At 45.4% G+C, this 57671-nt stretch carries 55 protein-coding genes, 1 tRNA gene and 1 rRNA gene (1 of these 57 running past the window's edge); 28 read left to right on the forward strand and 29 right to left on the reverse strand.

Features of this window, described 5'->3' with window-relative positions; genetic code table 11:
* The 8 genes from D8S93_RS19575 to D8S93_RS19610 form a co-directional block, all read right to left on the reverse strand.
* Positions 1-86 (reverse strand): 16S ribosomal RNA (locus D8S93_RS19575); the annotation flags it as partial.
* Between the two features lie 489 nt (positions 87-575).
* Positions 576-1829, reverse strand: coding sequence for an HD-GYP domain-containing protein (locus tag D8S93_RS19580; RefSeq protein ID WP_134648082.1), 1254 nt, complete (start codon positions 1827-1829; stop codon positions 576-578).
* Between the two features lie 128 nt (positions 1830-1957).
* Positions 1958-2956 (reverse strand): LacI family DNA-binding transcriptional regulator, encoded by a 999-nt coding sequence (locus tag D8S93_RS19585; RefSeq protein ID WP_006742369.1) that lies wholly within the window; start codon positions 2954-2956, stop codon positions 1958-1960.
* 105 nt (positions 2957-3061) lie between these two features.
* Positions 3062-3817 carry a chitin disaccharide deacetylase gene (gene chbG, locus D8S93_RS19590; protein WP_152814996.1) on the reverse strand — a complete coding sequence of 252 codons (756 nt, stop codon included), beginning with the start codon at positions 3815-3817 and terminating at the stop codon, positions 3062-3064.
* An 18-nt stretch (positions 3818-3835) separates the two neighbouring features.
* Entirely contained in the window at positions 3836-5158 is a 1323-nt protein-coding gene (locus D8S93_RS19595) for a 6-phospho-beta-glucosidase (RefSeq protein ID WP_005397437.1), read from the reverse strand.
* Between the two features lie 11 nt (positions 5159-5169).
* Positions 5170-5481, reverse strand: coding sequence for a PTS lactose/cellobiose transporter subunit IIA (locus D8S93_RS19600; RefSeq protein ID WP_031780628.1), 312 nt, complete (start codon positions 5479-5481; stop codon positions 5170-5172).
* Between the two features lie 51 nt (positions 5482-5532).
* The gene (locus D8S93_RS19605) at positions 5533-6867 is read right to left on the reverse strand and encodes a PTS sugar transporter subunit IIC (RefSeq protein ID WP_005397441.1); all 1335 of its coding nucleotides are present in this window, start codon (positions 6865-6867) and stop codon (positions 5533-5535) included.
* An 88-nt stretch (positions 6868-6955) separates the two neighbouring features.
* Positions 6956-7261, reverse strand: coding sequence for a PTS sugar transporter subunit IIB (locus tag D8S93_RS19610; protein ID WP_025767645.1), 306 nt, complete (start codon positions 7259-7261; stop codon positions 6956-6958).
* 247 nt (positions 7262-7508) lie between these two features.
* Between D8S93_RS19610 and D8S93_RS19615 the strand changes: the two genes are divergently transcribed.
* Positions 7509-8792 (forward strand): carbohydrate-binding protein, encoded by a 1284-nt coding sequence (locus D8S93_RS19615; protein ID WP_046873617.1) that lies wholly within the window; start codon positions 7509-7511, stop codon positions 8790-8792.
* Between the two features lie 329 nt (positions 8793-9121).
* Here D8S93_RS19615 and D8S93_RS19620 read toward each other — a convergent pair.
* A tRNA-Leu gene (locus tag D8S93_RS19620) sits at positions 9122-9206 on the reverse strand.
* A gap of 190 nt (positions 9207-9396) precedes the next feature.
* Positions 9397-10062, reverse strand: coding sequence for an SDR family NAD(P)-dependent oxidoreductase (locus tag D8S93_RS19625; RefSeq protein ID WP_152814999.1), 666 nt, complete (start codon positions 10060-10062; stop codon positions 9397-9399).
* Between the two features lie 227 nt (positions 10063-10289).
* Between D8S93_RS19625 and D8S93_RS19630 the strand changes: the two genes are divergently transcribed.
* Together D8S93_RS19630 and D8S93_RS19635 are read left to right on the forward strand one after the other, a co-directional pair.
* A complete protein-coding gene (locus tag D8S93_RS19630) occupies positions 10290-11558 on the forward strand; it encodes a DUF2254 domain-containing protein (protein ID WP_152815002.1) in 1269 nt (422 codons plus the stop codon).
* Positions 11559-11742: 184 nt separating this feature from the next.
* Positions 11743-12222 (forward strand): RDD family protein, encoded by a 480-nt coding sequence (locus D8S93_RS19635; protein ID WP_005397453.1) that lies wholly within the window; start codon positions 11743-11745, stop codon positions 12220-12222.
* A gap of 87 nt (positions 12223-12309) precedes the next feature.
* On the opposite strand, the gene lptG is transcribed toward D8S93_RS19635, so the two are convergent.
* Together lptG and lptF are read right to left on the reverse strand one after the other, a co-directional pair.
* Positions 12310-13380, reverse strand: a complete 1071-nt coding sequence (gene lptG / locus D8S93_RS19640; protein WP_046873614.1) for an LPS export ABC transporter permease LptG — start codon at positions 13378-13380, stop codon at positions 12310-12312.
* Positions 13381-13383: 3 nt separating this feature from the next.
* The gene (gene lptF, locus D8S93_RS19645; RefSeq protein WP_006742363.1) at positions 13384-14484 is read right to left on the reverse strand and encodes an LPS export ABC transporter permease LptF; all 1101 of its coding nucleotides are present in this window, start codon (positions 14482-14484) and stop codon (positions 13384-13386) included.
* 200 nt (positions 14485-14684) lie between these two features.
* Here lptF and pepA point away from each other — a divergent pair, with 200 nt between their 5' ends.
* From pepA to D8S93_RS19670, 5 genes are all read left to right on the forward strand, one after another.
* On the forward strand, positions 14685-16193 hold the full coding sequence (gene pepA, locus D8S93_RS19650) for a leucyl aminopeptidase (protein WP_005397459.1): 1509 nt from the start codon (positions 14685-14687) through the stop codon (positions 16191-16193).
* A gap of 115 nt (positions 16194-16308) precedes the next feature.
* Complete coding sequence (locus tag D8S93_RS19655) at positions 16309-16758, forward strand: DNA polymerase III subunit chi (protein WP_046873623.1); 450 nt, start codon at positions 16309-16311, stop codon at positions 16756-16758.
* A gap of 96 nt (positions 16759-16854) precedes the next feature.
* Positions 16855-19713: a valine--tRNA ligase gene (locus D8S93_RS19660; RefSeq protein WP_046873613.1), complete on the forward strand. Its 2859-nt coding sequence runs from the start codon at positions 16855-16857 to the stop codon at positions 19711-19713.
* Positions 19714-19915: 202 nt separating this feature from the next.
* Positions 19916-20320, forward strand: a complete 405-nt coding sequence (locus tag D8S93_RS19665) for a DUF2061 domain-containing protein (protein WP_005397464.1) — start codon at positions 19916-19918, stop codon at positions 20318-20320.
* 115 nt (positions 20321-20435) lie between these two features.
* Complete coding sequence (locus D8S93_RS19670) at positions 20436-21341, forward strand: bifunctional helix-turn-helix transcriptional regulator/GNAT family N-acetyltransferase (RefSeq protein ID WP_080936680.1); 906 nt, start codon at positions 20436-20438, stop codon at positions 21339-21341.
* Positions 21342-21360: 19 nt separating this feature from the next.
* On the opposite strand, the gene D8S93_RS19675 is transcribed toward D8S93_RS19670, so the two are convergent.
* Entirely contained in the window at positions 21361-22161 is an 801-nt protein-coding gene (locus D8S93_RS19675; protein ID WP_046873612.1) for a glycosyl hydrolase 2 galactose-binding domain-containing protein, read from the reverse strand.
* 166 nt (positions 22162-22327) lie between these two features.
* Positions 22328-22741 (reverse strand): ribonuclease E inhibitor RraB, encoded by a 414-nt coding sequence (rraB, locus tag D8S93_RS19680; protein WP_005381081.1) that lies wholly within the window; start codon positions 22739-22741, stop codon positions 22328-22330.
* A gap of 583 nt (positions 22742-23324) precedes the next feature.
* Here rraB and arcA point away from each other — a divergent pair.
* The 6 genes from arcA (at position 23325) to D8S93_RS19710 (ending at position 27913) form a co-directional block, all read left to right on the forward strand.
* Positions 23325-24545, forward strand: a complete 1221-nt coding sequence (gene arcA, locus D8S93_RS19685; protein WP_152815005.1) for an arginine deiminase — start codon at positions 23325-23327, stop codon at positions 24543-24545.
* A 156-nt stretch (positions 24546-24701) separates the two neighbouring features.
* Entirely contained in the window at positions 24702-25706 is a 1005-nt protein-coding gene (locus tag D8S93_RS19690) for an ornithine carbamoyltransferase (RefSeq protein ID WP_104969825.1), read from the forward strand.
* A 99-nt stretch (positions 25707-25805) separates the two neighbouring features.
* Positions 25806-25901, forward strand: a complete 96-nt coding sequence (locus D8S93_RS19695; RefSeq protein ID WP_031780631.1) for a hypothetical protein — start codon at positions 25806-25808, stop codon at positions 25899-25901.
* Positions 25902-25988: 87 nt separating this feature from the next.
* Entirely contained in the window at positions 25989-26918 is a 930-nt protein-coding gene (gene pyrB / locus D8S93_RS19700; RefSeq protein ID WP_005397473.1) for an aspartate carbamoyltransferase, read from the forward strand.
* A 15-nt stretch (positions 26919-26933) separates the two neighbouring features.
* Positions 26934-27395: an aspartate carbamoyltransferase regulatory subunit gene (gene pyrI / locus D8S93_RS19705; RefSeq protein ID WP_005381086.1), complete on the forward strand. Its 462-nt coding sequence runs from the start codon at positions 26934-26936 to the stop codon at positions 27393-27395.
* A 128-nt stretch (positions 27396-27523) separates the two neighbouring features.
* Positions 27524-27913 carry a RidA family protein gene (locus tag D8S93_RS19710; RefSeq protein ID WP_005381087.1) on the forward strand — a complete coding sequence of 130 codons (390 nt, stop codon included), beginning with the start codon at positions 27524-27526 and terminating at the stop codon, positions 27911-27913.
* 85 nt (positions 27914-27998) lie between these two features.
* On the opposite strand, the gene D8S93_RS19715 is transcribed toward D8S93_RS19710, so the two are convergent.
* The 8 genes from D8S93_RS19715 to mlaF all read right to left on the reverse strand — a co-directional run bounded on the left by D8S93_RS19715 (position 27999) and on the right by mlaF (position 33440).
* Positions 27999-28724 carry a 1-acylglycerol-3-phosphate O-acyltransferase gene (locus D8S93_RS19715; RefSeq protein WP_005381088.1) on the reverse strand — a complete coding sequence of 242 codons (726 nt, stop codon included), beginning with the start codon at positions 28722-28724 and terminating at the stop codon, positions 27999-28001.
* A gap of 146 nt (positions 28725-28870) precedes the next feature.
* Positions 28871-30136, reverse strand: a complete 1266-nt coding sequence (gene murA / locus D8S93_RS19720) for a UDP-N-acetylglucosamine 1-carboxyvinyltransferase (RefSeq protein ID WP_046873610.1) — start codon at positions 30134-30136, stop codon at positions 28871-28873.
* Between the two features lie 9 nt (positions 30137-30145).
* Entirely contained in the window at positions 30146-30400 is a 255-nt protein-coding gene (gene ibaG, locus D8S93_RS19725) for a BolA family iron metabolism protein IbaG (protein ID WP_005396230.1), read from the reverse strand.
* A 3-nt stretch (positions 30401-30403) separates the two neighbouring features.
* Positions 30404-30724: a lipid asymmetry maintenance protein MlaB gene (locus D8S93_RS19730; protein ID WP_005396231.1), complete on the reverse strand. Its 321-nt coding sequence runs from the start codon at positions 30722-30724 to the stop codon at positions 30404-30406.
* Positions 30724-31362 (reverse strand): phospholipid-binding protein MlaC, encoded by a 639-nt coding sequence (gene mlaC, locus D8S93_RS19735; protein WP_152815008.1) that lies wholly within the window; start codon positions 31360-31362, stop codon positions 30724-30726. Before mlaC ends, D8S93_RS19730 begins: the two co-directional genes overlap by 1 nt.
* 2 nt (positions 31363-31364) lie before the next feature.
* On the reverse strand, positions 31365-31853 hold the full coding sequence (gene mlaD / locus D8S93_RS19740) for an outer membrane lipid asymmetry maintenance protein MlaD (RefSeq protein ID WP_012841383.1): 489 nt from the start codon (positions 31851-31853) through the stop codon (positions 31365-31367).
* A gap of 2 nt (positions 31854-31855) precedes the next feature.
* Positions 31856-32647 carry a lipid asymmetry maintenance ABC transporter permease subunit MlaE gene (mlaE, locus tag D8S93_RS19745; RefSeq protein WP_005396234.1) on the reverse strand — a complete coding sequence of 264 codons (792 nt, stop codon included), beginning with the start codon at positions 32645-32647 and terminating at the stop codon, positions 31856-31858.
* Entirely contained in the window at positions 32637-33440 is an 804-nt protein-coding gene (gene mlaF / locus D8S93_RS19750; protein ID WP_005396235.1) for a phospholipid ABC transporter ATP-binding protein MlaF, read from the reverse strand. The genes mlaE and mlaF overlap by 11 nt, the downstream gene beginning before the upstream one ends.
* 374 nt (positions 33441-33814) lie before the next feature.
* Between mlaF and D8S93_RS19755 the strand changes: the two genes are divergently transcribed.
* The 11 genes from D8S93_RS19755 to mgtE all read left to right on the forward strand — a co-directional run bounded on the left by D8S93_RS19755 (position 33815) and on the right by mgtE (position 42577).
* Positions 33815-34780 carry a calcium/sodium antiporter gene (locus D8S93_RS19755; protein ID WP_152815010.1) on the forward strand — a complete coding sequence of 322 codons (966 nt, stop codon included), beginning with the start codon at positions 33815-33817 and terminating at the stop codon, positions 34778-34780.
* Positions 34781-34809: 29 nt separating this feature from the next.
* Positions 34810-35781, forward strand: a complete 972-nt coding sequence (gene kdsD / locus D8S93_RS19760) for an arabinose-5-phosphate isomerase KdsD (protein ID WP_047009142.1) — start codon at positions 34810-34812, stop codon at positions 35779-35781.
* Between the two features lie 86 nt (positions 35782-35867).
* Complete coding sequence (gene lptC, locus D8S93_RS19765) at positions 35868-36431, forward strand: LPS export ABC transporter periplasmic protein LptC (protein ID WP_152815012.1); 564 nt, start codon at positions 35868-35870, stop codon at positions 36429-36431.
* Positions 36412-36906 carry a lipopolysaccharide transport periplasmic protein LptA gene (gene lptA / locus D8S93_RS19770; RefSeq protein ID WP_005396239.1) on the forward strand — a complete coding sequence of 165 codons (495 nt, stop codon included), beginning with the start codon at positions 36412-36414 and terminating at the stop codon, positions 36904-36906. The genes lptC and lptA overlap by 20 nt, the downstream gene beginning before the upstream one ends.
* A 1-nt stretch (position 36907) precedes the next feature.
* Positions 36908-37633 carry an LPS export ABC transporter ATP-binding protein gene (gene lptB, locus D8S93_RS19775; RefSeq protein WP_005396240.1) on the forward strand — a complete coding sequence of 242 codons (726 nt, stop codon included), beginning with the start codon at positions 36908-36910 and terminating at the stop codon, positions 37631-37633.
* A gap of 50 nt (positions 37634-37683) precedes the next feature.
* Positions 37684-39153, forward strand: coding sequence for an RNA polymerase factor sigma-54 (locus D8S93_RS19780; protein WP_152815014.1), 1470 nt, complete (start codon positions 37684-37686; stop codon positions 39151-39153).
* A gap of 24 nt (positions 39154-39177) precedes the next feature.
* Complete coding sequence (gene hpf, locus D8S93_RS19785; protein WP_005381114.1) at positions 39178-39465, forward strand: ribosome hibernation promoting factor; 288 nt, start codon at positions 39178-39180, stop codon at positions 39463-39465.
* Positions 39466-39467: 2 nt separating this feature from the next.
* Complete coding sequence (ptsN, locus tag D8S93_RS19790; RefSeq protein ID WP_005381116.1) at positions 39468-39914, forward strand: PTS IIA-like nitrogen regulatory protein PtsN; 447 nt, start codon at positions 39468-39470, stop codon at positions 39912-39914.
* A gap of 14 nt (positions 39915-39928) precedes the next feature.
* The gene (gene rapZ, locus D8S93_RS19795; RefSeq protein WP_152815016.1) at positions 39929-40792 is read left to right on the forward strand and encodes an RNase adapter RapZ; all 864 of its coding nucleotides are present in this window, start codon (positions 39929-39931) and stop codon (positions 40790-40792) included.
* Between the two features lie 2 nt (positions 40793-40794).
* Positions 40795-41070, forward strand: a complete 276-nt coding sequence (locus D8S93_RS19800) for an HPr family phosphocarrier protein (RefSeq protein WP_005396244.1) — start codon at positions 40795-40797, stop codon at positions 41068-41070.
* A 148-nt stretch (positions 41071-41218) separates the two neighbouring features.
* Positions 41219-42577, forward strand: a complete 1359-nt coding sequence (gene mgtE / locus D8S93_RS19805; RefSeq protein WP_006742352.1) for a magnesium transporter — start codon at positions 41219-41221, stop codon at positions 42575-42577.
* A 61-nt stretch (positions 42578-42638) separates the two neighbouring features.
* Here mgtE and pmbA read toward each other — a convergent pair whose 3' ends face one another.
* Positions 42639-43982 (reverse strand): metalloprotease PmbA, encoded by a 1344-nt coding sequence (pmbA, locus tag D8S93_RS19810; protein WP_005396252.1) that lies wholly within the window; start codon positions 43980-43982, stop codon positions 42639-42641.
* A 110-nt stretch (positions 43983-44092) separates the two neighbouring features.
* On the opposite strand from pmbA, the gene yjgA reads away from it, so the two are divergent.
* Entirely contained in the window at positions 44093-44620 is a 528-nt protein-coding gene (gene yjgA, locus D8S93_RS19815; protein WP_005396253.1) for a ribosome biogenesis factor YjgA, read from the forward strand.
* 88 nt (positions 44621-44708) lie between these two features.
* On the opposite strand, the gene D8S93_RS19820 is transcribed toward yjgA, so the two are convergent.
* Positions 44709-45671, reverse strand: coding sequence for a D-2-hydroxyacid dehydrogenase (locus tag D8S93_RS19820; protein WP_152815018.1), 963 nt, complete (start codon positions 45669-45671; stop codon positions 44709-44711).
* 93 nt (positions 45672-45764) lie between these two features.
* Positions 45765-46517: a pseudouridine synthase gene (locus D8S93_RS19825; RefSeq protein ID WP_152815020.1), complete on the reverse strand. Its 753-nt coding sequence runs from the start codon at positions 46515-46517 to the stop codon at positions 45765-45767.
* A gap of 342 nt (positions 46518-46859) precedes the next feature.
* Here D8S93_RS19825 and D8S93_RS19830 point away from each other — a divergent pair, with 342 nt between their 5' ends.
* Positions 46860-48125 carry an NRAMP family divalent metal transporter gene (locus D8S93_RS19830; protein ID WP_031780527.1) on the forward strand — a complete coding sequence of 422 codons (1266 nt, stop codon included), beginning with the start codon at positions 46860-46862 and terminating at the stop codon, positions 48123-48125.
* 108 nt (positions 48126-48233) lie between these two features.
* On the opposite strand, the gene rapA is transcribed toward D8S93_RS19830, so the two are convergent.
* Complete coding sequence (gene rapA, locus D8S93_RS19835) at positions 48234-51143, reverse strand: RNA polymerase-associated protein RapA (protein WP_114323992.1); 2910 nt, start codon at positions 51141-51143, stop codon at positions 48234-48236.
* A 560-nt stretch (positions 51144-51703) separates the two neighbouring features.
* On the opposite strand from rapA, the gene D8S93_RS19840 reads away from it, so the two are divergent.
* Positions 51704-53080 (forward strand): PhoH family protein, encoded by a 1377-nt coding sequence (locus tag D8S93_RS19840; RefSeq protein ID WP_006742346.1) that lies wholly within the window; start codon positions 51704-51706, stop codon positions 53078-53080.
* 67 nt (positions 53081-53147) lie between these two features.
* On the opposite strand, the gene tldD is transcribed toward D8S93_RS19840, so the two are convergent.
* The 3 genes in view from tldD to D8S93_RS19855 are tightly spaced (at most 33 nt apart) and all read right to left on the reverse strand, a layout consistent with a single transcriptional unit that may run on beyond the window.
* Positions 53148-54593 carry a metalloprotease TldD gene (gene tldD, locus D8S93_RS19845; protein WP_047009150.1) on the reverse strand — a complete coding sequence of 482 codons (1446 nt, stop codon included), beginning with the start codon at positions 54591-54593 and terminating at the stop codon, positions 53148-53150.
* A gap of 11 nt (positions 54594-54604) precedes the next feature.
* Positions 54605-55426, reverse strand: a complete 822-nt coding sequence (locus D8S93_RS19850; RefSeq protein WP_085344285.1) for a carbon-nitrogen hydrolase family protein — start codon at positions 55424-55426, stop codon at positions 54605-54607.
* Positions 55427-55459: 33 nt separating this feature from the next.
* On the reverse strand, positions 55460-57671 hold the 3' portion of the coding sequence (locus D8S93_RS19855; RefSeq protein WP_319803050.1) for a YhdP family protein. It continues 1670 nt past the right edge of the window; the window shows 2212 of its 3882 coding nt (coding positions 1671-3882); its start codon lies off the right edge, out of view — the gene reads right to left on this strand; it ends in the stop codon at positions 55460-55462.

Below are 57671 nucleotides of genomic sequence, written 5' to 3' on the forward strand. Positions count from 1 at the left end.
GTTCAGATAACTCGTTTCCGCTCGACTTGCATGTGTTAGGCCTGCCGCCAGCGTTCAATCTGAGCCATGATCAAACTCTTCAATTTAAGATTTTGTTCGGCTCAATGAATACTGAACATTACATAAAAGTAATGTTTGAATTGACTGTGCTGAATCCGAAGATTCAATGGTCACTTCGTTTCATTGAAACCTAATTTGAAGCCGAGGCTTCTAATTGGATTATCATCAACGAGTGCCCACACAGATTGATAGGTCTATATTGTTAAAGAGCTTGCTTTGCGAGAACTTTTTCTCTCAAAGTGGAGGTGAATTCTAGCGATTTGGTTGTTAGTGTCAAACACTTTTTTCAACTAATTTTTCGTAGAACTTTTTTACCTCTTCGACATTGCTGAAGCCTTGTGGCGTCTGCCGTGTCGATGGATGCGCATTATAGGGAGAAGATTTTCTTTGGCAATACTAAAAGTACATTTTTTCTAAAAAAACATGCCAAGTGGATACTTTCCATCCAACCTAAAAATCCCCCCGAAATAACACTCAAGATTTCTACAGCTTACCCACAAAAAACCTGTGGATAACTACTCATCACTATCGAAGAAGTAAGAAATGCGTGAACGTGGATTAAGATACTCTTTGATTTTCTCCGGCAATTTAGACGGATGAATCGCGTTAACTATCTTTATATCCTTTGCTGCAAGATCAATGATTGGCGCCTGCGTCCTTGGCACTGATGGGTCGTAAACCAATACATTTGGGAATAATAGATGCGATGCATTCACTGAGATAACCAAGCCCACCATATTATTGGAAAGCTGAACCACAGTGCCTGGAGGAAACACGCCCATAAACTTAATCAGGATATTCAGGTTTTCTTCTTTATATAGGTGTTTACAGTTCTTATATAAATGAGAGAGTGCGGTATAAGGAATTTTTTGCTCTGAGACTATAGGTGTATGACACAAGTTATCAAATGCGTTAGCTACAGCAATAATTTGAGCAAACTCGTTGATCTCATCTCCTTTCAGACCTTTGGGATAGCCAGACCCATCTCTTAGTTCATGGTGCTGTGCAATCACAACTCTTGCAACTTCGGGAAAACCTTCTATTTGACTCGCAAGGTCTACTCCATATTTGGTGTGCAACTTTAAGTAGTTAGTTTCTGGTTCCGTCAGCGGTGCTTGCTTTCTTAATATTGCGGTAGGAATTTTTATTTTCCCGATATCGTGGAATAGCGCTGAGAATGAAAGCTCTTTCAACTGCGCAGCTGAGTACCCCTTAGCACGGCCAATCATCATGGCGACAACAGCAACGTTCAACGAATGGAAATAAATATCTTCAAACTCATTTTTACCGTTCATCAGGTGTAGAGTGACATTATCATCACACATTAACTTCTCGACGATATCTTCAATAAGAAGCTTCGCTTCATCAACGGCAGCTGTTGGACGATTACGAATTTTCGTCATGACCGAGCGCATACGCGCAAGAGAGCGCTCAAACTCTTTTTCGCACTGGATAACGCGTCGACGATACGCACTTAACTTTTCTATGCGGTTTTGTTTTTCTTGCCAAAGTTTTTGAGTTTCATGATCTAGCGACGCTTCATTCGTTACTCTATCAGCTTGTATCTGGTCGACTGGAAGTGGTGCGGCATCACTTTGCTCTGGATTAAAGTAAACGAACTTTACACCGAGGTGACGGATCATCTCGACTTGTTCTTGATCTTTAATCTTAAAACTATTGAGTAGAAAAGGGTGATCGTTCCACTTTAGCGGAAGACGGATATGTAATCCGGGTTGAATACGATCGACCGTAAGTTTAATGGCTGCCACTTATTCACTACTGATTTACGTTGCCTAAGAGAGTTAGAATACTAGTAAATTTTGTGAATAAATTCATCAGTAAGTATCAAAACATCAGATGGTCATTTCTAATTACTCATTTAATGAGCAAAAGCAAGCTACTTTAAGGTTCGATCTGCTTTGCGTATTTTAAGCTGAGCCTCGAACGTTGGCTTATCTATTATTTCTTGACCTTTGACTAATCCCATTAATGTTTGTACCGCTACACGGGCCATATCACTGATAGGAAAGTGCACTGCCGACACTGTAGGATAAAGGCTTTCACAAAGGTCGACACTGTCAAAGCTAGTTAAAGAGATTTGCTCCGGTACTGAAATATTGTGCTCGTGTAAGTACTGCATTGCACCGACCGTCATTTCCTCACTGCAAGAAAAGACTGCAGTAACTTCAGGGTGTCGTTGTAAAATTGCAGCCATTGCATCATAACCACTTTGCCGACCATAATTCCCTTCTTCACACCAGCTTTCGTCAATATCGATACCTGCGTCCTTCATCGCATCAACGTACCCAAGCTTTCTTAATAAACTATTATGACGTTGGGATGGACCGGTAATACAGGCGATTTTTCTATGACCACCAGCTAAAAGATGCTCGACGGCAATACGGCTTGCATGATGATGATTAAAAGTAACGCAACGCTCTTCTATTCCTTCAACATAGCGATCCAGAAGAACGAAAGGCGTTGGCTGTTTTGCTAATTCACGTAAATCATCATCTGACAAATAACGACTATGGAGGACATAGCCATCACAACGCAGATCATTAAAACGCTGAATGGCTTCCTTTTCACCTTCTGCAGAATGATGTCCTTGAGCGGTAATCAGAAACTTTTTATGAATATCCAGCTCAGTCTGAACCTGCTCCATCATCTCGCCAAAGAAGCCCCCCGTATAGTAAGTCACCAATAAGCCAACCATATTACTGGATGAGGTTGCGAGTGAACGAGCAATCGCACTCGGGCGATAATTCAGTTGCGCCATAGCTTGCTCTACTTTTTTTCGAGTTTCTTCGCGAAACTTCCCCTCCCCATTAATGATTCGAGAAACGGTAGAGCGATTTACACCGGCGAGTTCGGCGACATCTTTAATCCTTGCCATAATGCTATTGAGTCCAACTGCAATTGTTATTAAATATCCGTTTGTGTAGAACGGCTGCCAGCAATTCGTAAGGTGCTCATAGGGGGCGAAGCTGGCAGCCTTTAATCATACACCGACCATTTGATTGGTAGAAACGAGCTCAGAGTAATCCGTGACAGCTATACCATGTTGAGCTAACTGTTCTTTTAAAATGGGAGAGGTAAGAACTTGTAACTCTAGCTCTCGCTGAAGCGCATAGCCACTCTTTAAAATCAGCGCTTGATCGGCCTCTGCCGGGTGGCACATCACCTCAACCAAATCATAGTCTGTCTTTAGACTCAATAAATGCGCCATCAAACCATCCAAACTTACTTTTTGATCGTAAAACTCATCAGTAAAGACATACCTTGTTGTCATAGATTCTTGACACAAGCCAGTGCCCCGCAGTGGCACTCGGTATTCACTCGCTACTTCTCTAATAACGGGCAAAATTTGAGGGTGAGTATGCGCGTGATGATGGCTATCTAAGTGGCTTAGCTCTAACCCAAGCGATAAAAAATGTTCCACCTGAGCTTTTGCTTCGTCATAAATGACCTGAGTTTCGAAGTCCTGCTTACCCCACAGTTCGTCGTATTTGATAAAATGCGCTCGACCGTTGGTCAAATTAGGGTGCCCTGTTAGAGGCACTCCCGCTGTAAACCTAAGATGAACGCCAATTCTCAAGTCTGGATTATGGCGAGCCAACTCTAAAGCATGTTTCTCAGCATCCATACCGACCATCATGGTGGTTGAATGAACAACACCTTGCTGATGAGCTTTTACGATGCCGTTATTTACACCTCTCGTTAAACCAAAATCATCAGCATTAAAAATGACTTTCATTGGCGCCCTTCCTTAGTACTACAACGTCGTTAGTTTAAATTGAGGTAAATACGGAGCGTTCACCGCTAAGATATCATCCAGAATTGACTTGGCACGACCAATGTCTGGCACCAATGGGTTGTTGGTTAATGCCATGAGCGCTTTGTCATAGTTACCTTCCACAGCAGCGTCTATTGTCAACTGCTCATATGCTTTGACTTGATAGAGTAATCCTTTGATATTGTTTGACAGCTCACCAACCGCAAGAGGTTTCGCGCCCCAACTACCAATCACCGCGCTACACTCAATCACAGCATCGTCAGGGAGGCCGTTAATCGCTCCGTTATTTAAGACGTTAACAACATGAATACTATTACGATTGTTATAAATTGAATCAACCAAGTTTAGTGATGCATCTGAATAATAAGCCCCACCCCGCTCTTCTAACTCTTTCGGCTTATGATCGAGATTAGGATCTTGATAGAGCTTGAATAGCGCATTTTCTGTTTCCATTACCTGCTCAGCACGAGTGCCCTTTTCACCCGCGCTTTGTTTCTCTTCAGCGAGCATAGCATCGGTTTGATAGAAATAACGATGGTAAGGACATGGTATCGCCCCCAGCGCTTTTAAAAATGCTGGATCCCACGGTTCTTCCCAGATGTTCTTCATGCTGAAGTTAGCACCATCACCGACTTTCTCTAATACCGTTTGAGTAATATCTTCTCCATTGAGCCATGCTTTGTGCACCCAAACGAGATGGTTTAATCCGGCAAACTCCAGTTGTAGCTCTTTTGGCTCGCACTCCATCATTTCTGCGATCATCATTTCCATCGAAACCGGCACATTACATAAACCAATACTCTTTACTTTGGTGTACTTACTGACGGCTTCAGAGACCAAACCCGCAGGGTTGGTGAAATTGAGCATCCATGCATTGGGTGCCAACTCTTCAATATCTTTACATATATCAAGAATAACCGGGATGGTTCGCAGTGCTTTAGCAAACCCACCAGGGCCTGTTGTTTCTTGGCCGATGACGTCGTATTTAATTGGAATTCGCTCGTCATTAGCACGAGCAGCAAGGCCACCCACACGGAACTGCGTCATCACAAAGTCCGCATCTTTTATCGCAGCACGACGATCAAAGTCTGCTTTTATCTCAATCTTTGCACCTGCTTTATCAACCATTCGCTGCGCTAGACCTTTGATAATCTCAAGCTTCTCAGCTCCTGACTCAATGTCCACAAAATGAATCTTCTTAACGGGTAAATATTCTAAGCGCTTAATAACCCCTTCAACCAGTTCAGGGGTATAACTACTACCACCGCCAATAATGGCAAGTTTGATCGCCTCTCTAGACATTTTTCTCCCCCTTATTTGTTCGAGATTTTTTTGTTCAGTGCAACGATTTCTACAGCCATTTCTTGAGCCAAAATCGTGGTCATTAAGTGATCTTGAGCATGTACCATCACTAACGTCATCGGGACTTTCCCTTCCCCCTGATCTTCCTCAATCAACTGAGTCTGAATTAAGTGGGCTTTGTTAATGCACTCTCTTGCTTGAGAGAGCTTCTCCTCAGCCGCATCAAAATCTTGTTCTCTAGATAAACGCAACGCCTCGTAACTCAAACTTCTGGCTTCGCCAGCATTACAGATGATCTCCATCACAACCAATTCTTGTTCCATCATTTTCTCTCCGAAAATCGGGCCGCGGTAATTGCGGCCCATTAAGCACCGTTAAGCAGTAACACCTTCGCCTGAAGGTTGCGCCTCATCTTTAGTTTCTTTCGTCGTCGGTAGTTCTTGCTCCAACATTTGCTTCTCAAACATTTTGAAGAATGGGAAGTAGATAATTAGATCAAGAATCAATAAACCAATGACGAGCAATACTGGAGCAAAGGTCCAACCGCTACCCCACGAAGCACCTATCAGTGCTGGTGTTGTCCAAGGCGTTGTAGCGACACCCATGCCCACAAAGCCGACATGCACAGCAAAGTACGCAATCGTAGCGTTGATGACTGGAGCGAAGACAAACGGAATAAACAAGGTCGGGTTCATTACAACTGGGCTACCGAAGATCACAGGCTCATTGATTTGGAAGAAGCCAGGCACCGCACTCATTCGACCAATACTCTTAAGGTGAACAGAACGGCTAAATGACATCAGCATAACAAGAGCAAGTGTTGCACCAGAGCCACCGATAAAGATGTAAAAATCCCAGAAAGGCTGAGTAAATACGTTTGGAATCGGTTCACCTGCAACAAAGGCTTCGATGTTGGCACCAATGTTGGTCAAGAAAATTGGAGAAAGCAGCCCCACAACAATTGCAGCACCATGGATACCCGCAAACCAAAGTAATTGGCAAAGCAATAGAGCGCCAATAATGGCAGGCAATGAGTTAGACGCACTAATTAAAGGCTTAAAGACTGCCATGACCGCATCTGGAATCAGCATGTCGTACTGGGTTTGCACGAAAAGGCTAAGTGGATATAAGGTAATAAATATCGCTAAGACTGGTAACAGTACTTCAAATGATCGTGCAATCGCTGGTGGCACCTGCTCTGGCATACGAATCGTAATATTGTGCTTTTTCATAAAACGGTAGAGCTCTACCGAGAAGAATGCACACATCACTGCGGTGAAGATCCCGGTTCCTCCCATGTGTGACATAGACAACGCGCCATCTTTAGCAGGGGCCGCGATGAGTAAAAAAGACATCAGCGACAATACAGCACTCGTGATCCCATCCATCTTGTAAGCCTTAGCTAAGCTATAAGCAACGCCGAGCGAAACAAAAATGGTCATGATCCCCATCGACATGTTGTAGGGCATCATTATGGTATCAAAATGTGTGGTGGCGAAATCAAGCCAAATTCGACCAAAAGTAAAGGTCGTGTCTTCGGCAAATGGTGGGAATGCAAAAATCAAAATGAAACTACCGACAATAATAAACGGCATTGCAACTATAAAACCGTCTCTCATTGCTCGAACATGGGGCTGATTCCCCACTTTTGCTGCTATAGGGGCTATATGCTTTTCGACTGCGCCTATAATTGCGTCATAAAGCTTCATAGAATCCATCCTTATTTTAGGCAAAAGAATCCCGCATCAAATATTTATATTTGATGTACAGTTATCTTTTTTAATTTAAAACTATGGTTTAGTTAATTAATTCTAATGCTTGCTCTAGTACTTCTTCTCCCTTCATCATTCCATAATGCTGAGGAGAAATCGCATCAATGTTTTTACCATGCTCTTGCGCCGTTTTTCTTAGCTCTTCTAGCTGAAAACGTACTTGAGGCCCGAGAAGACAAACATCGTACTCTTTAATTGCATCTTCAAATGCATTCACTGACATCGCGTCAATTTTGCACTCAATTCCTTTATTTTCAGCTGCTTGCTCCATTTTTTTAACAAGCATACTGGTTGACATCCCTGCGCTACAGCATAAAAGGATCTTTTTCATAGCCTTACTCCCGTTGTGTAAATTTCAACCTGCAAAAACTGTAGCAAAAATAACCAAGACAAAAAAGCGCAACCGGTTGCATTATTCGTGAACACAATCCCAATTTAGAAAATACGACCTGTTTTTTAGTAATTATTTAGGTCTAGGATAAAAGTCAGGAAATAAATTAAGACACCACATTAGGTTTCAAATTATCAATATATTACTACTGACAACGTCGTTATTAATTTCTAAAAAGGAATAGAGAATGAAATTTAATAAATTGGCTATTGCAACGCTTGTAAGTGCCGCACTATCACAATACTCATTTGCTCAAACCGACTCTAAAGGCACCATTTATCTAACGTTTGATGATGGACCAATCAATGCATCTATTGACGTTATTCAAGTGCTTAACCAAGAAGATATCAAAGCGACGTTTTACTTTAATGCTTGGCACTTAGACGGAATTGGTGATGAGAATGAAGACCGTTCGCTAGAAGCCTTAAAGCTCGCATTAGACACTGGTCATATTGTCGCGAACCATAGTTACGATCATATGGTTCATAACTGCGTTGATGAGTTTGGACCTAATAGCGCAGCAGAATGTAATGCTACCGGCGACCACCAGCTTAACTCGTACCAAGATCCTGTTTACGATGCCTCAATGTTTACAGAAAACTTATCTGTTTTAGAAAAGTATCTGCCTAACATTACAAGCTACCCGAATTATAAGGCAACAGAGTTTGCTAGACTGCCCTACACCAACGGCTGGCGCGTGACTAAAGACTTCAAAGCAGATGGATTATGTGCAACGTCTGATGACTTTAAACCTTGGGAACCAGGCTACGTTTGTAATATCAACGACCCATCAAACAGTGTGAAAGCCTCAATTGCGGTACAAAACATTCTGGCTAATAAAGGCTATCAAACACATGGTTGGGATGTGGATTGGGCACCTGAAAACTGGGGGATAGCAATGCCAGCCAACAGTCTAACAGAGGCAGAACCTTTCCTAGGTTACGTAGATGCAGCATTGAACAACTGTGCTCCTACCACCATCAACCCTATCAATTCAAAAGCACAAGAGTTTCCATGTGGTACACCTCTCCACGCAGACAAGGTCATTATTCTAACGCATGAGTTTTTGTTTGAAGACGGTAAGCGAGGAATGGGCGCAACCAAGAATTTACCTAAATTAGCGGAATTTATCCGACTAGCAAAACAAGCTGGCTATGTATTCGATACGATGGATAACTACACACCAAACTGGCAAGTTGGTCATAGCTACAACGCTGGCGACTACGTCCTACATTTAGGCACCGTTTACCAAGCAGTGACTAGCCATAACGCACAGCAGGACTGGGCACCTTCCCCAACCTCTAGCCTTTGGACCAATGCTGATCCGGCAACAAATTGGGAAGTGAATGTTTCATATAAAGAGGGAGATGTTGTGACGTACTCTGGCAAACGTTATCTCGTCAACGTGCCACACGTATCTCAAGCCGATTGGACACCTGACTCACAGAACACCTTGTTCACAGCTCTATAAGCTGTTCCCTACTATTATCATGTAGTAGCTTGCGCGAGGTAATCCCTCGCGCTTTTTTATTTTTAGAAAAGTAAAAATGGAAAGCAGTAAAGAGTGGAGTGACTGGGCCTGGCATTCCTGACGCCACGCTGGATTTGAATTCACAAACCCTAGACACAACAAAGCCCCGACTTTCGTCGAGGCTTTATCATATGAATTATGGTACCCGTGGGCAGAGTTGATTGGACAAGCACTCCTACCGCCACCGCAAAGGCAACGCTAACTTTCTTTTGATATTTACAAGCACCTAAAACGACGAAAGGCCGCTATAAGAGCGACCTTTCTATATATGGTACCGGTGGGCGGACTTGAACCGCCACGCCCGAAGGCAACGGATTTTGAATCCGTCGTGTATACCAATTTCACCACACCGGCATCTTTGGGCTATTGCCCTTTGATGGTTGGCATTATACGGAAGCTTTTGACCTGCGCAAGCAGAAATACCTTAAATAACTATCGTTTGCTGATAATTTCGCCACAAAGTGTGACAAAGCTGTACTGATAAGAAACGTACGCTCCATTTGCTACTACTGATCCAGGTGAAAATGAGTATACGTAACTCTTTTTAAATTCTATTCACTGTAATATCAGAAACATAACCATTCCCGATGCTCGACAAAGCCGTATGGACCATCTCGGCAGCATCTTCCGCTTGCATGAAGTGACTCGTGTCCATCGTGTTGCCGCTTGTCTTCCAGAATTCCGTATCCATTCCACCAGGATAAACCGCGATAATTTTCATTGGCTTTCCTTTTAACTCCAAACGAACCGACTCGATTAATCCTTTGACAGCCCACTTCACAGCGCAATACGTAGACTCTTGCGCTTTAGGCTGTTGCGCAGCAGTAGACATAACCATGACCACTTTTATCGGTTGATCTTTGTAACGCTTTACTAACTCTCTTAATACATGAATGGCAGAATTCAGGTTATTATCAATCAGTTTTTGAATCTCTTCCGGCTCCTGCTCTTCCAGTTCGCCAAAATAACCACTTCCTGCACTATGAATGACCATTTCAGGCGGCTGTTTCATCCCATCAAATAGGTGTTTCACATCTTGATGTAATGAGAGGTTGCAAGCTTGATAGCCGACGTTATGAGAGAGTTGTTTAGCTAGTGCGGATAGTTTTTCTGTGTTTCTTCCTATGATATACGTCTCTTTGTCTTCCGCATCATAACGCTTTGCCAGCTCTGCCCCTAAACCGCTACTTGCACCTGTAATTACAATCATGGCTACCTCTTTTCAATCACATACTTTTAATGCATCTATCAATTAAGGTAACAGAATCTTGGTAATTCACACCTCAAGAACACCATTCTTTGAAGCAAGCGGCTTTCTTACTCTCATGATGCATGAAATTCCACGTAGAATGAGGAAGATTTAACCTATGCTTAAGCAAGAATAACTTTCTGAATTTTCTATCGACTTTCGAGTAAGAACCTCATAGGAGCATACGAATGACTGGGTCAAAATGGCAATGGTTACTGAAGCAAATGACGCGTAAACTGTGGGTTCGCACGTCACTTTATGCCTTACTTGCTGTCGCTACTGCCCTAATATCCATTGTTTTAAACCAGTTCATTACTCTGCCTCCAGCAATCAACGTCAGTAAGGATTTGCTTAACAACATATTAAATATCCTCGCGACTTCCATGCTTGCGGTGACCACATTCTCGCTCAATATAATGGTCTCAGCGTACAGTGCCGCTAGTGCAGGGGTAACGCCGCGAGCGACAAAACTATTGATGGAAGACAGCACAACACAAAATGCCTTAGCAACCTTTCTTGGCTCTTTTCTATTTAGTTTGGTAGGCATTATCGCGCTAGGTATTGGGGCCTATCATCAACAAGCACAAATTTATCTGTTCATCGTGACTATCGCCGTAATCGTGATGATCATACTCACTCTGCTACGTTGGATTCAGCACCTTTCCGTACTAGGAAGGGTCAGTGAAACCACTTCATACGTAGAGCAAGCCTTGTTAGATGCAATAAGAAAACGGGGCAAAGAGCGTTGGCTAGGTGCTCACCCATGGAGCCATCCAGAACATAAACCCAGAGGAAGCAAGCCTATTTTCAGCCAAGAAATTGGCTACTTACAGCATGTTGATATGCATCATCTCGATAGTATTGCCGAAGCAAACCAATGCACTCTCTATCTTGAACGACAACCAGGAAGCTTTGTGTATGTGAGTCAACCATTGGCTTGGGTTTGTGGAGCGTTGCCAGACGAAAACGAAATAACTGCGGCCTTCACGATTCGAACGGAGCGTTCCTATGATCAAGATCCTCGTTTTGGATTAGTCGTCATGGCGGAGATCGCCTCACGAGCTCTCTCCCCCGCCGTGAATGATAACGGTACCGCGATTGATGTTCTTGGGCGTTCTGTACGAGCGCTTTCATTATGGGGAGAGTTACTCAGCGAGCCGCCTACCAAAACTCGATACCCTAGGCTATTTGTGCCCGCATTGAGCTGCCAGGATTTGTTTGATGATGTCTTTTTGCCAATCGCGCACGATGGTGCAGCGCAACTCCAAATACAGATTCGCCTACAAAAAGCCTTGCTGGCTCTTTCTAGTATGCACCCCAAGTTGTTTTTATCACCTGCAACCAAGCTATCAGAAAAAGCTTTAGAGCTCTCCTTGAGCCAGCATTATACCGAAGATGAGAAACACCAACTCTCTCATCTGTCTAATCTAGTTACAGACCAAAAAGCTAATGGTTAGGCAAGTAAAATTCAGTTGAAATAGGTTACCGAAAGGCCTTGTACATCGTGATATGTGTTCATAACACACAGCAGAAAAGTCACTTCGTTTATGCATAATTAAAGACTCTGTGCGTTAGGTCTCTTTTCTCTTGGTGAGGGAATCTATATTCTGACGCACAATTTTTAAGGTAAGTGATGGAATAATGACGACGTCTACAACTCTTCCACCTGCTGGTCTCTTTCGTCGACTTGCAGCGTTGATTTACGACACATTGATTATTATCGCAATTGAAATGATGGCCGCAGGTATTGTTATGGCCGTTGTATTTGCACTAAATGCAGCAGGGCTGTTGAGCTATGGCGAGTACGCAGATGCCGCTGATATGCTCGGAAAGCACCCTGTATTAAGCCCTCTATTTACACTGTATCTTGCGGTTGTGTGGATATACTTCTTTGTCTTCTTCTGGACGCGAGCAGGGCAAACACTTGGGATGCGCGCTTGGAAACTTCGAGTTCGCAATGCCAAAGACGGCGCGCCGATTACAGTCACTCAAGCCCTGATTCGCATTGCAACATCTGGCTTTGGTTTGGCAAACCTGACTGTACCGATTGATCCCAAGAAACGTGGGTTCCACGACATTTGGGCAAAAACAGAGGTTGTTGTGTTGCCTAAGGCAAACTAACTTATCCGGGAATACAAAAAAGGAAGGCATAATGCCTTCCTTTTACATTTAGTCCGATGAAACATGGTTTATTCGGTGATACTTCAGCTACAGCTTTCTTCTCAGCAGCGCAATCGCAATGGCTAAGAACACCAGGCTCGGGGCCAATGCACCAAACACAGGGGATATGCCATACACCAAGCTTAATGGGCCAAAGAACTCACTGGATATATAAAAAGTAAACCCGGCAACCACGCCCGACAATACCCTTGCCCCCATGGTCACACTTCTGAGTGGACCGAAAACAAACGATAGCGCCATCAACATCATCACGGCAATTGAAAGCGGCTGTGTCAACTTACGCCAAAACGCCAATTCATAGCGAGACGCATCTTGCTCAGATGCTTTCAGATAGGTCACGTAATCATACAAACCGCTCAGTGACAGTTCTTCAGGCTTTACCGTCACCACAGCTAGCTTATCTGGAGCCAATGACGTATGCCATTCCATCTGTTCAATGTCTTGCTTCGAAATCACGTTTTCATTTTTCATATCCGTGATTTGTACGTCGCGCATCAACCAGTTGTTATCTTGTTGATAGTCGACTTCTTCGGCGAAAATAACTTTTTGTAGATTCTTATCATCATCAAAACGCCACATATTTAAAGCATAAAGCTTGTCGTCTTCGACTTTACCTATAAAGATAAAGTCGTTTGCGTCACGAGCCCAAACTCCAGAACGAACTGAGACAATACTACCTCCCGATATCGCAAACGCACGTAAGTCACGCGCCATTTTTTGTGCTTCTGGAGCGCCCCATTGCCCTAACGTCATAACGATAAGCATAAGTGGCACTGCCGTTTTGAGCACGGATAACCCGATATCCAACTTTGAGAAACCAGCAGCTTGCATCACCACCAGCTCAGAGCTTGACGCCAACATACCCAAACCAATCAGGGCACCGAGTAATGCCGCCATTGGGAAGAACATTTCGATATCACGCGGCACACTGAGCAACACAAAGTACAACGCATGAGTGAGGTCATACACGCCTCGCCCTACTTTACGTAACTGTTCTACGTATTTGATGATGCCCGATAAGCCAACAAACGTCGCTAAAACCAAGGCAGTGGTAGAGATGATGGTTCTACCGATGTAAAGGTCTAAGATTTTGAACACAGCTTACGCGAGCCTCTTCTTACGGAATTTGTCTTTTATTCGTCGAGCAGCAACGCTGTCCATCATATTGGCCATGATTGCGACAATCAGTAACATCGCATTAATAGGCCACATGCCGATTGCCGCCGGAATGTCACCATCTTCTAATGCAGATTTTGTTGCACTGATCGCCAGGAAATACGCTAGATAAATAAGAATCGCGGGCCCCATTTTGGCAAATCGTCCCTGACGCGGATTCACCGCCGACAAAGGAATAACCAGCATCGTTAAGAGTGGAATACACACAAATAACGAAATTCGCCATTGCAGCTCTGCTTGCGCTTCTGGGTCTGGGTGTCCAATCAAATCAACCGTTGGGTACGCTTCCCAATCTCGCCCTTTCTTTTTGACCTCACGCTGGCCGATAACGCCTTCGTATTCATCGAATTTTGTGATCATATATTCAACGCGAGTAGGCACACCTTCATAACGCGTGCCTTCTTTCATGGTGATGACCTGACGGCCGTCCGACAGTTCTTTTACTTCACCAGAGGACGAGAACATCACACTCGGCAATACTGAATCTCTCGGGCGCATCTGCGCGACAAAAACGTTGCTCAATGTATTGTCTTTAATGTCATCGATGAAGACAACCGATGAACCATCTGGCGTGCCTTGGAATTGCCCTTTCTTTAGCAAGTCAACGCTGTTTTCTGCTGCCACTTGCTCATAAAGTTGCTCTACACGGTCTTGAGACCACGGCGATAACCACAATGCATTGAAAGCCGCCACAGCAGAAGTAATCAGCGCTAAGTACAAGGCCGCTTGTACCAAGAATTTGTTACCAATACCTGTCGCGTTCATCACGACAATTTCGCTCTCTGCATACAGGCGACCAAAGGTGATCAATATGCCGATATACAGACTCAAAGGCAGCATTAACAGACCCATTGCTGGCATGTTCAAACCAACAATCGAGAAAATCAATCCAGCAGGAATATCCCCATCAGAAGCATCAGCAAGAACACTTATGAATTTCTGGCTTACAAACACCAAAAAAAGTACGAAAAAAATCGCAAATTGGCTCTTGAGTGTTTCGCGGATCAAATATCTAACAATAATCACGCTGAAATTACCTATACAAAACTTGTTTTTTTGGTCGAATCACTATAGTTTCCCGTTGAACCATTTATTTTTTTAAAAATTATAAACTAGATGTTAGTCGCTTAATCAGCTCTGCATGTAAGCCTGGAGCTAAAATTCAACAAGTAAGCGATCATTATCTAACATTTAGAGCAATTTGTCTTCAGGATGTAGGAGTACGCATGGAGTTCAGTGTAAAAAGTGGCAGTCCAGAGAAACAACGTAGCGCATGTATCGTTGTTGGTGTGTTTGAACCACGTCGCCTTTCTCCAGTAGCCGAACAACTTGATAAAATCAGTGACGGTTACATCAGTTCACTACTTCGCCGTGGTGATCTAGAGGGTAAACCTGGTCAGATGCTGCTACTGCATCAAGTACCAGGTGTTTTGTCAGAGCGCGTTTTACTTGTCGGTTGCGGCAAAGAACGTGAACTTGGCGAGCGCCAGTACAAGGAAATCATTCAAAAGACGATCAGCACACTTAACGAGACAGGCTCAATGGAAGCGGTATGTTTCCTAACTGAACTGCATGTTAAGGGTCGTGATACATACTGGAAAGTACGCCAGGCTGTAGAAGCGACTAAAGATGGTCTATACACATTTAATCAATTCAAGAGCGTGAAACCTGAGACTCGCCGCCCACTGCGCAAGCTTGTTTTCAACGTACCAACGCGTCGTGAATTAAACTTGGGTGAAAAAGCAATCACTCATGGTCTCGCTATCGCATCAGGTGTCAAAGCCTCAAAAGACCTTGGCAACATGCCGCCAAACGTAGCTAATCCAGCTTACCTTGCTTCTCAAGCTCGTCGTCTAGCGGACGATTACGAAACCGTAACCACCAAAATCATTGGTGAGCAAGAGATGGAAAAACTGGGTATGACCTCTTACCTAGCAGTTGGTCGTGGTTCTAAAAACGAATCTATGATGTCTATCATCGAGTACAAAGGTAACCCTGACTCAGATGCAAAACCGATTGTGCTTGTAGGTAAAGGTCTAACCTTCGATTCAGGCGGTATCTCTCTAAAACCTGGTGAAGGTATGGATGAGATGAAGTACGACATGTGTGGTGCAGCATCTGTATTCGGTACAATGAAAGCGCTAGCGAAGCTAAACCTACCAATCAACGTTATTGGTGTTCTAGCGGGCTGTGAAAACATGCCTGGCAGCAACGCTTACCGTCCAGGTGACATCCTTACAACCATGTCTGGTCAAACTGTAGAAGTTCTGAACACGGATGCGGAAGGTCGTCTTGTTCTTTGTGACGCACTGACTTACGTAGAGCGTTTCGAACCAGACTGCGTGGTTGACGTTGCAACGCTAACCGGCGCTTGTGTTATCGCACTAGGTCACCACATCAGTGGCGTTATCTCTAACCACAACCCTCTTTCTCATGAGCTAGTTAACGCTTCAGAGCAAGCGAGTGACCGTGCATGGCGTCTACCAATGGCAGATGAGTACCACGAGCAGTTGAAGAGCCCGTTTGCGGATATGGCAAACATTGGTGGCCGTCCTGCTGGTACTATCACTGCGGGTTGCTTCTTATCTAAGTTTGCTAAAAAGTACAACTGGGCTCACGTCGATATCGCAGGTACCGCGTGGAAATCAGGCGCAGCGAAAGGCTCAACGGGCCGTCCTGTCTCAATGCTTGTCCAATTCCTTTTGAACCGCAGCGGCCAAGAGACAGAAGAGTAATTTCTGAACAACATCTAAAAGGGCCGCAAGGCCCTTTTTTATTATCCTAATTTTCTAAAATGAAAATGGGATTTAAGATGGTCTTAGGAAGAGACCCAAGGCAAGTGAGAGAATGATGCAAACTGCAACCTTCTACATCATTAACGAAGAGAGCCCGCAAGCAACGGTGGCTGGCTTTGAAGAGTACATTGTGTTTTTGGCGCAGCACTTTGCCCGCCAAGGCGCTAAAGTGTATTTAAACTGCCAAGATAAACCACACGCCGAGCAGCTCGCTGAAGCCTTTTGGCAAGTTGATGCAGACAAGTTCATGGCACATAACCTCGTAGGCGAGGGACCGAAATACGCCACCAATATTGAGATCGGCCATAACGGTGTAAAGCCGTCTTGGAATCGTCAATTGGTAATTAATTTGGCGGAAAATGAGACAACCTTTGCGAACAAGTTTGCTCAAGTGGTAGACTTCGTGCCCTGCGAAGAAAAAGCTAAACAACTCGCAAGAGAAAGATATAAAATTTACCGTCAAGCAGGTTACCAGCTGCAAACGATCGAAATTCAATATCCTTAACGGTCAATCCTTATAGTTAAGGCGATCTTGTTAAGATCCCTCACTTATAAAGATTGACTAAGATTCAACCATCAACGTATCCATTAAAAGAGCGCTATGGAAAAGACATACAACCCAACTTCAATCGAACAAGCTCTGTATCAGACTTGGGAAGAGAAAGGCTACTTTAAGCCACACGGTGACACTACTAAAGAATCATACAGCATCATGATCCCGCCACCGAACGTCACTGGTAGCCTACACATGGGCCACGCGTTCCAAGATACGATCATGGATACGCTTATCCGTTGTGAACGTATGAAGGGTAAAAACACCCTTTGGCAAGTAGGTACTGACCACGCTGGTATCGCAACTCAGATGGTTGTTGAGCGTAAGATCGCTGCAGAAGAAGGCAAAACAAAACACGATTACGGTCGTGAAGCTTTCATCGACAAAATCTGGGAATGGAAAGGCGAATCTGGCGGCACTATCACTAAACAGCTTCGTCGTCTTGGCGCATCAGTAGACTGGGACCGTGAGCGCTTTACGATGGACGATGGTCTATCTAACGCCGTTCAAGAAGTGTTCGTACGTCTATACGAAGACGATCTAATCTACCGCGGTAAGCGTCTAGTTAACTGGGATCCAAAGCTACACACCGCGATTTCAGATCTAGAAGTAGAGAACAAAGATACTAAAGGCCACATGTGGCACTTCCGCTACCCACTAGCAGATGGCGCTAAAACAGCGGATGGCAAAGACTACATCGTTGTTGCAACGACTCGTCCAGAGACCATGCTAGGCGATACGGGTGTTGCAGTTAACCCAGAAGATCCACGTTACAAAGATCTTATCGGTAAAGAAATCATCCTTCCTATCGTTGATCGTCGCATCCCAATCGTGGGCGATGAGCACGCAGATATGGAAAAAGGTACTGGCTGTGTGAAAATCACACCTGCGCACGACTTCAACGACTACGAAGTTGGTAAGCGCCACCAGCTACCAATGATCAACATTCTGACTTTCGACGCGAACATCCGCGACGCAGCAGAAGTATTCAACACTAACGGCGAAGCAAGCGACGCTTACAGCACTGAGCTACCAGCTAAATACCACGGTATGGAGCGTTTTGCCGCTCGTAAAGCTATCGTTGCTGAATTCGACGAGCTAGGTCTACTTGAAGAAGTGAAAGATCACGATCTACAAGTTCCTTACGGCGACCGTGGTGGCGTGGTTATCGAACCAATGCTAACTGACCAATGGTACGTACGTACTGCGCCTCTAGCGAAAACAGCAGTTGAAGCAGTAGAAAACGGCGACATCCAATTCGTTCCTAAGCAATACGAAAACATGTACTTCTCTTGGATGCGTGACGTTCAAGACTGGTGTATCTCTCGTCAGCTATGGTGGGGTCACCGCATCCCAGCTTGGTACGACAACCAAGGTAATGTTTACGTAGGTCGCACTGAAGAAGAAGTTCGCAAGAACAACAACCTAGAGTCAGTAATTGAGCTGCACCAAGACGAAGACGTACTGGATACATGGTTCTCTTCTGCGCTATGGACGTTCGGTACTCAAGGTTGGCCAGAGCAAACTGACGATCTGAAAGTATTCCACCCTTCAGACGTTCTAGTAACTGGTTTCGACATCATCTTCTTCTGGGTTGCGCGCATGATCATGATGACCATGCACTTCGTGAAAGACGAAAATGGCAAACCACAAGTACCATTTAAGACAGTTTACGTTACCGGCCTAATCCGTGACGAAAACGGCGACAAGATGTCGAAGTCGAAAGGTAACGTACTTGACCCAATCGACATGATCGATGGTATCGACCTAGAGTCTCTAGTAGAGAAGCGTTGTGGCAACATGATGCAGCCTCAGCTAGCGAAGAAGATCGAGAAGAACACGCGTAAGACGTTTGAAAACGGTATCGAAGCATACGGTACAGACGCACTGCGTTTCACCCTTGCAGCAATGGCATCAACAGGTCGCGATATCAACTGGGATATGAAGCGTCTTGAAGGTTACCGTAACTTCTGTAACAAACTATGGAACGCAAGCCGTTACGTAATGATGAACACAGAAGAGCAAGATTGTGGTTTTGGTGAAGGTGAGATCGAGTACTCACTAGCAGACAAGTGGATCGAGTCTCAGTTTGAACTCGCAGCGAAAGCGTTCAACAACCATATCGACAACTTCCGTCTAGATATGGCTGCAAACACACTTTACGAATTCATCTGGAACCAATTCTGTGACTGGTACCTAGAGCTAACTAAACCCGTTCTATGGAAAGGTACTGAAGCGCAACAGCGTGGTACTCGCCGTACACTAATCACGGTACTTGAGAAGACGCTACGTCTGGCTCACCCAGTGATTCCTTACATCACAGAAACTATCTGGCAAAGCATCAAGCCACTAGTTGACGGTGTTGAGGGCGAGACAATCATGCTACAAACGCTGCCTCAATTCGACGAAGCGAACTTCCACCAAGAAGCGCTAGACGACATCGAATGGGTGAAAGCGTTCATCACTAGCATCCGCAACCTACGTGCAGAGTACGACATCAACCCTGGCAAGCCTCTAGACGTTATGCTGAAAGCAGCGAATGAGAAAGACGCCTCTCGTCTAGAAGCAAGCAAACAAGTATTGATGTCTCTAGCGAAGCTAGAGGCAGTACGCGTGCTTGAAGCTGGCGAAGAGACCCCTGCGTGTGCAACGGCACTGGTTGGTAAGTCTGAGCTGATGATCCCAATGGCGGGTTTGATCGACAAAGATGCAGAGCTTGCTCGTCTAGATGGCGAAATCAAGAAGACGCACGGCGAAATCAAGCGTATCGAGGGCAAACTGGGCAACGAAGGCTTTGTAGCGAAAGCACCTGAAGCGGTTGTTGCTAAAGAGCGTGAGAAGCTTGAAGGCTACAAAGAGACACTAGCTAAGCTAGAAGAGCAGAAGACAACGATCGCTGCACTTTAAGCCTCAGTAAAAGAGAAGAACTAACACTTCTCACTTTGAATCCAAAGGTTGGCCATCATGGTCAACCTTTTTTGTATATCTTTCACCAAAAACCATCATCAATAGCTTTCCCCTATCGCAACAATACTCATCATCCATTAGCATTAATGAGAATTATTATCGATAATAAACTCATCGAAACAAACACGATTGAGTAATTATCATGAAAAAGACACTAACTTTCGCAGCACTGCATTTTACTATCGCATTTAGTGTCGCTTACGTACTCACAGGCGACATTTTAATTGGTAGTTTAATTGCCATGATTGAGCCTTCAGTGAACACCGTAGCCTTCTACTTTCATGAAAAGGCATGGGCAAAAGTCCCAGCACTTAAAGCTCGTCAGTGGATGACCAAATTAAAAACCGCAAGCTTTGCGACCGTGCACTTCAGCGTCGCTTTTACCGTGGTTTACTTACTAACAGGTGATGCATTTGTCGGCGGCGTAATGGCGATGCTAGAGCCGAGTTTGAATACGGTGGCTTACTACTTCCACGAGAAAGTATGGATGCGTAAATCATCAGCAAAAACTCCAGCACCGCAGTTTTGTTTACATCACCACGCTTAAACATGGAGGCTCACTACGTCTCCTAACGAGCCAAATGACATTTATCATTGACAAAGTTGCGCACCGCAATTAATTTAATTGCGGTGCGCAACTTTATTTTTAGAGGTAAGTGATAATGAACGCTCGTCAACTCCGACACTACTCCCGTCAAGCCGTCCGATTGCTTGGTATGCTCGATAAACAATGCGGCGATGTCGCTCTTACCCCGGTACAAGCGCACGCATTAGGTGAAATCCAATTGCAACCATTGACCATCAACCAACTGGCGCAGCAGCTTAGTGTCGACAAGTCCAATGCAAGCCGCACCATTACTGGTTTGATTAAATTAGGTTTGGTTGAGAGCATCGAAAACCCGAAAGATAAACGAAGCCAACTCGTAGTGCTCACAATTCAAGGACAGCAGGCGTTATCGCAACTAGACCAACAGCAAAACAGCTTTTTTGAGCAGTTGCTTACACAACTTGATGACTGTGAGCAAGAACAACTCAAACTTGGTCTAGAGACTTACCTAAAAGGGCTAACAAAAGTGTGTCAGGCAGAGGAATACACCCTTCGACCTCTTACCAAAGCAGACAATCCGCAAGTGGCAGACGTAATTCGTAAAGTCTCTGCTGAATACGGCTTAACCGCAGACAGAGGTTATGGTGTGGCCGATCCAACGCTTGATGATATGTATTCGGTGTATAATCAAAACGGGGCCGCCTATTGGGTCATTGAACATCGCGGAGAGATCGTTGGTGGCGGTGGCTTTGCCCCTTTAGCTGGTGAGCCAAATGTGTGTGAGCTGCAAAAGATGTACTTCTTACCTCAAACACGAGGACACGGTTTAGCCAAACGCATCGTCGCATTGAGCTTACAACTGGCGAAACAGCTTGGGTATCAGCAGTGCTATTTAGAGACAACAGAATGTCTAAGAGAGGCGGTAGGCTTGTATGAAAAGCTAGGCTTTGAGCATCTCGATGCCCCGCTTGGGCAAACAGGGCATGATGCATGTGAAGTCGTAATGCTTAAGGTACTGTAATAAAAAATATTATCAGACGTTAAAGCACAACATGGGTAACGCAAAGCTCCTGGCTCAATGCAACAGTGAAGTTTTGGCGTTGTCCATCCAATTCAACAGACAACTGATAGAGATCATTTGGATCAGGGTCATTAAGATCAGCATACTTTGGCGCTTCAATCTGGAATAAAGCGCTCGCATGCTCCGCTCGGACATCAATAGGAATATGGTAAGTCATGCCATTAAACTTTACCGCTGCTGACACTAGCCCTGGTGCAAATGTCTGGTAATACAAATCGACCTTAAATTCACACCCGCCACCATGGTGCCAAATCTGCTCGGTTGCCACGCGATCTAAACGCACGTTGCGAATAAACTGCAAGTACGGTTCTTGCCACACGCCCAGTCGCTCATCACTTTTCTTATATTGATGTTCAGAAAGCGGGCACAGCTCTGGCTTATCCTCATCGAATAAAAGATCTTCTTCTTCCTCTAGGAACAATATCTCAAAGCGATTACGCCCCATTTGCATGTATGGGCGAATGTCTTTCTTATACACACTTTGCGAGCCATCACAATCAAACACAGCCACGCCGTTCAAACGTACCTCCGCATGGTAATCAACACCACCCATTACCATTTCCACTGCAGGAAATGCCATCATCGCCTCATCCACTTCAATGTCATGCATCAGGTGCCATTCTTGTTGACGGATCGCTTCCTCCGTCAATTCATCAGGCAGGACTAGACTTAAAGGGGCGGGAAAAGTGATGTCATCCTGTGGAATCGAGAGGTCCGTCAGTGGAGAGACTTGCCATAAACCGGCGAGTGAGAGTTGCATATACACCTTGCGCTAGATCAATTTTCACGCATTATAGGGAGAAATCCCCTATAAACTCAATGTGAATTATTTATCACCTCCACATTCATCTGTTGTTGGATGCCATTTTCAAGGTATAAAAAAACCAGCGTTAAACGCTGGTTTTTCTAAAAGAGGTGAGCTTTGATTACTCGTCGTCTTCATCTTCTTCAGGGTAAAGCGCATCTTCGCCTTCGTAGTACGTACCCCAACCGTCGTAGATGATGTCGTATTTTTCTGCCAAGTGAATCAGTTTTTCAACTTGCGCATCAATGGCTTCTGCGTCTAATGCTGATTCCATGGTTGCATCACAGCAAAGCAACTTGTTGCCATCTTCATCTTCAGTTTCTTCCGCTTCAAGCACTTCAAAGCCCATCTTGAATGCTTCAACTACCGCTTTTTCTAGCGTGTCAAAATCTTCTGCAAACAGGTGGTGCTCGATTTCGTATAGCGAATCTGGATCGCTGCCATCTTCTAGCAATGCTGCAATGATATCGCGAGTCTCTTCCTTTTGAATCTCAATTAATTCTTCTACTGATAGATATTCATCTTCGTGAGACATGTTTTGGCTCCAGATTAGTTACTTGATAGAAACACTATACCCGATACTGAGTATGCTGATCCGGTGAAATATGGCATGGATTGCGATGAAAAGCCACAAACAAACATCATACCACCGCGATTCTTATCGGTTATTTGAATATAAATATTAAACCGACCATGCAAAGAAACAAAAAATTAACAAAAAATGGCATTTTTTAATATTCAGAACATCCTAACTGACACTTAATGCGGTTATTTTCTCTTTCTGTGCGTGTTTATGGCGCTTTCTTGAATACACTCACGTGTAAAACGAAGAAGCATAACGAATAAATTCACTTCAATAATGCATAATTCAGAATAAAAATGCACGTTTTATGCACTATGCATGTATTCTTTCTCAATGGGAAAATTAGAATAAAAACGCACGCTCTCCACGTTTCACAAAATAGAATTAAAACCCAAACCAAAACTTCATTAGCAAAACAGGCAAAACTAAAATCTAAAAAACAATAAAAATTCAGAATATAGGCAAAGCGTAGTGATTTGCATCTTTCTAGGAAGCTTGTCATAACTAACGGCTGGAAAATTTGTAAGGATACAAAATGAGCAAGCTGTACGTTGGATCAGAAGTTGGTCAACTTCGACGAGTTCTATTAAATCGCCCAGAGCGCGCCCTAACCCACTTAACTCCATCAAACTGTCATGAATTACTGTTTGATGATGTTCTTGCTGTAGAAGCGGCAGGTGAAGAGCACGATGCGTTCGCACGCACGCTACGCGATCAAGATGTAGAAGTGCTTCTCCTCCACGATTTACTGGTCGAAACCCTCTCCGTTCCAGAAGCAAAACAGTGGCTGCTAAATACTCAGATTTCTGACTTTCGTTACGGGCCAACCTTTGCGCGAGACCTACGCCAATATTTTTCAGAAATGGATGATGAACACCTTGCCAGCATCTTTTTAGGTGGCTTAGCTTACTCAGAGCTGCCGATCACCTCATCTTCTATGCTGCCAAAAATGAAGCGTCCGCTGGATTTTGTTATTGAGCCACTACCTAACCACCTATTTACGCGTGATACCTCATGCTGGGTTTATGGCGGTGTATCGCTCAACCCAATGATGATGCCTGCACGCCAACGTGAGACAAACCACTTACGTGCGATTTATCGTTGGCACCCAATTTTTGCTGGCCAAGACTTTATCAAATACTTCGGTGATGATGATCTGCATTATGATAATGCGAATGTCGAAGGCGGTGATGTGTTGGTTATTGGTAAAGGTGCAGTTCTGATCGGTATGTCTGAGCGCACGACCGCGCAAGGTGTAGAAAACCTTGCAGCGAGCCTGTTTAAGGCAGGACAAGCAACCGAAGTGATTGCGATTGATCTGCCTAAACACCGTTCATGCATGCATTTAGACACCGTTATGACCCATATGGATGTGGACACGTTCTCTGTTTACCCAGAGATCATGCGCAAAGATCTCGACACATGGCGCTTAACACCAAAAGGCAATGGTGAAATGCATGTTGAAGCATCTCATAACTACCTGCATGCGATTGAATCTGCTCTTGGCTTAGATCAGCTGAAAATCATCACCACGGGTGGTGACAGTTATGAAGCTGAGCGCGAACAATGGAATGACGCCAATAACGTTCTTACCGTAAAACCGGGCGTTGTGATTGGTTACGAACGCAATGTATACACCAACGAAAAATACGACAAAGCTGGTATCAAAGTACTGACAGTCCCAGGTAACGAGCTTGGCCGTGGCCGTGGTGGCGCCCGCTGCATGAGCTGTCCGATAGAGCGAGACGATATATAACCAATTCGTCCTTTTACATTAAATGAATAAAAACTAAGGTTGATGTGAATGCATCAACCTTTTTTAGTTTTACATAAAAATAATTATTCACAAATAAAGCATTTATATGTTTTAATGCATTCTATTAATTCAATCACACGTACTAAGGGACGAGCTATGGCTTTCAATTTACGTAACCGCAACTTTTTGAAGCTATTGGATTTCTCAACCAAAGAAATCCAGTTCTTGCTCGAACTGTCTGCAGAGCTAAAAAAAGCAAAATATGCAGGAACAGAGCAGAAGACACTTCAAGGTAAAAACATTGCACTCATCTTTGAGAAATCTTCGACTCGTACCCGATGTGCGTTTGAAGTCGCTGCTTTTGATCAAGGCGCTCAAGTCTCTTACATCGGCCCTTCTGGTTCTCAGATTGGCCATAAAGAATCAATGAAAGACACCGCGCGCGTACTTGGCCGCATGTATGATGGCATCGAATACCGCGGTTTTGGCCAATCCATTGTTGAAGAGCTTGGCACTTATGCTGGTGTTCCAGTGTGGAATGGTTTGACTGATGAGTTCCACCCAACCCAAATCCTTGCTGACTTCCTGACCATGCAAGAGTACGGACGCGGTAAGCAGCTGCATGAAATGACCTTCGCTTACCTAGGCGATGCACGCAACAATATGGGCAACTCGCTCATGGTGGGCGCCGCTAAAATGGGCATGGATATTCGCCTTGTCGCGCCAAAAGCGTTCTGGCCTGAAGAAGAGCTCGTGGCAACTTGCCAAACTATCGCGCAGCAAACTGGTGCAAAAATCACGTTAACAGAAAGCGTTGAGGAAGGTGTGAAAGGTTGTGACTTCCTATACACCGACGTTTGGGTGTCTATGGGTGAGTCTGCCGAGGCATGGGATGAACGTGTAGCGTTAATGACACCTTATCAAATCAATATGGACGTGATTAAGCAAACGGGCAATCCACATGTGAAATTCATGCACTGCCTTCCAGCTTTCCACAATGATGAAACCACCGTCGGCAAAGAAGTCGCTGAAAAATACGGCATGAAAGGCCTTGAAGTAACAGAAGAGGTATTTGAGTCAGAATACTCCATCGTATTCGACGAAGCTGAAAACCGTATGCACACCATCAAAGCCGTGATGGTAGCGACATTAGGAAGCTAAACTAGCAAGCCAAAACAGCCGCTAAAAACCATGATGTAATCGCTTGCGCTCACGAAAGTTAAGCGTATAATGCTCGGCAATTTGTCTGAGGATTAAGAAATGACCAAGCTAATTGCCGACATGAAAACGCGATTTGCTCTAGCTAAGCGACTACGCTTACGTGGTGTTATTTTCGTTAATTCTATTGAATTTTAAAACCTCCCCATTTGGGGAGGTTTTTTTATGTCCAAAATTCCTTTCGGCAATTTGGATGTAGTCATCAATGTTATAGGGAAGAAGATCATGGCGAACTCGCTTTACCAGAAGCACATCATCTCTATTCCAGAGCTTTCACGTGAAGAGCTGGAACTTATCGTAGAAACAGCAGGCAGCCTTAAAAAAGCACCTCGACCAGAACTGATTAAAAACAAAGTCGTTGCCAGTTGTTTCTTTGAACCATCAACGCGTACTCGCTTGTCGTTTGAAACAGCGATTCAACGCATTGGTGGTGACGTGATTGGCTTTGATAATGATGGTAATACCTCTCTGGCGAAAAAAGGCGAAACACTCGCAGATTCAGTACAGGTCATCTCTTCTTACGTCGATGCCTTTGTGATGCGCCATCCACAAGAAGGCGCCGCTCGCTTGGCCTCTGAATTCTCAAATGGCGTGCCAGTGATCAACGCTGGTGACGGTGCAAACCAACACCCAACTCAAACGCTACTCGACCTATACACCATCGCGGAAACACAAGGTCGTCTAGACAACTTGAACGTCGCGTTCGTCGGTGACCTAAAATATGGCCGCACGGTGCACTCTCTGACTCAAGCATTAGCGAAGTTTAATAACATCCGCTTCTTCTTTGTTGCACCAGAAGCATTGGCAATGCCAGATTACATCTGCGAAGAGCTAGACGAAGCAGGCATTCAATATAGCCTGCACACAGACATGGAGAGTGTGATTCCTGAACTGGATATTCTGTACATGACGCGCGTACAGAAAGAACGCTTTGATGAGTCGGAGTACGCGCACATTAAATCGGCGTATATTTTGACAGCGGCATTACTCGAAGGGGCGCGCGAAAATCTAAAAGTACTCCACCCACTACCACGTGTGGATGAAATCACAACCGATGTTGATAAAACGCCTCATGCTTACTTCTTCCAGCAAGCTCAAAATGGCGTATACGCTCGCCAAGCACTGTTGGCGCTTGTTCTAAACGAAACACTGTAATCGAGGAGAAAACCCATGGCTAAAGAAACTCAATTGCAGGTAGAAGCAATCAAAAATGGCACAGTCATCGACCACATCCCTGCGCAAATCGGCATCAAAGTATTAAGACTGTTCGATATGCACAATTCATCACAGCGCGTTACGATTGGTCTGAACTTGCCATCATCGGCACTCGGTCATAAAGATCTACTGAAAATAGAAAATGTGTTTATTAATGAAGAGCAAGCGAGCAAGTTGGCGCTGTATGCTCCTCACGCGACCGTGAACCAAATCGAAAACTATGAAGTGGTGAAAAAGCTCGCGTTAGAGCTTCCAGAGCGCATCAATGATGTCTTCGAATGCCCAAATTCAAACTGTATTTCTCACAATGAGCCAGTAGAAAGCAGCTTTAGCGTATTCGAAAAGAAACAAGAAATCCGCCTAAAGTGTAAGTACTGCGAGAAAGTGTTCTCACGTGAGATCGTAACCGAACGATAAACACACCGTACGACTGGGCGTGATACGTTTAAAATACCCCGCGATGCCGGGGTATTTTACTCTTTACCTACCACGGGTTTAGAGGCAAACTGAGAATCTTTATTCCCTACAACTGATGGAAAAATCAAATGACGAAAGTACTTCACACTGAATCTGCACCAGCAGCAATCGGTCCTTACGTTCAAGGCGTAGATCTAGGTAACATGGTTCTTACTTCAGGCCAAATCCCAGTAAACCCAGCGACAGGTGAAGTGTCTGCTGATATCGCAGAGCAAGCTCGTCAGTCTCTAGAAAACGTAAAGGCTGTGGTTGAATCTTCAGGCCTTAAAGTGTCAGATATCGTGAAGCTAACGGTTTTTGTTAAAGACCTAAACGACTTTGGCACGGTGAACGAAGTTTACGGCAAGTTCTTTGATGAGCACGGCGTAGCAAACTACCCTGCACGTTCTTGTGTAGAAGTGGCTCGCCTACCGAAAGATGTTGGTATCGAGATTGAAGCAATCGCAGTTCGCAAATAATTGCACTTGCTGACAAACATAAAAAAACGGGTAGCTCAGGCTACCCGTTTTTTATTGTCTTTTCGTGATGATATCGCAGTAAAACTTAAGCAGCATTACGCTGTTTGACTTCTTCATCTAACGATTCAAGCTTCTCTTTCATCTGTTCACGACAGATATTCGCTAGCTCGCGAATGCCCTCTTTACCATAGCCTTCAGTGCTGATTGGAGGTAGCATTTCAACAATCACATGACCATTGTTCCAACGGTTCAGCTTAATTTTATTCGTCGAGCTACATACGATAGGAATGATTGGCACACCTGCACCAATTGCCGCATGAAAAGCACCTGTTTTGAATGGCAGCAAACCACGCCCACGAGAACGCGTGCCTTCTGGGAACATCCACACCGAAACATCACTTTCTTTCATGCTGCTCACGACCTGATCGATAGTACCTTTTGCTTTAGAGCGATTCGCTCGGTCAATCAGGATGTTACCCGTAAGCCAGTAAAGCTGACCAAACAGTGGCATCCAAGCCAAGCTCTTTTTACCTACTGTCACAACTTTCGGGGTCACAGCAGCAGAAACAGTAAACATGTCCCAGTTGTTCTGGTGGTTAGCAATGTAAACATGTTGTCCGCGTGAATACGCATCTTCAGGGATACGCAGCTCTAACTTAATCCCAAATACACGAGACATCTTGGCAAACAAGCGGCCAAAAGTGAAAACGTGCTTAGGGTTTCGGGGGCTTAACAGGCAGTAACCACAACCACCAATAAACATAACAATCGCAAAGATAGCGACAGCAAATACACGTAACAGTGCAATCATTCTTGTTCTCCAGGAACCGGCTTTTGCCAGATACAGCTATTAATTTCTCTCTTTCCATAAAGGATAACTATGGTCATGAGAGTGATATAAAAAAGCCGAAACTCAGGTTTCGGCTCTCTTGATATCCAAGTTACCTGCGGTGCAGTTTAACTTGCCTCGCTCACTCGCTCAATATTTGCGCCAAGTGCAGCCAGTTTATTTTCGATTTTGTCGTAACCGCGGTCGATATGGTAAATACGATCAACGATGGTTTCGCCTTTAGCAATACAGCCCGCAATTACCAAACTAGCCGAAGCTCGTAGGTCGGTTGCCATGACTTGCGCACCACTTAATGACTCAACATCACCACAGATAACGGTGTTGCCTTCAATCTCGGCTTTCGCGCCCATACGCATCAATTCTGGTACGTGCATAAAGCGGTTTTCAAAGATAGTCTCAGTGATCACGCCGCCGCCTTTCGCCATCATGTTTAGTAGCGTAAATTGCGCTTGCATATCGGTCGGGAAGCCTGGATGCGGCGCTGTACGTACACTCACTGCTTTCAGCTCGCGATCAGTCATATCAACTGAAATCCAATCTTCACCCGTTTCGACAAGCGCGCCAGCTTCTTCTAGCTTGGCTAAAACCGCTTCAAGCAAATGAGCGTTAGTGTTACGACATACTACTTTACCACCAGATACCGCGGCAGCGACAAGGAATGTTCCTGTCTCAATACGGTCGGCAACTACGTTGTGTTTACAACCACCTAGGCGCTCAACACCTTCAATCGTGATCGTATCTGTACCTGCACCAGAAATTTTTGCACCAAGCTTATTTAGGAAATCCGCTGTGTCTACAATTTCAGGTTCACGCGCCGCGTTGTCTAACGTTGTAGTGCCTTCAGCAAGTGCTGCAGCACACATGATGGTGATCGTCGCGCCTACGCTGACTTTATCCATCACGATGTGCGCACCTTTTAGACGACCATCAACCTCAGCTTTAACGTAACCATCTTCAAGCGTAATCGTTGCGCCAAGCTGCTCTAGGCCAGAAATATGCAGATCAACAGGACGAGCACCGATAGCACAACCGCCAGGTAGAGAAACCTGACCTTGACCAAATCGCGCTACGAGCGGACCCAAAGCCCAAATAGAAGCACGCATGGTTTTCACCAAATCATACGGTGCGCAGTACTCAGTAATGCTACTAGGATCGACGTGAACAGAACCATTACGGCTTACTTTCGCGCCTAAACGCTTAAGCAGTTCCATGGTTGTATCGATATCACGAAGGTGTGGCACGTTTGCCACTTCTACAGGCTCTTCCGCCAAGATAGACGCAAATAAAATCGGCAGTGCTGCGTTTTTTGCACCGGAAATGGTCACTTCACCAACGAGTGGTTTATCTGACCCAATAACTCGAAACTTTTCCATCAATAAACCTTAAAGCGACATCAGTTTCTTATCACGAGCCCACTCTTCTGGTGTGAACGCTTTAATTGATAATGCGTGAATGTCGTTACGCTGGATGTATTCCATCAGAGGACCATAAATTAACTGCTGCTTCTTAACGCGGCTCATTCCATCGAAACAAGCATCAACAGCAACCACCTCATAGTGGCTACCTTCACCTTTTACATGCACTTCTTGAAGGTTTAGTGCTTCTTCTAATAACTGTTGTACTTTTGCGCTATCCACAATTTACCCCTGATAATTCTGTATGTGTTTGGCCACTAAAGATTCAACATTGCTCAGTTGAAACAAAGTGCGCAGTTGCGCCGGCACGAAACTGAGCATTATATGACAGTTTTGCTTTTTTGCATGCTCTAATAAGTGGATTAACATCACCATTCCTGCAGAGTCGACGCGCTCTATCTCTTTTAACGAGCATTCCAGCTCAGCTTGAGCTGGTTGCCATTGCTGAGCATACGCCCACAATGAGGGCACTGTATCTCGATCAAGTGCCCCTGTTAGCTTAAGAATGTTTTGATCTAATTGCCACTGAGCGGGAGTCTGGGCCATTATTTCTTCGCCTCAAAGCGAACCGGTTCCGCAGCTAATTTTTCTAGATCTTTCGCGACAGATAGAATGCCTTCTTGACGAATTTTGCTATTCCATTCTGACTGTTTACTAGAGAGTAAACTGATGCCTTCCGCAATCATATCGAACGCTTCCCACTCACCAGATTTGTTGTCTTTACGCAATTTGAACTCTAGCTTGATGTTTGGACGCGGCGTATCGATGATATCAACTTTAATACTGGTGATACGCTTAGAGTCATCAACGCTAGGCTCAGGACCAAATTCAATTTGTTGGTCACTGTATTGCGTTAGCACTTGGGCATAAGAAGCAATTAAGTACGCGCGAAATGCATCGATAAACTCAAGTACGTCTTCACGTTTCGCTCCTTTTAGGTTTGGACCTAGGAGCTTTAACCCAGCATAGCGGTAGTTGACGTAAGGCATTAGCTCTTCTTCAACAATCACCTTGAGTAAATCTGGGTCTTGTTTGATTCTCGGCTGCTCAGCTTTTAATCTTTCGAACGTGACTTCAGCCACTTGCTTCATCATCTTATAAGGTTCAGTTTTATCCACTTCTGCTGCACTTGTACCAAACGCGCTAAACACAGCACAAACTGAAAGTAATAATCTCGCTAACATAGTTATTCCTTACTTGAATCGTCTGAACCACCTACGCTGTAAAGCACTTGACCAATTAAGTCTTCAAGCACGAGCGCTGATTTGGTGTCTTCGATGGTATCGCCATCGACCAGCATGACTTCATCGTCAAAAACAAAGCCTGGTACTAAACCAATGTATTGCTCACCAATCAAGCCAGACGTCAAAATTTGTACGCTCGACGTTTCTGGGAATTGATTGTATTTGCTATTGATCGATAGAGTTACAACAGGTAATAAGTTATCTGGGTTAAGTGAAATGTTGCTTACCCGACCAATCACAACCCCACCCACTTTTACTGGCGAGCGAACTTTTAAACTACCAATATTATCGAACTCAGCTTTGAGGGTATAAGTATCACCAGAGCCAATGCTTTTTACGTCAGCAACTTGAAAAATCATCACAAGAATCGCGCAAATTCCCGCTAATACAAAGCTGCCAACCCATAATTCAGTTTTACGTGTTTGTTGCATGATTAATTCCCAAACATCAATGCGGTCAGTACAAAGTCTAGTCCTAGTACTGCTAAAGAAGAATGCACAACAGTGCGCGTAGTTGCTCGGCTGATCCCTTCCGAAGTTGGAATAGCATCATAACCATTAAATAGAGCGACCCAAGTAACCGTAATTGCAAACGCAAAGCACTTGATCATACTGTTACCAATATCCTGTCCTAGTTCAACTGAGGACTGCATCGCTGACCAAAAACTGCCATGGTCAACACCTTTCCAGTCAACACCAACAAGCTGAGCACCCCAAATACCCACTGCCATGAAAATCATAGCCAGTAATGGCATTGAAATAGCACCAGCCCAAAAACGTGGCGCGATCACTCTTTTCAGAGGATCTACCGCCATCATTTCAAGGCTAGAGAGTTGCTCCGTCGCTTTCATCAAACCTATCTCTGCAGTTAACGCAGAGCCTGCACGACCAGCAAACAGAAGTGCAGTGACAACGGGCCCTAATTCACGTAGCAATGAGAGCGCCACCATTTGCCCCAAACTGCCCTCTGCGCCGTAATCCACCAGCACAACATAGCCTTGTAGGCTCAAGACCATACCAATGAACAACCCAGATACGACGATAATCGCCAGAGACTGGACGCCTACGGAATAAAGTTGTTTAACGAGCAAAGGAAAGCTTTTAAGCGGTTGTGGCTTAGTAAACAGCGCCCCAATCAGCATGAAAGTCGCACGACCAAATGCTCCGCAGATGGAGAGCGTTCGTCTACCTAGTGAGGCGACAAAATGCATAAAGTTATCGACCATCAAATAAGTCCTTTTCGATACTTTGAGAAGGGAAGCGAAACGGTACAGGACCATCTGCATCACCTTGTAAGAACTGCTGAACGCGAGGGTCAGGATTCTGATTAAGCTCTTCTGGTGTGCCAAAAGCGATAATTTTGCCATCGGCCATCAGATAAACCCAATCGGCAATACTCATCACTTCAGGCACGTCGTGAGAAACGACTATAGAAGTTAAACCTAACGCTTGATTTAGATTACTAATGAGCTCAACCAAGACACCCATGGTGATCGGGTCTTGTCCGACAAATGGTTCATCATACATGATTAAATCGGGATCCAGGGCGATCGCACGCGCCAACGCAGCGCGTCTAGCCATGCCACCCGATAGCTCGCTCGGCATCAATTGTGCCGCGCCGCGTAGACCGACGGCTTCAAGCTTAAGCAACACCATGGTACGAATCAGCTCTTCAGATAAATTCGTATGCTCTCGCAATGGGAAGGCAACGTTATCAAAGACATTCAAATCAGTGAATAAAGCTCCTGATTGAAACAACATGCTCATTTTCTTTCGAGCATGGTAGAGTTTTTTACGCGAGAGAGAGGGAATATTGTCGCCATCAAACCAGATCTCTCCTTGCTCGGGATACAACTGACCACCAATTAAACGCAGCAGTGTAGTTTTACCTATTCCCGATGGTCCCATAATGGCCGTCACTTTGCCCTCAGGAACATGCAGATCAATACCATCAAAGATCTTGCGCTCTCCCCGTGAAAAAGTGAGGTTGTTCACGGTGACTAAATCGTTGTTCGACATATCATCTCTTCTACTGTCGGAGCGTTGCAACTCACGGCATCATCAACCAGACACACAACGGAGTTGAATTTCACGTTTAATAAAGTAACGTCGGTACATTTATTAGGCTGCAATCATAAGCACATTGGCTTTGAATTTAAAGCACTGTTCAATTAAATAAAGTCGAGTATATACCTGCAATTTTTTGTGGATTACGATCAAATCAGCGCAAAGTGTTTAAATCCTAGACAAGAATTGCTGATTTAAATGAACGACATTTGCATACATTTTCGTTACTAACCTTTAATTTATTCGTCGTTTATCTTCCATTTTAGGCCGCAAAAGGTCAAAATTAGCGGTTATTCATTTTACTTATTTAATACTTAGGAATTCTCATGCTCGAAGCCGTAGCGTTGCTTATAGTCGGTCTTGTTTTGCTCGTATGGAGTGCAGATAAACTTGTTTTTGGTTCTGCAGCGATAGCCCGCAACGTCGGTATTTCACCTCTTGTCATCGGCATGACAATCCTTGCGATGGGCTCTTCTGCGCCAGAGATGATGGTTTCTGCAACCGCAGCCTGGGACGGAAAAACCGATACTGCAGTGGGTAACGTTTTAGGCTCAAACATCGCGAACATCGCGTTAATCCTAGGTATTACAGCACTCATCAAGCCTCTGTCGATTAGCTCCGCGGTCATCCGCCGGGAACTGCCATTAATGATTGCAGTAACAGTACTCGCCGGTATTCTGCTTTGGAATAGCCATCTCGGTTTTTATGAAGGTGTCTTATTGTTTGTACTCTTTGGAGCATTTTTATTTGCTATGTTGCAGATCAGCCGCAAAGAACAAAAATCAGGTGATGTTTTTCTTGATGACCAAGAGTCAGAGATCCCAGAAGGCGTCAGCAACCCTAAAGCGATCATGTGGGTGGTTATTGGCCTGATACTGCTTCCTTTGGCAGCAAGCATGCTAGTGGATAACGCGGTGATTATTGCGAAGTATTTTGGCATGAGCGATCTTGTCATCGGCCTGACTATCATTGCCATCGGCACTAGTCTACCTGAGCTCGCAGCATCGCTTGCTGGTGTTTTAAAAGGTGAAGACGACATGGCCGTCGGTAACATTATTGGCTCGAATGTGTTTAATATTCTGGCCGTAATGGGCATTCCTGGCATCATTAATCCATCGGTGCTGAGTGAGTACGCGATGGGACGTGACTTCTGGGTCATGTTAGGCGTTTCACTGTTACTTGTCGCGATGTGTGTGGGTAAATCACGCAGTATTAACCGTATTGAAGGTGCAATCTTGTTTGCATGCTTCCTAGGTTATCAAGTGTACTTATTCGCAAACATGGCCGCTTAATTACCACGATAAATAAGTAGAGAACTGATATGTCCAATCAATTTGATTTTCGCGCTGCTGCTAAACAAGTTCTTGATATCGAAGTTGCTGCTCTGCAAGAGCTGGATACCTACTTTGATGATCAATTTGAGAAAGCGTGCGAACTGATCCTTTCCAACAGCGGCAAAGTAGCCGTTATGGGTATTGGCAAGTCAGGCCACATCGGTAACAAGATTGCTGCGACTCTGGCAAGCACGGGGACTTCTGCGTTTTTCGTTCACCCTGGCGAAGCAGCACATGGCGACTTGGGCATGATCAGCCCTGGTGACATTGTGCTCGCAATTTCTAACTCTGGTGAGTCAAACGAAATTCTGTCTCTATTTCCGGTATTAAAACGCCTGAACATCAAGATAATTAGCATGACAGGCAAGCCAGAATCCAATATGGCAAAACTGTCTGACTTGCACCTGCAAATCACGGTACCTCAAGAAGCTTGCCCACTAGGGTTGGCACCGACCAGCAGTACCACGGCCACATTAGTAATGGGAGACGCATTAGCCGTAGCCCTACTTCAAGCGCGTGGTTTTTCTGCCGAAGATTTTGCCCTATCTCATCCAGGTGGCGCGTTAGGGAGAAAACTGCTGCTTAAGTTGTCTGATATTATGCACTTTGGAGAAGCGTTACCTAAAGTTTCTCCAAACGCATTGATTCGCGATGCCCTGCTTGAAATTTCAGAAAAAGGGCTAGGCATGACCGCTATCGTCGATGAACACGATGCTATGCTTGGTATATTCACCGATGGTGATTTACGTCGCACCTTAGACAAACGCATTGATATTCATACGACCGCGATTGGCGAAGTCATGACGACAAATCCAACCACAGCGCACCCTGATATGCTAGCGGTTGAAGGTTTGAACTTGATGCAGAATAAAAATATTAACGCTCTGATTTTATGTAAAGACGAAAAAATTGTGGGTGCACTGAACATGCACGATTTACTAAAAGCTGGCGTGATGTAATATCAGCACAAACATTTAAATCATTTATTACACAAATAAAGGCAATGGTCAGGGAAGTACTGAGCTAAACGATAGGCCTTCATTATATGAGTTTTACTCGCCTTATTTATTTGCTCTTGATCTTCGTTGTCGCATGGTGCGGTTATTACCTACTGACCCCAAAAGGCAACGAAGCAATTCAAGTAGCACCAGATTCTGAACTGCCCATGTTCAGTGGTACTGGACTGGAAAACATCACCTATGGTGAAGATGGTGTCCGCAGTTACATCATCCGCTCCACGAACTTAGACCATTATGCTAAGAGTGGAGATACCATTTTTAATAACCCGACTTTGATGGTTTACCGTGAAGGTAGCGTCATTGAATGGAAGGTGACGGCCACAAGAGCCGTGTTAGATGAAGACCAAGTCTTAACGTTATATGACAAGGTCTTAATGCAAAATCTTCTGCCTGGTGCGAGCTTTGATACCATGGCAACAGACAAGTTAGTCATTAATCTAACCAATCGTGATTTTAAAGCCGATCAACAGGTCATGTTGGTTGGGCCACAATTTGAAACTACTGGAGGCGCAATGCAAGGCAACTTAAAGCAGCATACCGCAACTCTGACAGACGAAGTTCAAGGTCGATATGAAACCGTTACACCTTAGCCTACTGGCACTGGTATTGGCGGCGCCTCAAGCGCTGGCACTTAAGTCGGATACTCAACAACCGGTTTACATTAACTCTGACACCCAACAGGTGGATATGAAGAGTAACCAGGTTATCTTTAAAGGCGATGTATCTCTTAAGCAAGGTAGCATCAATATCGATGCTGATAGAATCGTGGTAACGCGCGATCCTAAAACCGAAGCCATCAAACAGATTCAAGCATTTGGTAAACCTGCGAAGTTTTCTCAGCTGATGGACGATGGTAAGACACTGAGTGGTCAAGCTGTGGAGCTGGATTACCGTATTTCTACAGACGAATTGACCATGAAAGGTCAAGCGCAACTGGCACAAGACAACAACACCATCAAAGGTTCTTCGATTCGTTACCAAATTGGTAAACAAAAGCTAGTCGCTGATAGCTCTAAGGAAGAGCGCGTTACGACCATTTTGCAACCCAATCAGATAGAGAACTAATATGGCAGTACTGAGTGCGAAAAACTTGGCGAAAAGCTACAAAAAGCGCAAAGTCGTAACCGATGTTAGCTTGGAAGTTGAATCTGGTCAGATTGTTGGGCTGCTAGGCCCAAACGGCGCAGGTAAAACCACCTCGTTTTATATGATTGTCGGCTTGGTGCCACGAGATGAAGGCACCATCACCATTGATGATAAAGACATCAGTATTCTGCCGATGCACAGTCGTTCGCGTCTCGGGATTGGCTACCTTCCGCAAGAAGCGTCGATTTTCCGTAAGCTGTCGGTGGAAGATAACATCATGGCCGTACTCGAAACTCGTCAAGAAATGACACGTGAAGAGCGCCAAGATAAGCTGGAAGATTTGTTGGAAGAATTCCACATTCAGCACATCAGAACCAGTGCAGGTATGGCACTATCAGGGGGTGAGCGACGCAGAGTGGAGATCGCTCGCGCTTTAGCAGCCAACCCTCAATTCATTTTGTTGGATGAACCTTTCGCTGGTGTTGACCCAATCTCGGTTAATGACATCAAGAAAATCATCGAGCATCTACGCGATCGCGGCCTCGGAGTGTTAATCACTGACCATAACGTGCGTGAAACACTGGACGTATGCGAAAAAGCCTATATCGTAAGCCAAGGGCACCTAATTGCATCGGGAACTCCGGCAGAAGTTCTCAATAATGAACAGGTGAAACAAGTTTATCTCGGCGAACAATTCCGTCTATGATTATATTAGGAACGGTAAGATTCTGAGCATTACAAGGTAAGTAACACTGAATGAAACCTTCATTACAACTCAAGCTAGGTCAACAGTTAGCCATGACGCCACAGTTGCAACAAGCGATTCGCTTACTGCAACTGTCGACACTCGATCTTCAACAGGAAATCCAAGAAGCCTTGGATTCAAACCCATTATTGGAAGTTGAAGAAGGCCAAGATGAGCCTCTAGCAAACGGTGAAGATAAATCAGCGGTCGAGGCTGCTGATAGCAACAGTGCTAACGAACCAGCAGACATTGACGTTCCAGACAGTTCAGACGTAATTGAGAAGTCAGAGATCAGCTCTGAACTTGAAATCGATACCACTTGGGATGACGTCTACAGCGCGAATACCGGTAGCACTGGCTTAGCTCTTGACGATGATATGCCCGTCTACCAAGGCGAAACCACGGAATCATTGCATGACTACCTAATGTGGCAGCTTGACCTGACACCATTCAGTGAAACCGATCGTACGATTGCATTAGCGATTATTGACGCTGTTGACGACTACGGTTACCTAACCCTATCTCCTGAAGAAATTCATGAGAGCTTCGATAACGAAGAGATTGAGTTAGACGAAGTAGAAGCCGTTCGTAAACGTATTCAGCAGTTCGATCCGCTCGGTGTGGCATCACGCAACTTACAAGAGTGCCTACTGCTACAGCTGGCGACTTTCCCAGAAGACACGCCATGGCTTGCTGAAGCCAAAATGATTCTTGCGGATCATATTGATCACCTGGGGAACCGTGATTACAAGCTCGTCATCAAAGAGACTAAGCTGAAAGAAGCCGATCTCCGTGAAGTCCTCAAACTTATCCAGCAGTTAGATCCTCGTCCCGGTAGCCGTATCACACCGGATGATACTGAGTACGTAATTCCAGATGTGTCCGTTTTTAAAGACAACGGCAAATGGACTGTTTCTATCAACCCAGATAGCGTTCCAAAATTAAAAGTTAATCAACAATATGCTCAATTAGGCAAAGGCAATAGCGCGGATAGCCAGTACATCCGCAGCAATTTGCAAGAGGCAAAATGGTTAATTAAGAGCTTAGAGAGTAGAAACGAGACGCTACTCAAAGTTGCAAGATGTATTGTTGAACATCAACAAGATTTCTTCGAGTATGGTGAGGAAGCCATGAAGCCAATGGTACTAAATGATGTAGCCTTGGCAGTGGACATGCATGAATCCACGATTTCTCGTGTAACAACACAAAAATTTATGCATACACCACGTGGCATTTTTGAATTGAAGTACTTCTTCTCTAGCCATGTTAGTACTGACAACGGCGGAGAATGTTCGTCAACAGCAATTCGCGCACTCATTAAAAAACTGGTCGCAACAGAGAATACTGCTAAGCCATTGAGTGATAGCAAGATTGCTGCTCTTCTGGCTGACCAAGGGATTCAGGTCGCGAGACGTACGATAGCCAAATATCGAGAATCCTTGGGAATTGCCCCTTCAAGTCAGCGTAAACGCCTATTATAAGGCACTAACTGAAAAGGAAAGTCTATGCAAATCAATATTCAAGGCCATCACGTTGATCTTACCGATTCAATGCAAGACTATGTAAATTCTAAGTTTCAGAAGCTCGAAAGGTTCTTCGACCATATCAATCAAGTACATGTTGTACTAAAAGTTGAAAAAATCACTCAAATCGCGGAAGCTACGCTTCATATAAATCAAGGCGAAATCCACGCATCAGCTGATGACGAAAATATGTATGCCGCGATCGATTCGCTGGTAGATAAATTGGTTCGCCAACTCAATAAGCACAAAGAAAAACTAAACAGTCATTAATCATGCAACTGAGCGAAATACTGTCATTGGACTGCACCAAGAGTGCGGTCCACTGCACGAGTAAAAAACGCGCCCTTGAAATGATCAGCCGCATCGTGGCTGATCAAACGGGCCAAGATTCTACCGAACTGTTCGAGTGCATGCTCAACAGAGAGAAAATGGGCAGTACTGGTATCGGAAACGGTATTGCGATCCCACACGCTAGAATGCAATCGAGCGACAAGGCTATTGCTGTGTTGCTGCAATGTGATGAAGCCATTGAATTCGATGCGATTGATAATCGACCTGTCGACCTTCTTTTTGCGCTCCTTGTACCAGAAGAACAGTGCAAAGAGCACCTCAAGACTCTATCCTCTATGGCAGAACGTCTGAGCGATAAGCAAGTATTGAAACTACTGCGCAATGCTCAGAGTGATGAAGAACTTTACGACATCATGATTCACCAATAAGCAGGACGGACATCATGCGACTAATCGTGGTTAGCGGGCACTCAGGTGCCGGTAAGAGTATTGCGCTGCGCGTACTGGAAGACTTAGGTTATTACTGTGTTGATAACCTCCCAGTGAACTTGCTGGACGCATTTGTTCACTCTGTTACTGACAGCAAGCAGAATGTTGCGGTAAGCATTGATATTCGCAATATCCCTAAAAAACTAAAAGAACTGACTGGTACACTGGAGCAGTTGAAAACAGAGCTTGATGTGACCGTGCTTTTCTTGGACGCCAATAAGGAAACGCTACTCAAACGCTACAGCGAAACACGCCGAATCCACCCTTTATCTTTAGGTGGCACCTCTCTCTCCCTTGACCAAGCCATCGAGCGTGAGAAAGAAATTTTAACACCACTTAAAGCGCATGCCGATCTTGTACTGAACAGCAGCGGACAATCTTTGCATGAGTTGAGTGAAACCGTGCGTATGCGTGTTGAAGGCAGAGATCGCAAAGGGCTTGTTATGGTATTTGAGTCTTTTGGCTTCAAATATGGCCTGCCTTCCGATGCCGATTACGTATTCGACGTTCGCTTCTTGCCCAACCCACATTGGGAACCAGCGTTGCGCCCACTTACGGGTTTGGATGCTCCTATCGCCGCATTTTTGGAGCAGCACCAATCGGTGTTAAGTTTGAAATACCAAATTGAAAACTTTATAGAGAATTGGTTACCTCTGCTCGAGAAAAATAACCGCAGCTATTTGACCGTTGCAATAGGTTGTACCGGAGGTAAACACCGTTCGGTGTACTTAACTCAGCAAATCGGAGAGTACTTCGCCAATAAAGGACACCAAGTGCAAATTCGCCATACCTCACTAGAGAAAAACACTAAGGAGTAGCTGTGGAGTTAAGTCGTAAAGTATTGATTCAAAATCGCCTTGGCTTACATGCTCGCGCAGCCGTCAAACTGGTCGAACTGGCCCAGAGCTTTGAAGCGGTCATCACTATCGACAATGAAGAAGACAAAACCGCCACAGCAGACAGCGTAATGGGTTTATTAATGCTTGAGTCTGCTCAAGGACAGTACGTCACAATCCACGCTGCGGGTGAGCAAGCAGAAGAAGCACTGGATGCCGTTTGCCACTTAATCGAAGATAAATTTGATGAAGGCGAGTAATTTACTCGCTTTTTTATTACCTCTCACTCCCCTTCCCCTGACTGGGCCAATAAATAAATTTGCTTAGTATCATAAGTTGTTATTAAAAGGTGCCTAGAATTAAGTTATTATTCAACGCATTGTAAATATCAGGAATTGGGAGGAATGAATGGCAGAGCAAATTGAATTCGACCAAGCTCACCAAGCCCTCCAAGAAGTCACAGAAGCGCTAGAAAATGGCCGCTTCGTCCATGTTCGTCGTCAGTTACAGGACATGGAACCTGAGGATATCGCTCACCTTTTAGAAGCCTCTCCACGCAAAAGCCGTGAAGTTCTCTGGCAACTCACCGACCCTGAAGACTACGGTGAAATCCTCGACGAACTGAACGAAGACGTCAAAGATAGTCTCGTATCCAAAATGGCACCAGAAGCGCTTGCAGAAGCGACAGAAGGCATGGATACCGATGACGTGGCTTATGTACTGCGTAGCTTGCCAGACAACCTGTCACGCGAAGTCCTGTCGCAAATGGACTCCTCTGACCGTCTGCGTGTCGAAACCGCCCTGTCCTACCCAGAAGACACTGCAGGTGGGCTGATGAACACCGACGTTATCACGATTCGTGGTGACGTAGATGTGGACGTGGTTTTACGTTATCTGCGTATGAAAGGTGAACTACCAGAAGCAACGGATGCACTTTATGTCATTGATGAAGAAAGCAAACTGATTGGTGAACTACCCATTACTCTGCTGATCACGACCCAGCCTGATGTCAAAATTGTCGACATCATGGAAGATGCTGACGAAGCGATCACTGTCGATACCAGTGATTCAGATGTTGCTAGTCTGTTCGAACGTCGTAACTGGGTCTCTGCTCCTGTCGTAGACGAGAACCAGCATCTCGTTGGCCGTATCACTATCGATGACGTAGTTGACGTTATCCGTGAAGATGCCGAACACTCGATGATGAGTATGGCAGGTATGGATGATGATGAAGATACCTTCGCACCCGTTGTAAAATCAGCTCGCAAACGCAGTATCTGGCTTGGGGCTAACGTGTTGGCCGCACTCGCCGCCGCTTCTGTTTCTAACATGTTTGAAGCCACGCTAGACCAGATGGCTGCCATTGCCGTATTGATGACGATTGTTCCTTCCATGGGTGGTGTCGCTGGTAACCAAACCGTCGCACTAGTGATTCGTGGTCTTGCTCTTGGTCATATCGGTGACTCGAACAAACGAGAACTGTTGATGAAGGAAGCCTCGATCGGTTTACTCAACGGCATCATGTGGGCGCTGATTATTGGCGGCATTGTTGTCGCTTGGAAAGGTAACTGGATGCTAGGGGGAATCATTTCCGCAGCGATGCTGACCAACTTATTGGTCGCTGGGGTTGCCGGAGTAACGATTCCAATCCTCTTAAAGAAAATGAACATCGACCCAGCTTTAGCTGGTGGTATGGCGTTAACGACCGTAACGGATGTAATTGGTTTATCAGTATTCTTAGGGCTTGCCACAATACTGATTACCTAACTGCAAAAACTAAAAAGCCTGATGAACACATCAGGCTTTTTTAATTCTGAATTAGGAAAGCTTACTCACCCGCAACTTTCATCGCATCCAGTAAGATTGAACCCGTTTGAATTTGCGAGCGCGTTTCAACGTCGCTACCTACGGCAACAATCTTATTGAACATGTCCTTCAGATTACCAGCGATGGTAATTTCCGATACTGGGTATTGGATTTCACCGTTCTCAACCCAGAAGCCTGCAGCTCCGCGAGAGTAATCCCCTGTTACCACGTTCACGCCTTGTCCCATCACTTCTGTCACTAACAAGCCAGTGCCGAGCTCTTTGAGCATTTGTTCGAAGTTTTGACCAGTCGATTTCACGTACCAGTTATGGATGCCACCAGCGTGACCTGTCGGCGCCATCTTCATTTTACGTGCGGCATAACTGGTTAACAGATAAGTTGCTAGCACACCGTCAGTAATGATCTCACGGTCTTGAGTATATACGCCTTCGCTATCGAATGGGCTTGACGCCAAACCACGTAATACATGTGGACGTTCCGAGATATTGAACCACTCAGGAAGCACTTGCTTACCAAGGTGATCAAGTAGAAAAGAAGATTTACGGTACAGGTTACCACCGCTGATCGCCATCACAAGGTGACCAATCAAGCCAGTTGCAACATCAGCAGCAAACATGATTGGGTATTTACCTGTCTTTAGGCGCTGCGCATCTAAGCGGTTAATCGTATTCTCTGCCGCTTTACGACCCACCGTTTCTGGTGTCCATAAGTCATCGCGATGACGTGCCACTGTGTAGCTGTAATCACGCTCCATTTCGCCATTTTGACCAACGCCAATCACACAACAGCTGGTACTGTGGCGGCTAGACGCATAGCTTGCTAATAAGCCATGGCTGTTACCATACACTTTTACACCGTAGTGGCTATCATAACTCGCGCCATCACTTTGCTTGATTGCACTGTCATAACTTAACGCTTCTTTCTCAGCGGCGATCGCCACATCGGCAGCATAATCGGGATCAGGGGCGTCTGGGTGGAAAAGGTCAAGCTCAGGGATCTCTTGCACCATGTATTCTTTGGCTGCGGGCCCTGCAAATGGATCTTCAGATGTGTAATGCGCAATATCCAGCGCCGCAATAACGGTTTGCTCGATAGCAGCTTCACTTAAATCAGACGTGGAAGCACTGCCTTTACGTTGACCTCGGTAAACGGTAATGCCCAGCGCACCATCGCTGTTGAACTCGACATTTTCTACCTCGCCCATGCGAGTAGATACACTTAAACCAGTGCTTTTGGTAATTGCGACTTCGGCGGCGTCAGATTTTGCCGATGCAAGCTTTAAGGCTCTTGCGACGGCTTGCTCTAGCTCGGTACGTTGCTCAGCAACCTGCTGTTTAATATCCATTGTCTTTCACATCTTGTCTTTGATGAACAATAGGATAACAAGAATTTCGCTTTCTCCCCACGATTCTTGTTAAAATAGTCATAATATTAATCAAAACACAGGCAACTGAAATGGCACGTAAGAATCAAAAAGCGCCATGGGAACCAGAAGAAGAGATCATCTGGGTAAGCAAATCCGAGATGAAGCGAGACATGGAAGAACTGCAAAAGCTAGGTGAGGAGCTTGTCGGCCTCAAACCTGCAGTTCTCGAAAAGTTTCCATTGAGCGAAGACCTGCGAGAAGCAATTGCAGACGCACAACGCTTTAAAAACGAAGCACGTCGTCGCCAATTACAACGTATTGGTAAGTTGATGCGTTATGAAGATCCAGAGCCAATCCAAGCGGCGTTGGATAAGATTCGTAACAAGCACTCTCAATTAACAGCGGTATTCCACAAGCTTGAAGCATTGCGTGATCGCGTGGTGGAAGAAGGCGACAAAGCCATTGATGACGTAATGGAAATGTACCCAGAAGCGGATCGTCAGCGTCTACGCCAATTGGCTCGCCAAGCAGCCAAAGAGAAAAAAGCAGGGAAACCAGCAAAAGCGTACCGCGAAATCTTCCAGATCCTAAAAGGTCTCAACGAAGAAGAGTTTTAATTCGACGGCTCGATTCCAACGAGCATTCAATTAACGAAAAAAGCAGACATGATGTCTGCTTTTTTCATCTTTTACTTAAATGTCAGCGTTACACCAAGCGATTAATACGCTCTCCGCGCTCGAAAGCGTCAATGTTCTCAATCAAGATTTCCACTAAACGTTGAATCGAAGAGTCACTGCCCCATGCAACATGCGGTGTCAGTAACAAATTAGGTAACCCCATATTGGCAATCAGCGGATTGCTCTCATCAGCTGGTTCTTGTGTAAAAACATCAAAACCAGCCGCAGCAATTTCTCCCTGTTTTAGGGCATCCACCAGCGCTTGCTCATTCACCAAGCCTCCACGCCCCGTATTAATTAGAATGGCGTTGGGCTTCATTTGTTGCAACTCTGCTTGACCAATCAAATTCTGAGTATGCTTGTTGAGCGGACAGTGCAAAGTCAACGCATCAGAGCGTTTCAATACTTCCTCAAACGGCACATAACCAGGTCGGCATTCTGATGCACCTTTACGCTCAGCAAAGATCACCTGCATGCCTAGCGCATCAGCTAACTGTGCTGTCGCTTGCCCTAAAGCGCCGCTGCCAATAACACCTAGCGTGCTACCACCTATATCCCCGATTGGGTGCGTAAAAAAGCAAAACTGCTTATTACTCTGCCATTCGCCAGCGGCAATATCTTGATGGTAACCAAATAAATTTCGGCGTAAAGCAAACAGCATCGCAATCACGTGCTCGGGCACCGAACGCGTCGCGTAACCACGTACATTGGCAACCGCAATATTATGCTTAGCACAGTAGTCCACATCGACGTTGTTAAAACCAGTTGCGGCAACCGCGATCATCCGCAATTGTGGTAGTTGCTCTAATATATTTTGGTCAAGCTGGACTTTATTGCTAATCACGATATCTGCATCTGCTAACCTTTCTATTACCTGCTCTGGCGCGGTTAAGTCGTACTCACGCCAGTGGTGCTGAAAGCTAGGTCGTGGGACCTCAATGTGTTCTGGGATGGTCGCTCGGTCCAAAAATACGATGGTCGGCAAAGACATAACAACTCCTTGTTCACGGCTGAAAGACAGGATACATCAACCACAGTAACGAAATAGCGAACTAGAAAGAACCGTTGTTGACTGCGGTTGGCATTAAGGGTGTGGCAACGTTTTATAATCAGGCAATGTACGTTCTGGCGAAAAATAGTTAAAGATCGCCGCCTCGGCTTCAGGATAAAAGTCACAGGGTACAAAAATACTGCTCAGCTGATCCGTGGCTGGGTGATAAAAACTTAGCTCCGCAGCGTGCAGCTCTAAACGTTCTGAAAACTGATACGCCTCTTCAGTTGCATAAAACTCATCACCAATAATCGCATGACCAATCGCCATCAAATGCACGCGTAACTGATGCGATCGACCAGTAATGGGCAGTAGTCGCACAACGGTCGTATGGGTGCCATCAGAGTGCACTTCACGCTTCACCACTCGGAATAAAGTTTGAGATGGCTTGCCGTCGTCGAAGCATACTTTTTGTCGCGGACGATTTGGCCAATCACAAATTAATGGAAGGTCAATATTCCCTTCTTGCGGCTCGACATGCCCCCAAACACGTGCGTAATACACCTTGTGAGTGAGACGATATTGGAACTGCTTTTTTAATGCTCGCTCCGAAGGTTTGTTTTTCGCCAGCAGCATCAACCCTGATGTCGACATATCCAAGCGATGCACTACTTGGATTTCTGGATGCACTTCCTTGAGGCGGCTCCACATGCTGTCGTAATGCTCTGCGAGGCGACCAGGAACAGACAGCAATCCTGATGGCTTATTCACTGCCAGAATGTCGTCATCCTCAAAAACGATATCGACCCAAGGGTCGGTGGGAGGGGTATATTCAAGCATTGCCATGGGAGATCTCTACAAAATAAAAACGCCGCGATTATATACCCAAATAGCACCCAGATGCATGGTTCTGAAGAAAAGTTCAAGCCAATAAAACAAAGTCAATCCTTTAGCATAAAAACTAAAAATAGCACGTTGTAAATTTAGTTTGACAACAAGACGCATAACTGAATAGAGTGCTAGATGCACACAGCATGATATTCGCAAAGAATACTTAAAATAAATACATAAAAACACAGCATTTAAAAGACATTACCGTTGCGCAGTATAGGGCGAGCGCTCAGCTTGTCATGCACTGCGGTATGTATCTCTTTAGAAAGGTACATAAGATAAAAAGGACAATAAGCAATGGACTCCGCCGTTATAGATAAACCCCAATCCAAACTTTCCTTATTTTTTCGTTCGTTAGGCCCCGGCATATTAATGGCATCTGCTGCGGTGGGTGGCTCTCACCTCGTCGCATCAACCAAAGCTGGTGCGATTTATGGCTGGCAACTGGCGGCGCTGATTCTGCTCGTAAACCTGTTTAAATACCCTTTTTTCCGAGCGGGCGTACAGTACACCATGGGAACAGGGCTCACTTTGGTTGAGGGCTACGCGAAATTAGGTCGGCCTTATCTATGGCTATTTCTATTTCTGAGCGTGGTCTCAGCCGTAATCAATACCGCCGCTTTGTTGATGTTTAGCGCTAGCTTGCTGGGCTACTTCATTCCGTTTTCACTATCAATGGCATCACTCAGTATCATTGTGATTGTCACCTGCCTGATCATATTATTTGCTGGCCATTACAAAGCGCTCGATACGCTATCTAAGGTGATCATGTCGGTGTTAACCATCGCGACTTTACTTGCCGTTTCTATCGCCTTTGGTAACCCTGTTGAGCAAGTGGCCAACTTCGAGCCACCGTCACCTTGGTCGATTGCGGCAATTGGCTTTATCGTCGTAACAATGGGCTGGATGCCAGCACCGATAGAGATCTCCTGCTTGACCTCTGCGTGGTTAAAACGCCAATCAAGCCAGCAAGAAGTAACGTATCGCTCTGCTCTATTTGACTTTAATGTCGGTTATATTGGCACGGCTTTTCTTGCCATTATCTTTGTATCGTTAGGTTCTTTGATGCTCTATGGTTCTGGCGTTGCACTTGAAAGCTCAGGCGTTGGCTTCTCCCACCAATTGGTTGGCTTATATGCGGCGACGATTGGTGAATGGTCTCGTTATTTGATCGCGGTAATTGCGTTTTTCTGTATCTTTGGCAGCACGATTACCGTTATTGATGGCTACTCACGCGTTATTTCTGACTCTCAACGTCTACTGCGCTCACAACCAGACACTAACCCTAAAGCCACATCAGCGATCATGCTGGTGGTCGCCTTACTTGCATTAGGTATTGTGGTTTTCTGGGCTTCTGCGTTATTGCCTATGCTGAACTTTGCGATGATCCTCGCCTTTATGACCACGCCATTCTTTGCTCTGCTAAATTACACATTAGTGAGCAAAACCGAGTTACCTGAACCTTTGGCTGTTGGACCTAAATTGAAGTGGTTGTCGATTGCCGGTTTGATTTACTTGTTTGGCTTTTTGGCTGTGTTTATCTGGTGGAAGTGGTTGATGTAAATTACTTAGCTATCAGTGATTAATGCATTCCGCATAAAGAAAATAAACCGCAAATAAAGAAAAAGGTCTTCAACTGAAGACCTTTTTTAATAAACAATAAATGCTTACTTAGTTGTGGCTCACCACAATCAAACGTAGCGAGTCGAGCTGCACTTGAGCTTGGTTGATGTAACCAGTGAGCTCCTTAATTTGTGCATCAATGGCTTCAATTTCTTCATCACGAATATTTGGGTTTACCGCTTTCAGTGCTTGCAAACGCTCAAGTTCTGCATTCAAGCTATGCTGCATATCTTGATGAGCTTGCTTGCGTACTTCCTCAACCTTCGCTTCGATAAGACTATCCCCCGCTTCAATTAAGCGGTGTACGTCTTTCTGTACCGACGTGACCAACTTGCTACCTAAGTGACGGTTTACAGGGCTGAGCTGGCGGTTAAAGCTTTCAAATTCCACTTGAGCAGACAAATCATTACCACGCGAGTCCATCATCAAACGGATTGGCGTTTTCGGTAAGAAGCGCGCGATACCACTGCGTTTTGGCGCTTGCGCATCTACCGCGTAAATCAACTCAAGAAGAATGGTCCCAACTGGTAACGCTTTGTTTTTCAGTAGAGATACCGCAGACGTCCCCACCCCTTCACTCATCAGAAGATCGATACCACCCTGGATCATTGGGTGCTCCCAACTGATAAAGTGCATATCTTCACGAGACAAAGCCGTATCACGATCAAACGTGATCGTCGCTCCTTCGTATGGCAGACCTGGGTAGCTTGGTACCATCATGTGCTCAGATGGGGTCACAATCAGTGCGTTTTCACCTTTATCGTCTTGGTTCAAACCAATCGTATCGAAAAGAGAAAGTGCGAAGGTGACCAAATTGGTATCACCGTCGGTTGATTCAATTTTCTCAACGATTTGTTGAGCTTTTTCTCCGCCATTTGAATGCATTTCTAACAGGCGATCACGGCCTTGCTCCAATTGGGATTTCAGCTCTTTATTCATTTTTGCGGACGCTTCAATGATCTCATCTAGCGTGCTGGTATCACCAGAAGCAAGGATTTCAATCAAGTCATCAGAGTACTTATCGTAAACGGCACGGCCTGTTGGGCAGGTTTCCGCAAAGGCGTTCAGGCCTTCATCGAACCAACGCGCTAGGATCGCTTGCGAGGTACCTTTCAGGTAAGGAACATGAATGTCGATGTCGCGATTTTGACCGATACGGTCCAAACGACCGATACGTTGCTCAAGCAAGTCAGGGTTGAACGGCAAGTCAAACATGACTAATTGGTTGGCAAACTGGAAGTTACGGCCTTCAGAGCCGATTTCACTACAGATAAGAACCTGTGCACCACCTTCTTCTTGCGCAAAGTAAGCGGCTGCTTTGTCACGCTCAAGGATCGACATACCTTCATGGAAGACGGTCGCACGAATGCCTTCACGCTCACGCAGCGCTTGCTCCAATTGCAGAGCCGTACTTGCACGAGAGGCAATCACCAGAATTTTCTCGCTGCGCTTCTCTTTTACCTTTTCAAGTAACCAATTCACGCGCGAGTCAAACTGCCACCAGCTTGCATCATCGCCTTCAAATTCTTGGAAGATCTCTTCTGGGTAAAGGTTCTTCATTGCACGTGCTTCCGAACTCATCTTACCGCCGATCATCCCAGCAACACGCATTGACGTGGTGTATTGCGGTGGAATATCCATTGGCATCAGGTGCACGTTACGCGCAGGGAACCCTTTGATAGCCGCACGTGTGTTACGGAACAGAACACGTCCCGTACCGTGACGATCCATCAAGTTGTCGATCAACTCTTGGCGCGCTGACGCTTTATCTTCTTCGTCCGCTTCACTTTCGATAATGCGGAAAAGTGGTTCTACGTCTTGTTCAGACAACAATTCAGTAATCTGGTTTTTCGCTTCATCAGGCAGTTTTTCACCAGAGAAAAGTGAAGTAATCGCATCCGCTACAGGTGCGTATTGCTCTTCTTCCTCGACGAACGCTTCGTAATCGTAGAAACGGTCAGGATCCAGCAAACGCAGACGAGCAAAGTGGCTCTCACGACCAAGCTGTTCCGGCGTTGCCGTCAGTAACAACACTCCAGGAGTACGTTCAGCTAAACCTTCTACCACTTGGTATTCACGGCTCGGTTTATCTTGGCTCCACTCAAGGTGATGCGCTTCATCGACAACTAATAGGTCCCATTCGCCTTCCAGTGCTTGTTCAAAACGCTTGCGGCTCTTGCGTAGGAAGTCCAAAGAACACAGCACGTATTGCTGGGTATCAAATGGGTTTTCTGCATCCGCAAATGCTTCGATACAACGCTCTTCGTCAAAAATAGAGAAATGCAGGTTGAAACGACGCATCATCTCAACCAGCCATTGATGCTGCAGTGTTTCAGGTACCACAATCAAAATACGTTCTGCACGGCCAGACAGCACTTGCTGGTGAATGATCATGCCCGCTTCGATGGTTTTACCCAAACCCACCTCATCCGCCAACAAGACGCGTGGCGCGTGACGACGGCCAACTTCGTGCGCGATGTAAAGCTGATGAGGGATCAAACCTGCACGCATACCACATAGGCCACGCATTGGGCTCTTATGCTGCTCAAACTGGTTGGTTAGCGCACGGTAACGCAGAACAAAGTTGTCCATACGGTCGATTTGACCGGCGTACAACTTATCTTGAGGTTTGTTAAAACGAATTTGGTTACTAAGGAAAATCTCACGCAGGACGACGGCGGTTTCTTGCGTGTCTTCACGAGTACCGAAATAGGTGTATAGACCTTCATCTTCCAGTACTTCTTCAACTTTTAGAGACCAACCTTCTTGGCAGTCGATGACATCACCAACGTTAAAGGTGACTCGGGTAACAGGTGCATCGTTACGTGCGTAAACTCGGTTTTCCTCTGACGCTGCAAACATCAATGTCACAGTACGAGCATCCATTGCTACAACGGTACCTAAACCTAAATCGCTTTCCGTATCGCTAATCCAGCGCTGCCCCAAAGCAAATGTCATGAATTGACTACCTCGTTATTAGTTCTTGATTCGTGTTTCTTGTTGGTCTACTCATGCCCGTAGGCATGGATAATAGTTTAGATCTGATTCTGGCTTCTGCTATACCGATAGCATTCGTCATTCCAGTATGAACTGAGTATTTTTAAGCCAGCTCAACATGATAAATCGGACGTAGCCTATACGCAGAAAAAGGTCGCTAATCTTACTTGAAGCTGTGATTTAGGTCACGCCGAAACCGCATCAAGCGGAAACTTTTTTTCCCAAACTATAAATGCAATCAAATTGTAAAATACTCATGCCAATTATTAAGTTGTAGAACGTAAATATTACGTATACTTCTAGTGAGGGGCGTTTAAAACCATTGCATATGATTTAAGCGCGTTAGTACACGATTAGGATCAACACGGGTTTGCAGTAAGTTGTCTTGCTACTCGGTTGCACACTAACCGACATCAGCCCGACAACCTCTATTGCAAGCAATCAGAGTTAGGCCGCTTCACACCTATTTGAGAACGACCTAACCACTCGCATGCAGAGCCGTATTACGGCAAGGAGACGCTATGGGCGATACCGATCGGAAACTGTTTGTACTTGATACCAACATTCTTCTTCATGAACCCTTTGCCATCTTCTCTTTCCAAGAACACGATGTCGTTATCCCCATGACCGTGTTGGAAGAACTCGACCGAATCAAAGACAGCAAACGCGATGTCGCAAGAGACGCTCGCGTGGCTATTCGCGCTTTGGAAGATTTGTTTAAAGAAGCAACGCCCGATGAAATTTCTGAAGGTATTCCTGTTTCTAAAGACAGCCCCGACCAAGGCACCATTTCCATTTTGGCGGATTTTGAACTGCAGGAAACCGTCAAAGCCTTCGCCGACAAAGCCGGTGACAACCGCATACTCAATGCGGTGCTTTATCTGCAAAACAAACGAGCACCACGTGAAGTGGTACTGATCACGAAAGACATTAACATGCGTCTGCGCGCCAAAGGCGCTGGCGTACGTTTTGTTGAAGACTACCGAACCGATCAACTGATTGACGACATTCAATACCTCACCAAAGGCTTTCAACTACGTGAGGGGGACTTCTGGAGTGATATTGAGGAAGTGGAAAGTTATGCGCTGGGCGGAAAAACCTATCACAAGCTCAGTCGTGAACCTTTTGAACCAACCTTTATTAACCAATATGTGATTGATGAAGACAGCGACTTTGCTGGCCGCGTGGAAACCATCAATGAAGACAAATTAACGCTACTCGACCTGAGCCGTGAACGCATGATGCACCGTAAGGCTTGGGACATCACACCAAAAAACATCTACCAAGGAATGGCGTTGGATGCCTTACTTGACCCGGATATTGACCTGGTGATTTTAACCGGTGCCGCTGGTAGTGGTAAAACGCTATTAGCCATGGCAGCAGCACTGGAGCAAACCATTGAAAAAGGCATGTTCGATAAAATTATCGTGACGCGTAACACGCCAGACATCGGTGAATCCATTGGCTTCCTACCCGGCTCAGAAGAGGAGAAAATGATGCCGTGGTTAGCGGCGGTGACCGATACCTTGGAAGCGCTACATAAACACGATCACTGCACTGAAGGCTCATTGAAGTACATCTGTGATAAAGCCAATATTCAGTTTAAATCGATCAACTTTATGCGTGGCCGTTCGATTCAAAATGCGTTTGTGCTGCTTGATGAGTGTCAAAACCTCACCGCTTCACAAATCAAAACCATCATCACCCGCTGCGGCGAAGGAACCAAAATCGTCTGCTCCGGTAACTTGGCGCAGATTGACTCCCATTACCTCACCCCTGTGACCTCTGGTTTGACCTACATGGTTGAACGCTTCAAGAACTTTGAAGGCAGCGCGAATATTCACCTTAACGGCGTGGTTCGTAGCCGCTTGGCAGAGTTTGCCGAAGAGAACCTGTAGTCGACATCGACTCACAAAAACAAAAGAGCGCTCTAATGAGCGCTCTTTTTATAACGATTTTAATGAGTTACTCAGTACCACCCACCGTCAGTGAATCCAATTTCAAGGTCGGCTGACCAACGCCAACTGGCACACTTTGACCTGCTTTACCACATACGCCAACGCCCTTGTCGATACTTAGGTCATTACCGACCATAGAGACTTGCTGCATGGCTTCGATACCTGAGCCAATCAACGTCGCACCTTTAACAGGACGCGTAATTTTACCGTTTTCAATCAAGTACGCTTCCGATGCGGAGAATACAAACTTACCCGAAGTAATGTCCACCTGACCGCCACCAAAGTTTGGCGCATACAACCCTTTCTCTACCGTCGAGATGATTTCTTCTGGCGTATGTTCACCTGGAAGCATGTAGGTGTTGGTCATACGCGGCATCGGCAAATGTGCATACGACTCACGACGACCGTTACCTGTTGGGTTCACACCCATTAACCGCGCGTTTAGCTTGTCTTGCATGTAACCTTTCAGCACACCATTTTCGATAAGCGTGTTGTACTGGCCATTCACCCCTTCATCATCCACATTGAGTGAACCACGAAGGTCTTTTAATGTACCGTCATCAACAATGGTACACAGTGAAGACGTCACTTGTTGACCCATTTTGCCAGAGAAGACCGAAGATTCCTTACGGTTAAAGTCACCTTCTAGGCCATGACCTACCGCCTCATGTAGCAATACGCCTGGCCAACCTGAGCCCAATACCACTGGCATCATGCCTGCTGGTGCGGCTTCTGCTTCAAGGTTTACCAGCGCCATGCGAATCGCTTCGTCTGCATAATGGAAAGCTTGTTTCACACCATTGCTTTCCGTTAAAAAGAAATCGTAACCAAAACGGCCACCGCCACCAGCGCTACCTCGTTCACGTCGTTCACCTTTTTGAGCGAGCACGCTAATAGACAAACGTACCAAAGGACGAATATCGCCTGCATAAGTACCGTCTGTTGCCGCAACAAGCATCTGCTCATGCACACCGCTGATGCTGATCGAGACTTCTTTAATCAATGGTTCTTTAGTGCGGATGTAAGCATCTAGAGACTTAAGTAATTCTGTTTTTTGCTGCTTTTCCCATTCAGCTAGTGGATTCACAGCCGCGTAGTACGCTTGGTTCTCCGTACGTTTAAACGCATGAACTTTGCCATTTTGCCCTTGCTGAGCAATACCGCGCGCCGCCATTGCACTCTGCTTCAGGCCTTCAGGCTGGATTTGATCAGAGTAGGCAAAGCCTGTTTTTTCGCCAGTTACGGCGCGGACACCAACACCACAATCAATGTTAAAAGAGCCATCTTTGATGATGCTGTCTTCTAGAACCAGAGACTCATGCCAGCTGGACTGAAAGTAAATGTCCGCATAATCGATCTGGCGTGTCGCAATGCTGGCAAGCGTGTCAGCAATGTCTTGCTCTGTCAGACCATTTGGGGCAAGGAGTGCCTGTTCTATTTGGTTTGTGCTCATAGTTTGCTCTTTTATTTCCGTCTCAATTCATTTTGAAAGCGACTGTGTTGAGTCAGCGGCATATTCTGCCTTACTTGTTGGCTCTGTGACAAATCTATCTCTGTCACCAATAAGCCTACTTCATCCTGAAGCTGTTTATGAATACGTCCCCAAGGGTCAACGACCATTGAGTGTCCCCATGTTTTTCGTCCACATGGATGCGTTCCAGTTTGTCCGCTCGCCAAAATCCAACATTGTGTCTCAATCGCTCTAGCTCGCAATAATACTTCCCAGTGAGCTTGCCCCGTCACAGCGGTAAACGCAGCAGGCACCACAATGATATCCGCGCCTTCTTGGCGCAATACTTTATAAAGCTCAGGGAAACGAAGATCGTAACAGATGCTCAATCCAACGCTGCCGATATCGGTTTCCGCCACGACTATTTGATTACCCGCCATAAACGTATCCGACTCACGATAACTACCATAACCATCGGCTACGTCGACATCAAACATATGCAGTTTGTCATAGTGAGCAATGCATTTACCGTGCGGCGGCAATACAAGCGTTGTGGTCGTGACACCTTTTGCGGTTTGAATGGGCATGCTTCCGACAATTAGTGTTAACTGGTTCTTTCTTGCGATTTCAGAGAGCCGCTGTTGAATCACGCCACTCCCAAGTGGCTCTGCATGTTGATGGTACGCTTCGCGGTTGGCAAACAGCACCGTATTTTCAGGGGTAAGGACAAGCTTGGCACCTTGCTTACTCGCCAAAGCACACTGTTTTTCAATAAAGTCCAGATTCGCGGTGATATCTGGACCCGATGTCATTTGAATAATGCCAACACGTTCCATGTGTTTCCTCCTTATTCCATTTTAGTCGGTGAGTTATTTGGCCTGTTCACGCAGCTTTTCTGGCAGTTTGTATTCACCTTTACTTCGCGAAATTTCTTTCACCGTTGGTGAATCTAGTGGGCCTTTCACTTCATAATTGACTTGAGTGAAGACCTCAACCACCGGAGAAATCACTGTTGAGATGGCTAAAACATACAACGCGGTTTGTGGCGCTACTGCAAACGCGGTCAGCATTGGTAGGCCTGATGTGATGTCTGGGGTGAACTTCACTTCCGCATCGACCATTCTGCTGTTCATATTGGCGATGCCGCGGATCTGCATTTCCCCTGCTAACGCATCCATCACGATATCGTTGGTGATAAATACGCCATCTTGGATTTTGCCCGTGCCTGTGATCGAGTTAAACGCCATGCCTTTGTCGAATACGTCGGTAAAGTCGAGCTGCATCTTACGGATGATAGAATCCAAACTGAACAAGCCTAACAAGCGTGCCGCACCACTGACTTCACTGATCACGCCTTTACCAAATTCCGTTGAGACATTCCCTTGCAAGGTTTGTGTCTTCATCGACCAAGGCGCGCCGTCCCATTCCATATTGGCATTGATCTCAAATGGTGCCTGCTGAATACCCGATGTGATACCAAAGCGCTCCATAAGATCAGTGTTGTTATCACCTTTCATTTTCATGGTTAAGTTGGAATGGCTACTCTCTTTTGTCAGATCCCACCAACCGCTCATATCAATGCGGTTTTTGCCGCTGCTAAAGGTGATATTTTTCCACTCCAAACGGTTCTCGCGACGCTGCAAATCAACATTCACCTTCCCCACTTTGTAACCTTGCAACCAAAAATCATCGATGTTCAAAGTTAAGTTTGGCATCTCAGCGTGAAACTGGCGGTCAAAATTGGTAATCAAAGGCGCGTTTTGGTCTTCACTGGCAAAGAGCGAGCTGCGCTCTTTGGTCATCTCTTCAAACCCTGGAATATACAGGTGCAAGTGCTCCAAAGAGACCGATAAGTCATACGGCTTCAGATAGTTAGCCTTACCTTTAACCTCTTGACTGTCCACATCGAGTTGCCAGCTCAAATTCTTTTTGCTTGCGGAGAAGTCCACATCATGAAACTCAATCCCACCAAGCTGCAAGTTAGGCGTTTCAACATCAATCCGTGTAGGCAATGGAATACTCGGCGTCTTCATGCTTGCCAAAACAGACGATGACGGCTTGCTTTCTGAGCCCTGAACCAGCTCTGCCCACTGGTCTAAATTAAGCTCACCGACACGCACTGATGCATCGTGTCCGACAATAGGGCTGATCCTGAAACCACCTTTGCCGACCATTAAATGAGTCGCCGTCAGAACAGGTACATCGCCAGTTATATCTATCTCGGTTTGATACTTAACATTTGGTATCTGTAGTCTTGCTGAGATACTTTCTTGGTTGCCGGATGCCTGTAGTTTTGCTTGCCCGGACTCGCCAACTTGTTTCGCTAGCGGATAGGGATATTGACTCGCTAAACGATTTAGCTGCGCCAACACATCAAGTTGATAGGTGAAGCCTACATCATTAAGTTGTAAGTCAATGTCCATTTGCCACGGCGCATGCCCAGAAACAAGCTTTAGCCAACGCTCGCCAACATAAGGTTTGAGAGGCTCAACGTCCCAATCCCCTAATGTGTTAATCGTCACATTGTAGCCCTGTTCCGCACTCTCACCACGAAAATCGAGGGAGATAGGCTGGGTAAGCAACTCTGCAGACAAACCCGATGTGGTGACCACATCATTATCGAAGTGGATACGCCCTGTGGCTTTCTCCAGCGTCATTGGCGGCGCTTCAATATCGACACGGTTTTCTGTTAAATCGGCATAACCCCAAGCACGGGACTCTTTTTCAAAATCAAACGGAATGTTGAGCTGGAACTCAGAGTAAACCGGACCACTCACTTGCAGCGCCGTCAACGCTGCCCCGACCGAGTCCACCAATGGCGTCGCCATCATGTAGTCACGAACTTCATTGCCCGGCGCGCTCGCTTTGGCTTCAATCTCAATGTGTCCACCTTCCGCCAACTCAGGAATTCGCCCGGTAATACGCTTTGCATGGACACCATTTAACGTGGCGGACTTTGAATCCAAATACATGGCATCATTTTCAAACAGCAAGTCCAGCTGCAGATCCGTGATGGTTGGCCACGCCGTATCAAAGCTAAATTTAGCGTCTTTTAAACCGACCCACGCCTGAAACATGCCA

Source organism: Vibrio sp. VGrn 2, assembly GCF_009361695.1.
Lineage (GTDB): Bacteria > Pseudomonadota > Gammaproteobacteria > Enterobacterales > Vibrionaceae > Vibrio > Vibrio diabolicus.

Bases quoted from the DNA above. Each gene is read 5' to 3' on its own strand.
- D8S93_RS19585 (WP_006742369.1), bottom strand. From the start codon at position 2,956: ATGGCAAGGATTAAAGATGTCGCCGAACTCGCCGGTGTAAATCGCTCT.
- yjgA (WP_005396253.1), top strand. From the start codon at position 44,093: ATGGCACGTAAGAATCAAAAAGCGCCATGGGAACCAGAAGAAGAGATC.
- D8S93_RS19595 (WP_005397437.1), bottom strand. From the start codon at position 5,158: ATGTCTAGAGAGGCGATCAAACTTGCCATTATTGGCGGTGGTAGTAGT.
- D8S93_RS19670 (WP_080936680.1), top strand. From the start codon at position 20,436: ATGAACGCTCGTCAACTCCGACACTACTCCCGTCAAGCCGTCCGATTG.
- mlaD (WP_012841383.1), bottom strand. From the start codon at position 31,853: ATGCAACAAACACGTAAAACTGAATTATGGGTTGGCAGCTTTGTATTA.
- lptA (WP_005396239.1), top strand. From the start codon at position 36,412: ATGAAACCGTTACACCTTAGCCTACTGGCACTGGTATTGGCGGCGCCT.
- D8S93_RS19710 (WP_005381087.1), top strand. From the start codon at position 27,524: ATGACGAAAGTACTTCACACTGAATCTGCACCAGCAGCAATCGGTCCT.
- pmbA (WP_005396252.1), bottom strand. From the start codon at position 43,982: ATGGATATTAAACAGCAGGTTGCTGAGCAACGTACCGAGCTAGAGCAA.
- pyrI (WP_005381086.1), top strand. From the start codon at position 26,934: ATGGCTAAAGAAACTCAATTGCAGGTAGAAGCAATCAAAAATGGCACA.
- D8S93_RS19660 (WP_046873613.1), top strand. From the start codon at position 16,855: ATGGAAAAGACATACAACCCAACTTCAATCGAACAAGCTCTGTATCAG.
- lptB (WP_005396240.1), top strand. From the start codon at position 36,908: ATGGCAGTACTGAGTGCGAAAAACTTGGCGAAAAGCTACAAAAAGCGC.
- kdsD (WP_047009142.1), top strand. From the start codon at position 34,810: ATGTCCAATCAATTTGATTTTCGCGCTGCTGCTAAACAAGTTCTTGAT.
- D8S93_RS19625 (WP_152814999.1), bottom strand. From the start codon at position 10,062: ATGATTGTAATTACAGGTGCAAGTAGCGGTTTAGGGGCAGAGCTGGCA.
- murA (WP_046873610.1), bottom strand. From the start codon at position 30,136: ATGGAAAAGTTTCGAGTTATTGGGTCAGATAAACCACTCGTTGGTGAA.
- ptsN (WP_005381116.1), top strand. From the start codon at position 39,468: ATGCAACTGAGCGAAATACTGTCATTGGACTGCACCAAGAGTGCGGTC.
- D8S93_RS19605 (WP_005397441.1), bottom strand. From the start codon at position 6,867: ATGAAGCTTTATGACGCAATTATAGGCGCAGTCGAAAAGCATATAGCC.
- D8S93_RS19695 (WP_031780631.1), top strand. From the start codon at position 25,806: ATGACCAAGCTAATTGCCGACATGAAAACGCGATTTGCTCTAGCTAAG.
- D8S93_RS19635 (WP_005397453.1), top strand. From the start codon at position 11,743: ATGACGACGTCTACAACTCTTCCACCTGCTGGTCTCTTTCGTCGACTT.
- D8S93_RS19630 (WP_152815002.1), top strand. From the start codon at position 10,290: ATGACTGGGTCAAAATGGCAATGGTTACTGAAGCAAATGACGCGTAAA.
- D8S93_RS19675 (WP_046873612.1), bottom strand. From the start codon at position 22,161: ATGCAACTCTCACTCGCCGGTTTATGGCAAGTCTCTCCACTGACGGAC.
- D8S93_RS19715 (WP_005381088.1), bottom strand. From the start codon at position 28,724: ATGATTGCACTGTTACGTGTATTTGCTGTCGCTATCTTTGCGATTGTT.
- D8S93_RS19655 (WP_046873623.1), top strand. From the start codon at position 16,309: ATGCAAACTGCAACCTTCTACATCATTAACGAAGAGAGCCCGCAAGCA.
- mlaE (WP_005396234.1), bottom strand. From the start codon at position 32,647: ATGGTCGATAACTTTATGCATTTTGTCGCCTCACTAGGTAGACGAACG.
- D8S93_RS19850 (WP_085344285.1), bottom strand. From the start codon at position 55,426: ATGGAACGTGTTGGCATTATTCAAATGACATCGGGTCCAGATATCACC.
- D8S93_RS19615 (WP_046873617.1), top strand. From the start codon at position 7,509: ATGAAATTTAATAAATTGGCTATTGCAACGCTTGTAAGTGCCGCACTA.
- D8S93_RS19730 (WP_005396231.1), bottom strand. From the start codon at position 30,724: ATGGCCCAGACTCCCGCTCAGTGGCAATTAGATCAAAACATTCTTAAG.
- D8S93_RS19830 (WP_031780527.1), top strand. From the start codon at position 46,860: ATGGACTCCGCCGTTATAGATAAACCCCAATCCAAACTTTCCTTATTT.
- arcA (WP_152815005.1), top strand. From the start codon at position 23,325: ATGAGCAAGCTGTACGTTGGATCAGAAGTTGGTCAACTTCGACGAGTT.
- D8S93_RS19820 (WP_152815018.1), bottom strand. From the start codon at position 45,671: ATGTCTTTGCCGACCATCGTATTTTTGGACCGAGCGACCATCCCAGAA.
- D8S93_RS19665 (WP_005397464.1), top strand. From the start codon at position 19,916: ATGAAAAAGACACTAACTTTCGCAGCACTGCATTTTACTATCGCATTT.
- mlaC (WP_152815008.1), bottom strand. From the start codon at position 31,362: ATGTTAGCGAGATTATTACTTTCAGTTTGTGCTGTGTTTAGCGCGTTT.
- D8S93_RS19780 (WP_152815014.1), top strand. From the start codon at position 37,684: ATGAAACCTTCATTACAACTCAAGCTAGGTCAACAGTTAGCCATGACG.
- rraB (WP_005381081.1), bottom strand. From the start codon at position 22,741: ATGTCTCACGAAGATGAATATCTATCAGTAGAAGAATTAATTGAGATT.
- rapZ (WP_152815016.1), top strand. From the start codon at position 39,929: ATGCGACTAATCGTGGTTAGCGGGCACTCAGGTGCCGGTAAGAGTATT.
- mlaF (WP_005396235.1), bottom strand. From the start codon at position 33,440: ATGTCGAACAACGATTTAGTCACCGTGAACAACCTCACTTTTTCACGG.
- pyrB (WP_005397473.1), top strand. From the start codon at position 25,989: ATGGCGAACTCGCTTTACCAGAAGCACATCATCTCTATTCCAGAGCTT.
- hpf (WP_005381114.1), top strand. From the start codon at position 39,178: ATGCAAATCAATATTCAAGGCCATCACGTTGATCTTACCGATTCAATG.
- D8S93_RS19825 (WP_152815020.1), bottom strand. From the start codon at position 46,517: ATGGCAATGCTTGAATATACCCCTCCCACCGACCCTTGGGTCGATATC.
- mgtE (WP_006742352.1), top strand. From the start codon at position 41,219: ATGGCAGAGCAAATTGAATTCGACCAAGCTCACCAAGCCCTCCAAGAA.
- chbG (WP_152814996.1), bottom strand. From the start codon at position 3,817: ATGAAAGTCATTTTTAATGCTGATGATTTTGGTTTAACGAGAGGTGTA.
- D8S93_RS19840 (WP_006742346.1), top strand. From the start codon at position 51,704: ATGGGCGATACCGATCGGAAACTGTTTGTACTTGATACCAACATTCTT.
- D8S93_RS19755 (WP_152815010.1), top strand. From the start codon at position 33,815: ATGCTCGAAGCCGTAGCGTTGCTTATAGTCGGTCTTGTTTTGCTCGTA.
- D8S93_RS19600 (WP_031780628.1), bottom strand. From the start codon at position 5,481: ATGGAACAAGAATTGGTTGTGATGGAGATCATCTGTAATGCTGGCGAA.
- D8S93_RS19690 (WP_104969825.1), top strand. From the start codon at position 24,702: ATGGCTTTCAATTTACGTAACCGCAACTTTTTGAAGCTATTGGATTTC.
- lptC (WP_152815012.1), top strand. From the start codon at position 35,868: ATGAGTTTTACTCGCCTTATTTATTTGCTCTTGATCTTCGTTGTCGCA.
- D8S93_RS19610 (WP_025767645.1), bottom strand. From the start codon at position 7,261: ATGAAAAAGATCCTTTTATGCTGTAGCGCAGGGATGTCAACCAGTATG.
- pepA (WP_005397459.1), top strand. From the start codon at position 14,685: ATGGAGTTCAGTGTAAAAAGTGGCAGTCCAGAGAAACAACGTAGCGCA.
- rapA (WP_114323992.1), bottom strand. From the start codon at position 51,143: ATGACATTTGCTTTGGGGCAGCGCTGGATTAGCGATACGGAAAGCGAT.
- tldD (WP_047009150.1), bottom strand. From the start codon at position 54,593: ATGAGCACAAACCAAATAGAACAGGCACTCCTTGCCCCAAATGGTCTG.